This is a genomic window from Sphingobacterium sp. JUb20 (genome assembly GCF_004342035.1).
Classification (GTDB): domain Bacteria; phylum Bacteroidota; class Bacteroidia; order Sphingobacteriales; family Sphingobacteriaceae; genus Sphingobacterium; species Sphingobacterium anhuiense.
The window spans coordinates 1-57,671 of record NZ_SLYV01000015.1 but is presented as its reverse complement, the minus strand read 5'-3'; the positions used below and the strand labels follow the sequence as shown (position 1 = coordinate 57,671).

The following is a 57,671-nucleotide window of genomic DNA, read 5'->3' as shown; positions in this document are numbered from 1 at the left end:
AATTTTAAAGCTTTGTTTGAAGCAATAGAACGTGAACAGGCAAAGCGAGGAAATTTATAATCATAGATTAGCGAGAATATGGAAAACATGAAAGATCTGCTGCAGGCGTTTGAGCGTAAAAGACCTGAGATTGTATTTGAATGGAAAGATACGGAAACAGAGGCTGAAGGCTGGGTCGTTATCAATTCTTTGCGTGGAGGTGCCGCAGGAGGAGGGACACGCATGAGAAAGGGGTTAGATAAAAATGAAGTTGAATCATTGGCTAAAACCATGGAGGTTAAATTTACAGTTTCTGGACCTCCAATCGGTGGGGCTAAATCTGGAATTAACTTTGATCCTTCCGATCCACGAAAAAAAGGAGTACTTGATAGATGGTTTAAGGTGGTCACTCCGTTACTTAAAAATTACTATGGTACAGGCGGTGATCTGAATGTCGATGAAATTCATGATGTTATTCCTTTGACAGAACAGTATGGCCTTTGGCACCCGCAAGAGGGGGTATTGAATGGACATTTTAATGTGCGTGAAAATGAACGAATTCATCAGATAGGGCAGTTGCGGTACGGTGTTTCTAAAGTTTTGGAAGACCCGCAGTATAGTCCGGACATGAAGCGCAAATACAAAATTGCTGACATGATTACTGGTTATGGTGTGGCAGAAGCTGTTAAACACTTTTACAGATGTTACGATACCGATTGTATTGGTAAAAGTGCAATTATACAGGGATGGGGGAATGTAGCGGCGGCGGCTGCATTTTATTTAAGCAAATTAGGGGTTAAGATTGTAGGCATTATTGACCGTGCAGGAGGTTTAACAAATCCGTTGGGCTTTACAGAAGACGAGATCACTGCACTATTTTTAAATCGTAAAGGAAATGAACTAGCAAGCCCAAATTTGTTATCTTTTGAAGAAGTCAATAGCCAGATCTGGCGTATGGGTGCATCTATTTTTATTCCGGCAGCTGCTTCTCGTTTGGTTTCAAAAGAACAGGTAAGCGAATTAGTCACACACGGATTGGAGCTGATTGCTTCTGGAGCGAATGTTCCCTTTTCAGATCGGGAAATATTTTATGGGCCGGTCATGGAATATGCCGATTCTCAAGTCTCTGTCATTCCAGATTTTATAGCAAATTGTGGTATGGCTCGGGTGTTTGCCTATCTGATGCAACCCAATGTAGAAATTTCTGATGATGCGTTATTTTCGGATGTATCTCGTGTTATCGGGCAAGCTATAGATCGGATTAGAGCAATATCAGAATCCAAAATACATCTGTCTTCAAAAGCATATGAAATTGCACTTAAACAATTGGTGTAATCGAGATGTCAACATATAATGGAAAAAGCATTTGCCGTTCAGCAAATGCTTTTTTCTGTAATTGATTTTTGATATGGTTTATTGCCTACCGTCTTTTTGTATATTTTCATTCGAATTATTTATACTAAACTCATTCTCTTTTAGTTCTTCTTCTTTAAGTTCATCCAATATTTTTTTCAACTGCAGGAGATAAGGACTATAAAAATATCTTGTCCATGTAAGGACTATTAATATCGTAATGATACTTACAGTTAAAGTTAATATGGTAAAAGAAATTACGGATTGATCCGGGTCGGTAAATTCTGTAAACTGCAATCGCATACTGTATCTATACATACCTAGGGTAACTAATGCTATTGGGAGCAGGAGAAAACTAAAGGCATGATAGCGCTCAATATTAATTTTAAGCTCATAGTATATTTCCAATAAACTATCCTTTGTATCGGCTGTATAATGATTGATCTTATTATAGAATAATCGGAAAAGGTTTAAATAATATGCTGATATCGCTAATGATAGTGCGTAGAAAGCATAATATAGAACATATAGGGATGGATCTATATTCAGCAGTTTTGGGATAAAAGCCACAAATAGGATACAGAAAGATTGCAGATAAAATTCGCTTTTCATTTTCCGCTTTAGTTTATCTAAAGGATGCTTAGCCTGCCCGAGCTGTTTTATTTTTGATGGAATACGCACATCATTTGTGCTTTCGGAATTCCATGCCGTTTTTAATTCATCAAGATTCATAATTTGTTTTTTTTATGATTTGTTGTAATTTTTCTTTCGTTCTATTCAATTTTACACGTACATTTCCTTCACTTAAACCGAGCTGTATACCTGTCTCTCGATGCGATAGTCCTTCCATAAAGTAAAAGATCAAAGCTTTTTCCACCGCATTTAGTTCCTGTACCGCCTGGTAAAAAATCTCCAGCTGTCTATCTTTTTCAGGATTGTAATCTTCATTTTCAGGCTCTTTTATATTGTCGTAAGTATACACATCACTTCTTCGTTTTTCTTTTTTAAAATAGGAAATGGCTGTGTTAATAGCCACCCGGTACATCCAGGACGAAAAGGCACTCTCTCCTTTAAAGTTCTGATAGGATCTCCACAATTGTATGATGATTTCTTGTTGCAAATCTTCCCGATCTTCCGAACTGTCCATGTACAATCGAGCGACCTTATGCAAGATGCCTTTGTGAACCTCTACTAGGTTTAAAAATGTTTTTTCGATTAAAGAGTCTGCCTGCATATTATGCTTTTGCAAATGTTTTAATTAGTAATGCCTTATTTCTTTTCATAAACCTATTGCTTAGGGATATGTTCCTTTCTGTTTGTTTGGTAGTAAGTACAGGGTCTTGTTGTTTCGTTACACTTTTTTTTGCTAAATTAAATCAAGGCTTCTGGGCTGTTGTTAAAATGTGAATGACCATCACTGATCAGGCTATCGGATAGCTGTTCTAAAAATAGGATTTTATCCGGATGAATTTACAAGTGCACATAGCCTAACTGAATTACGATTGCCATAAATTTCCTACGTCATGTATTTGTCCTGTTTTACGCATGGATTAATGCTATTGGTAATCCATTAGGTATTTGCTTGTTCCGGAAGTTAGCTCATAACTTTTTCTATTGCCCTATACATACTGTGTACTTTTAAGTTCACTTCGGTTTTGGAAATCATTTATGCATGGCTTATTTATATACTATAACAATAAAACTATGATATTGATTTTTAATATTTCGTTAAGTAATTTGTTAATTACCCTAAATTAAAATTGTATTAAGCTTTTAATTTATTAGATTAAAAGATGTTTAATTAAGGATTAGAGGAGTATTTGAGAATATTCTGAACCTGAGCATATAGGTTTAAAAATGAAAATGCCTCAGGTTGGGAGCCTTAGGCATTTTCTAACCAATTATTAATCTAAATTATGAATAAAAGTTATTTCAAATGTTGTGCCAAAAGATAAACTAGTTATTATTAATTGTGTTACATTAACAATATTACATGATTTATAGTAATTTTAGTTACTTTCTTTAATCACTTTCTCTAATTGATAAGAGTTTTCGCCTAATTTTGTAACTTTAATGGATATTCCCGCTTCAAGTTCCAACTCTTGTGCGGCAGTAGTTCCCAGACTGAGCACATGTGAACGATCCCTTCTATATGAAAAGGAACACTCATATTCATTATCAATAAGAATTCGGATTTTTTTTGTCTTATTTGGGAACAATTGTTTTAGATCCTTCGTTATCCTAATCTGATTTTTAGTAACATCTTCTGCAGTGATCTGATTTCCTTTAGAGGGAAGGATTGCCGTTTCTAAATTTATTGTTGTATTTTTTACTGTTGAAGGTGTTCCATCAGTTGTTTGAGTAGCTTCTGAAGTATTATTGTCTGCATTACCTTGATTAGTTACAGAAATTTCAGCTTTTTCAGTGTGAGCTTGCCCTTTCCCTTGTTTCTGATTATTGGTCGCACTTTTGGATTTCGCAGAACTTGATTTTGTATTTTCTTGTTTTTGATTTCCGGAGATATTTTCTGCTTGATCAGGGGGATTCTGCGTATTCACAGTCTTTCCTTGATGACTAGATACACTTTCTGTTTTGGTGGAATTTGGTGTATTTACCACTTTATTTTGCCCCGGATTGTTTTGCTTTCCTTGATTATGTCCTTTATGTCCTGTTTGCGCGGAACTGGAGTGAGACTGTGTCGTTTTTAATTGATTAGGAGTAGGATGCTCCGCTTTCGGGACGGCAGGAGTAGCCGGTGTGACTTTATTGATGATATTTCTAATGTAGTAATTCTTTATTCTTGATTTTTCAGTATTCCGTTCTTCAATCTCAAAATCTTCTTTATAAGCCTTGAAAAGATGCGATATTTTTTCATATCCATAATTACGGGCATCAAAATCAGGTTTTCTTTTATTAAATAAACTACCAATTTCCCCTAAAAATGCCCATCCGCTTTCATCAGCCGTATCATCTACAGTGTCTTTTAATAGTTCGAGCGTCTCTTCATCCAATGCTGATATTTTGTTCCGTTCAATTGGTGATGGCGTCGGACTGGTATTATTGTTTTTCTTTTTTACCGCCTTTTTTGAAACTTCTTTCTCAAGAATTTCCACATAAATAAACTTATCACATGAAGATATGAACGGTTTTGGTGTTTTTCTTTCTCCTATGCCAATGACAAGTTTTCCTGATTCACGTAGTCTAGTTGCTAAACGTGTGAAATCACTGTCACTTGAAACAATGCAAAATCCATCTACCCGATCCGAGTGTAGGATATCCATGGCATCTATGATCAAAGCCGAATCGGTCGAGTTTTTGCCCTGTGTATAACTGTATTGCTGAATAGGTGTTATAGCATGAGTCAAAAGACTATCTTTCCAGTTTTCAACATAAGGACTAGTCCAGTCTCCATAAATACGCTTGATAGTAGGGATCCCATATCGTTTTACTTCATTCAATATCTCTTCTATCTTTTTATAGGAGATATTATCAGCATCAATTAAGATCGCTATTTTTTTTTCTGTTTCTTCTGGCATCCCTTATTTCTTTAATATGCACGATCTATTATTTTGCAATAAAATTCTAATCATTTATTTCTCTTATGTAATCTGAACGAAGTATAGTTGATAAAAAAAGCAGCGTAATACACTTCGTGGAAAAGTATTTAACGTTATTTTAATAGCTCTTCTCTTGTAAATATAATGGTTTCATTTAATATTTTTCTTAATCCATGTTCCGCTTTTTTCAATTATTGAAGCTATTTCATTGTTAGAGATTAAAACTGTTTATTTATGAAGGTATTATTGACCAGACTTGATCCTGTATAAAGCACCGAAGGCCCGGCATCGTCTTTCTGTCAAAAACTTATTATTTTTGTTAAAATTTCAATCTTATGTTGATTATCGATTCACCTTCTAATAATGCTTATTTTAATATAGCATCGGAAGAATACTTATTATATAAATACGCAAAAGAAGCTATTTTCCTTCTGTATATTAATGCACCTTCAATTATCATAGGCAAATTTCAAAATACATTAGCTGAAATTAACTTGGATTATGTTCAAGCTCAAGGAATAAAGGTCGTTCGAAGGATGTCAGGGGGAGGAGCGGTTTATCATGATCTTGGAAATCTGAATTTTTCTTTTCACATCTTGTTGGGCGAAAATGATTTTATGGATTTCTCGACATTTACTCAGCCCGTCGTATCGTTGTTAAATAGTATGAACATACCTGCAAAATTGGAAGGGAGAAATGATCTGTTGATTGAAGGGAGGAAATTTAGTGGAAATGCCAAACTTGCAAAAAATGGAAAAATGATCCAACATGGTACGTTATTGATTAGTTCACAGATGGAGGTACTGGGCGATGCACTAAAAGTTAATCCTTTGAAGTTTATAGATAAAGCTGTCAAGTCCAATCGTGCACGTGTAATTAATCTGAATGAGTACCTACCACAAGATATGACAGTCTCAGCTTTCAAGCAATTGTTGATTGAGGAGATGAGGAAGAATAATCCTGAAGCTAAGATTTATAAACTAACGGATGAAGATATTCTGGGGATCGAAAAATTGGTAGCAGAAAAGTACAGTACCTGGGAATGGAATTTTGGCTTTTCTCCAAATTACAATTTTAAGAAAGCAATAAAGATACCTGCTGGATTTATTGAAATACATTTAGATGTCCATAAAGGGTATATTGAAAAGGCGAAGATATTTGGAGATTTTTTTGCATCAAAACCAATTGAGGAGCTGGAGAATATATTGATCGGACAAAAACATGAGGCTGTCCACCTTGCACAATTACTGGAAAAGCATGATGTAACGGCTTACTTCGGTAAAGTTAATATTGCAGAATTAATGGAATTGTTCAAATAACTCTGGGTTATTTCAGTAGTACTCTTCGCTCGTTATTGAATTTTTAAGACAATTTGAAGAGTGCTCATAATTTTTAAGTCTTACTTTATCCTTGTTCTTATTTGAAGTCAGCGAGAAGATCTTGCATCTTTGATAATTATGCTTCATTTTAACAAGTCCCTGACAAATGGACTTGCCGTCTTTAATCTTTATGGTTATGTTTGTCGTTTTGGGCATTGAAATTTGAAAACGGAAGTTTCAAATTTCAATGCCCATTGATTTAATATTAAAAAACGTCATGATTGCCGAAATAGAAGACAAAGAAATTAAGCAGATTTATCAAACATCAATCATTCAGCAAACGGCCTATTGGTCTGAAGTAAAAAGGTTACAGGGTGTAACTTCAAAAGCATTTAATTTTAAAACTAAGATAGCAGATCTTTATATCGATTCCGAAGACAGTGCCTATTTTATAGGAGATCTATTGATTTTGATTCAGGCTATCGATCAGGAGCACAGTATTGCCTACGTTCCCTATGGACCAGAGATCGAACCATCGGTTGAAAATCAAGGCTATTTCTTGGAGCAATTGTCCGAGAGTTTAAGATCTTGTTTACCTAAAAACTGCATTATGATTCGTTATGATTTATCTTGGGAATCACATTGGGCAAAAGACGATGACTGTTATGATATCAATGGCAACTGGTTAGGAGTTCCGGATAAAAAAATTCAGGAAATCCGTTTTAATTTTAATACCAATAATTGGAACTTAAGAAAAGCCAATACCGATATCTTACCTTCAAATACCATTTTTATGGATTTGAGAAAAGATGAAGATAGCTTATTAGGTGCAATGAAGGCCAAAACGCGTTATAATGTCCATTTAGCAAAGCGAAAAGGAGTCAACATTCGCTCTCTTGGTATGGATAGTTTAGCGATTTGGTATGACCTGTATAAACAGACTGCAGTGCGGAATAATTTCTTTTTACATGATATCAGCTATTTTAGAATTGTACTTTCTGCTCGTGCTAATGATACCCTTTCACCGGCAGATGTTCATTTATTAGTTGCTGAGGTCGAGGGCAAACCGTTAGCAGCCATGTTTTTAGTCGTGTCAGCAAATAGGGGGACATATCTTTACGGAGCATCAGCCACAGAAAATAGAAATTATATGGCAACCTATGCATTGCAATGGCGTGCTATGCAAATCGCAAAAGAAAAAGGCTGTACTGAATATGATTTTTTTGGAGTTGCTCCGCAGGCAGATGAGTCACATCCGATGTATGGATTGTACCGATTTAAAACGGGTTTTGGTGGTGAAATCTTTCATCGTATGGGCTGTTGGGATTATCCACTGGATAATGAGAAATATAAATATTATACTTCTATGGAATTCAAGAACCAGAGTTACCACTTGAGTTAAATTAAAAAGGGTTGATCATAGCGATGATCAACCCTTTTCGATATTGAAATATGTTCCGATTTCTTGGATGAGTAAATTTTACACGGTTTCTTTTACTGCGTCTACATTCCAGCCTGATAGGATACCTCCATAAAAATAAAAAGTGACGTGGAATTTTTTATTACTGATTTTATCAGACACCAAATAACGTTCTGTAACATCATAGGAAGCTACTTTTTTGAAACTTGATAATTTTACCGCAGGAAGGCTGGTTGCAGTTTCTGAACCAGATACCATCTTTTGGATTTTAGCTGTGATCAAATTCATAATACCTTCTTTTTTGAAAGGATCTTTTTCAACCTTATTCGTCCCAACAAGAGGCATTATTCCATTGTTAGCCGCTTTTTTTGCTTTTGCCTGTGCAGTATAATTTTTAAATTTTTCTTTGACTTTAGGATCACGGATGCTGTTTACCGTAAAAATTGCAATTCCCTGTGCACCATGATTTAAAGCTTCGTCCATCTCTGTAAACATAGAGTCGCTATTACTAGCCATCAGCCCACAATATAAGCTGGTCATTTTATTTTTATCTCTTGCATTTTCAATTGTACAGTCTCTGACGAAACTAGCATCTTCCGTGTAGAAATTACTATATACCATTGGGAATACCATATCCAGATTCCACTTTCCCCAATCTTGTCTTACCATACGGGATGCCATTTTAGGGGTTGGAAATGGCGATGCTGCCATAATTTTTCCACTAGCATGTACAACGTCTGCGATCATATTAGCCACATCTGTAATCTGATCACAACGGAATTGTCTCCATTTAAGATCACTGGAAGGATCTTTTTGTGTTCTAGGATCATAGCCATATTGATCCTTAAATTTTTGGATTGCGACGGGATGATAACCATAATCCCAGGCCGCATATTCGCGATCTTGAACAATATTATATTTTGGCCAAAGTGTAGTTGGGAGCACAACATCTACATAGCGGTGATAATCGATCGATATACCATCTAAGCCCTCTACAGCACAGTATGATTCAATTTTCTTTTTAATATAGTCTTTGACTTCAGGTAAGACTGGAGATAAAAATTTATAATAACCGACGTATGCTGTTGTATCTGCCAGGCTTTTTCCGTTACGGTTTACACTGAACCATTCCGGATGTTCCTTTAATATCTTCTCGCGATCATGTTCTAGATTCATGGTCCATAACCAAGCCACAACTTTAATCCCATACTTATGGGCGATCGGGATAGCAACTCTGTAATCGTCGGGTGATGGTGCATTGAGCATCACTCCGTCAATACCTAGATATTGCATTTCACGGCATAAGGAATCAAAATTGCTTGTAGGTCTGTAATCCAACCAAGTCCAGAACATAGGCTGACCATCCTTTTCGGCCGCTTTGGTTTCAGAAGCGGTAAATAGAAATAGCCCAAAGAAAAAAAGAATGTAAAAACGCATGCGTGACAAATGAAGGTGATTCATAATTTATAGCTTTATTGAAACACGGTTTTGGTTATGTTTCGATTTATACTGTTTAAGCTGCAATATAAATATTTTTCATCAAATTGGACTAAATGGTTATAGCTTTTGGTTCGTTTTAATCATTAATTAGACAAAGTGATTTTTATTGTTTGATCTAGCAAAAATTAAGGATAGCGTTAAATTTCTAAAAGAAAACGTTACATGGTGTACTAAAAAACGCCTGAAGCGGGGAACTCCAGGCGTTTTAACTAACCAATTATTAACCTAAATTATGAATACATACTAAACGCATTTAGTATGCCGATTAATATAATTGATCATGAATTTTAACAGATTTTAACTATTTTCCTCACAATTTGATCATTTGTGTCGTATATTTAAGCAATGAGGTCAGTTGAGAGAACTCGTAATATGATGATGAGGAACATGTCAGTTCTCTGTACGCAATGATAAAGTGGCATTATCATTGAAGAAATGTAAAAAATGAAAAGTATACGAATTATTACGATGCCTTTAGGTTTTACCATTTTAGAAATTTCCAATAGTACAAGAGAAATTTTTAACAGCCATATGCCTGCTGTATTTTATAATGTAAATAGCATCAGCATACTCTAATTTTATTATTACGCAATTTCAAGCTGTTCTACATGAGAGAAAAAGTAAATGCCAGTCAAGAGATAAAACAACTTTTTGAAAGATTCGAGGCTCAACTTAGTGATCCAGCCTACATCGAGCTGGACTTCTTGGCTGCATTAATAGATATCTTTAGACCAAAGCGACGATCGTTATATTACCAGGTCGATATTGCGCCATTATTGATTTATTTAGAAGCTTCACCTGACTTCAGGTTCAGTTTTTCTTCTTATGTGCGTCGAGTTATTGATCATAAAGATTTTGATCAATTAATTTCAGATACCGGAATTATCAGTTATGCCGATTTTAGGTATGAGATCAAAAAGAGAATAACGGAGAAATATCTTCCTTCACAACCTCCTAAATCAACATTGCAATATGTGTTAAATCAGCTTTTCTATCATTCGCAAGATGCAGATTGGGTTGCCGTCATTCCCAATGATCAGTTGCAACAACTCTATCTGATATGTGATTTCAATTCATTATACGAGAGCGATGTCAACTTCGAAATCAAGGAGATTCTCTATGGTCTTGAAGTATTGGTTCAACGTATTACAGGTAGGGCAATGGAAACAGATGTCAACAAGATGGTTCCTGAATTTCAAAATTTTGATAGTCCATTTATTGCCATCATGCGTGAGTTTAGCGAACTTAACGATCGTTTTTTAGCGGGTAACTTGCATTTTATGACCTCGGATGATCTTGCTTATAAACAAATCCTGGTTTTGCATAAGCAATGTGAAAATTATATTGATACCGCCTTTGCAAACTCTCATCGTTTTGGCATCTCAATTAAGGTCAATCAATCTTTATTAAGGATCCGGCAACAATTGGAAAGAATTAAAGCCATCATTTCTTTTTTGGTTATTGATAAAGAGCAGGAAAAGGTTGATAAAAGTATTGCTTTTGCTCAGACGTTGATCGGTTACAATTGCCGTAAGAGTAATATTCGCAAACTTGTTGGACAGAGTACACAATTATTGGCTTACGAAATTACGCACCATACCGCACAGACCGGAGAGCATTATATTACCTCCAGTAAGAAAGAATATTGGAACATGTTTCGCTCGGCCTGTGGTGGCGGCATCATTGTAGGCGTTATGTGTATCCTGAAATTGTTTTTAGGTAAAGTAGAGACAAGCGAATTTGGACATGCTTTACTTTATAGTATAAATTATGCGATCGGATTTACAGCTATTTATCTATTTGGAGCAACCTTGGCGACAAAGCAACCCGCAATGACTGCTTCTGCTTTAGTTGCTGCAATTGAGAATGGTGCATCAGGACAAGATGATACCAGACATAGATACTGGAATTTTGCGGTATTTTTTGCAAGATTGTTCCGTTCACAATTCATTGCATTTGTAGGCAATGTGATAATGGCTTTTCCCGTAAGTCTTGTTTTAATATGGGGTATACAGGAACTTTTCCATTATAATGCGGCAGCAGGGAAATGGATGACCTTGGTCAATGATCTTAATCCGACCGAAACTCCTATGATCTTGCATGCTTGTATAGCAGGTGTTTTTTTGTTTTTGTCAGGAATTATTGCCGGTAGTATCTCTAACCGTGATAAACACAATTCAGTGTATTATCGAATCGAGGAACAACCGGTGTTAAAGAAAGTATTCGGTAAGGAGAAAACTGCAAAAGTTGCCCGTTTTTATGAAAAGAAATGGGCAGGGATCGTTTCTAATATCTGGTTCGGGGTTTTTATGGGAACAACAGCTTCAGTCGGTATGTTTTTAGGTCTTAATTTAGATATTAGGCATATTACTTTTGCGAGCGGAAATTTAGCTTTAGGATTATTTGGGAATAACATGTCGCTGACTACTGATATGTGGATCTGGGGCATTTTAGGTATAGGGCTTATTGGTTTTTTTAATTTTGCTGTTAGTTTTTCACTATCGTTGACGCTCGCATTTCGATCCCGTAATTTATCCTTTGGAGAATTGATTAAAATGGCAAAAGCAGTCTGGATTTATTTTAAAATTAGTCCGAGGTCATTTTTCTTTCCACCTCAAGATAAATCGTAATATAGGTCTGCATATGTAAGCTATTTTAACTGACCTTTTCTGATGGTGACACATAAAAGTTGATACCCTTCATCTGTTCTTAAGAATTCAAGATGATCCTGAACCATATCCTTTTTGTTCTTATGGGAAATAATGATAGACATGGTCGGATATTGCCAATCTTTTGATTCACCACAATTATTAAAATATTTCTGAAATTCTGGGGTATCGAACATAAAGGGATTTAAGCCATCTGCCGAAATGAAATAATCCGTATCTGAGTTTGTAATTTCCATCAGTTTATTTTTAATAAGATCAAAATTATGTTCGATAAACACGATTTTATCCGATGTTTCCCAAGCAATGGACGTTTCCCAAGTAACTTTTGGATAAGTTGCCGTTAATAGTTTTGACTTTGTTAAATCAACCAGTAAGTCTGTCTTTAACCAATTTTCAAATTCTTTCTGAAAATTAATAAAGGAATAATGTAAACCGTCATTTCCGACAAAAGAAATTCGAGCGGGATCATCTAAAAGCTCTTTTGTTTTTTGAAGAGAGAAAAAATTTAGAGTTGGTTGGTATTTAAAATCTGCAATTATAACGTTATTACTTGTATCTAAAAGTACTTCTTCACCACCAACCCAAGTTATTAAGCTGTCTATTCCGACGCGTTTTTTTGTAGCTCCTTTTAAAGCAACCAGAAGACCATTATGAACGCGGGTCAAGCCACTGTACATGGCGGGAATGACGATATCGCCATTCCGGTTGAAAAGACCTGTTAAATAAGTTTGTGGATCTCTAAATCGGATAAATCCTTCACTTTCACAATCGGCGCCATTGTCGATGATATGCAGGCTATCGTGACCAATTTTACGGCCTGATTTTGTTAGATAGAATGAATTCCATTGACCATTATTTTTTTCAGTAGCAGCTAAGATATCATCAAAACGATTTGCTCTTGTGACACCTTCAAATTTAGGTTTGATTTTCACATAGCTAAGTCCATCTTTAAAACCAATAAGAGTACTGTCTTGATTGTAAAATGCATACCATGGGTCGCTTTGTTGCGCAAACAGATTACAGTATGTAAATACTAAAAACAAAGACAGTGTGAAATATCTCATAGGACTAAAAATAAAAATCTAATAAAAAGGTTCTGATGTAAATTCTGATCTGCTCAGTTTATTGCAAAGCTTGTTCGAGGTCTGCAATTAAATCTTCGATGGACTCCAGACCAACACTGATGCGGATAAGACCATCCGTGATACCGGTTTTCAGTCTGATTTCCCGAGGAATACCAGCGTGCGACATTGAGGCCGGATGCGAGACCAAAGTATCTACAGTGCCGATTGAAACAGCTCGTGTACATATCTGTAGCTTATTGACAAAATCAATTGATTTTTCATATCCACCTTTTAGCTCAATACTCATGACAGATCCCGCATGTCGCATCTGCTTCTTGCTAATTTCAAAATCTGGGTGGCTCGGTAGACCGTTATAATGTACGTTAGCAATCTCCGGATGATTATTCAGAAAATAGGCTACATCCATGGCATTTCGGCAATGCTGTTCCATTCTTAATGGTAACGTTTTTATTCCCTGCAAAACTAAAAATGCATCAAATGGATTACTGTTTACACCCAGTAATTTATGTGTCTGGTGCACGTAAGTCTGCATGGCATTTAGATCACGGCCAATCAGGACACCACCGATTGCACTACCGTGTCCATTTAAAAACTTTGTAGTGGAATGAAAAATAAAATCCACCTGATATTTAAATGGCTGTTGTAAATAAGGCGTTGCAAAAGTGTTGTCTACAGAAACTAGCTTCTGATATTTTTTTGAAATCTGAACAACACGTTCAATATTGATGCATTGCATCGTTGGATTAGCGGGGGACTCAAAATGAACAAGCTTAATTTCGGGATTTGCTTTCAAAAGTGCTTCCAGTTCAGTAACATCTGTCATATCCGAAAAATAGGTTTTGATCCCAAATTTAGGAAGCATTTTCGTGATAAATTCATGAGTGCCACCATAAAGAGAAGGCGTAGCCAATAGTGCATCTCCGGCATTTAAGCAAGAAATAAATAAGGTAGCCATCGCCGCCTGTCCACTTGAGGTTAACAGCGCCCTGGCGCGCATTGGCGTTCCGTCTTCATTTAAGATCTTCCAAGTTTCAAGATCGGCTATAGCTTGAGCTGTGGCATCAGTAGTTGGGTTTCCAAACCTGGAGTAAATATAACCAGAATCTTCACCGGAGAATCTTCGCATACCCTGTTCGGCACTGTCAAAAGTAAAAGTGGAACTGGCATATATGGGTGCTAAATGAGAATGGTGACCATCAGTATGCAATTGATGTATGGCAAGTGTTCCAAAATCGATGCTTTTTTTATTCATTGGGTGTAGGTTTTAGGTTTATGATGAGTTTATTATTAAAATTACTTTCGGGAATTGTAGCAAAATATCAGATATTCCTGCAATACAAGCGCATGCGTGTGCTCTTTATCCTTAGCAGCATAAAGTAATGTTATGATGGGATGCTCTTCCCATTTATCCAGATAAGAAATTAACTGTTCATTATTTAGGAGTTCGTTTTTGTACTGGATTTTAAAGATTTCCCATCGTTCCGGAACATGAGCATAGGCGAGCCGGGTTGCGGTAGAAGGTGCAATCTCAGTAGCCCATTCGTCAATATGAGCTTTTTCTATAGTAAGACCTCTTGGCCATAGTCTATCCACCAAAACTCGATAACCGTCATGACTATCGGTTTCTTCATAGATACGTTTAATACTTATATCTGGTCGCATAGTTTAAATTTAGTGATAAATCCTGATAGCAAATCTATTTATGCATAATTAATATAAGTACAAACCGCTTATTTATTTCATTGGTAAAGGAATCAATATGGAAAAGGACATCGACTATTAATAGATTGCAGTCGATGTCACACTTTATGAAGCATGTTAAAAAGTAATTTGTATACCTATTTCAGTAATTGTGGTAAGTCGCAAACGATTATACATGCGATATTTGTTTTAGACCGAATATCATGACATGATCGTATTGAAATTTACCTTGAACACGATGGTAAAATGATATAAAATGATGTGAAGGAGCAGAAGTAGAAAATGACACGTAATTAGTTGTTATTACTTTGGTCAATTTATGTTTAGTTAGCTCCGAAACCCCATTTCGGAGCTTTTTATTTCCATCTTTATTGATAGGAAATCTGATTCGTTTTTAGCGAGAATGGATGAAGCTTGTTGGAAATTAAGTGCAGTATCAGTTTAAAAAAGAGATAGTTGAATGCCTGGTTTATTTGGGTCGGGTTTCTGGGCTTTTCCCATGACAGTTCTACCTTCATATTTCCAGGAATCTCGTCGTTCCTGCTCAATGATTTCTTGAATATCAAACTGAGGGTTGAAATTCGCCTCAGCCTGAAGAACAATCTGATGCAGTTTATTGATCGTACGTAATTTATCAGACTGTCCCAATTTTGATTTTTCTATTCCTTTTCTTAAAACAGCAATACTATTGTCATATATTGTTATTGGCACGGGAAAAGGGTGGCCATCTTTACCACCATGTGCAAATGAAAAACGGGCCGGATCTTGAAAACGGGCCGGACCACCGTGTATAACCTCACTGACCAAAGCTAGGGACTGCATGGTGCGGGGGCCTACACCTTTTAAAAGCAACAGTTCTTCAAAATTGTCGGTCTGTAGTTCACGAGTTACATATAATAAGGCGCCAAGCCTTTTAAGATCAACATCAGAAGATTGGATATCGTGTCTTGTAGGCATGATCAAATGTGCAAATTCTTGTATTGTTTTTGCAGGATCTGTTTTTGCAATGGCGAGAATTCCCTGTCTATTGGAAGAAGCGCCCGAAGCTGTTAGGTTTAATATTCGCCCCTGTGATATACCGTTAATACCGGTATGCGGTTCATCGATGAAAGATTTTAATTGTTCCGAATGCCAATGGTAACGCCTAGCAGTCCCATCATGATCATGCATTCCCTGTTGGACAACTGTCCAATTTCCTTTATCGGACACAATGAAATTGTGCAGGTACAATTGGTATCCATCTTGTATTGCGGTGTTGTCCACTTTTGCAGTCAATTTGCTCGCACGCACTAATTCCTGTCCTGCTAGACCAGCATGATCGGCTACCCGCAATAGCTCCATTGGGGTTTCTTTGGATAACTTACCTTTTCCGCCACAAATGTATAGACCTAAAGATGTGGAATTTGGATTGATGGCTCGTTTTAAAGCACCCATTACCGATGTGGTGATACCGGAAGAATGCCAGTCCATACCGAGTACAGCGCCAAAACTTTGAAACCAAAATGGATCGGACAAACGACGAAGTACTTCATCTTTACCATATTCCGTTAAAATTGCCTCTACTATAGAAAGTCCCAAAGCCGACATACGTTCATAAAGCCAAGCAGGCACTTTTCCATAGTGAAGCGGTAAATCGGCTGTCCCGGAACGTTTCATGTTGTTTTTGCTAATATTATTAGTGTAAATGTAGTAAATAAAAATTACAGTTCATTTTTTTATATCTTGATTTACCAGGTAAAATGGCTATAGCAACAGTTGTTTATTCGTCTTCATTGTATATATTCGCTTAGAAAACAACACTCCTAAACTAAACTTAATTATGCAAGACCAAAAATCACAGCGACTGGAGTCACTGGATATTCTACGGGGATTTGACTTATTTTTATTGGTTGCTTTACAACCTGTGCTAGTCGCGATCGGTCAGGTATGGGACAATTCTTATTATCATGCCTTTTTGTATCAATTTGATCATGAAGTTTGGGAAGGTTTCCGATTATGGGATTTGATTATGCCTTTGTTTTTATTTATGACCGGTGTTACTGTTCCTTTTTCTCTTGACAGTAAGATCGGGCAACCTGTTGGACCGATATATAGGCATATTTTTAGACGTTTTGCTATTCTTTGGCTCCTAGGGATGATTATACAGGGAAATCTACTGAGTTTTGATTGGCATTATTTCAAACTTTATTCCAATACATTGCAGGCCATAGCTGTGGGATATTTATTCACTTCATTAGCTTACTTTAATTTGCCGATACGAAAAGTAATTACTTTGAGTGTCTGTTTATTGATTATATATGCTATCCCATTTGTACTGGACGGCAATTATAGCCCGCAAGAAAATTTTGCAATTCGTGTGGATAAAAAAATATTAGGTTCCTGGATGGATGGAGTGTACTGGGATCAGGGCATTTGGGATTTTTCAGACACCTATGATTACTCTTGGATATGGAGCAGTTTGACCTTTACAGTTACCGTGATGATGGGCTGTTTTGCAGGTAAAATCATTAAAGAAAATACACGTATTAATCCCAATAGAGTTTTTCGTGATTTGATCGCTATCGGTTTTATATGTTTATTGTTAGGAGTATTATTGCATTTTCAAATGCCTATTATTAAACGTATCTGGACCAGTAGTATGACCTTGTTTTCAGGTGGAATCTGCTTTATTCTGATGGCTATATTTTATTATGTGATTGATGTTAAAAAGGTGGTTAAGCCCTTTAGATGGTTAAAAATATATGGCATGAATTCTATTGTTGCTTATTTTATTGGTGAATTTGTTAACTTCAGATCAGTAGTTCATTCTTTGACATTTGGTTTAGAGAACCAGTGGCCGGAACTTGCTCCAATCATATTAACTACCGGAAATTTTTATATCGTATTTCTGATTTTATACCTGTTGTATAAAAATAAGTATTTCGTGAAGGTTTAAAATGTGATTTATATCTTTTTCGCTAACCTAGTAGATGGCAACTATTTGGATTGATTTTTGATTTTACTATCGTGGAGGATTATATAAACTTACGGCACACAAACAGTTTATTTAATACCTAAAATAAAAAACAGTCAAATAGTAGAAGAACTAAATTATGATTTTAATTGTTGATGATAAACCAGAGAATATCTATTCCTTGCAACAACTGTTAGAGTCTAGAGGTTTTAGTGTAGATACCGCTTTTTCAGGAGACGAAGCATTGAGAAAGACGTTTAAGAATCGATATGCGCTTATCATTCTTGATGTAAAGATGCCCGATATGGATGGATTTGAAGTGGCTGATCACTTGGCAAAGTATAGCAAAACCAAAGATATTCCGATTATATTTTTATCAGCAGCTAATCGTGACAAGAGATTTATAGAACAGGGATATAAATCTGGCGGTATTGACTATGTGACCAAACCAGTTGATATGGATATATTACTGCTCAAAGTAAAAAATTTTTATCGACTATATGAACAGACTTTGGTTCTTAATGCCGTGCAAGAAGATTTAAAGGCCGAAATTGAACGCCGTAAAAAAGCCCAATATTCGTTAGCCGCCAAAGCCAATCATTTACGTTTGATATTAGAAGCTCTTCCACAGATAGCATTTACGGTAACACCGGATGGGAGGATTGATTTTGTTAATCGTAACTGGTTTACTTTTTCTAGGACGCAAAATGATTTTCCAGAATGTCATCCAAATGATCCAGCTATTCTGGTAACTTTAAGATCACACATTCAAAAAGGAACTGCTCTGGAAATGGAGGTTCGAATAAAACCTCTAGATGCACAACTTTACCGTTATCATCTTTTAAGAATTGTACCTATTGAAGAGGATCAATTCATTACCCATTGGGTTGGTACTTTTACAGATATTGATGATCAAAAACAGCTTTCACAAAAGAAAGATGAATTTTTAAGTATTGCATCGCATGAGTTAAAAACACCACTTACAAGCATGCGTGGTTATGTGCAACTTCTGAATCGTTCTTTAAAAGACGAGCCATATTCAAAAGCATATAAATATATGAACCGGGTTGAAGGACAATTAAATAAACTAAGTACTTTGGTTGCAGACCTGCTCGATATTTCAAAAATTGATAATGGTAAATTATACGTCGATCACCAATTTTTTGATTTAGATGCTGTGATTGATACAGTGGTCGATACGATGCATCAGACTCAGGAAAAGAGAATATTAAATATTGAACGCACAGGTGAAAAATTGGAAATCCCGATTTTTGGAGACGAGATGCGTATAGAACAAGTTTTGATCAATTTTATGAGCAATGCAATTAAGTATGGACCAGATTCTGACCATATTATAATTCATACGGAAAAGGATGATAAGGAAGTGAAAGTCAGTGTGCAAGATTTTGGTATTGGTGTTCCGCCTCAAAATCAAGCGCCAATATTTGATAAATTTTATAGGGTAGAGGAGACTTCGGTACGCTTTCAGGGATTGGGATTGGGTTTGTATATCTGTGCAGAAATTATCCGTCAACATGAGGGACAATATGGTATGACGAGTAAAGCAGGTGAAGGTACCACATTTTATTTTACACTTCCTTTAAGAGTAGTACACTAAAATTACCAGAGTTTCCAAAAATGTGAGAAACCTCAGTATCACCCTTGATGAAAAAGAACATACTACAAAAAAAATTAGCACGAACAGTTTAAAGATAGAGCCATGGATAATAGAAAGAAGATTTTAATATTTGAAGATGATGTTTCCATTTTAGAAATTGTGACCATTATTTTAGAAGATGCGGGATATCATATTGCCATATCTGAGACCTCTCACGATATTATTGAGAAGGTTGCTGAACTGACACCCGATTTGATTTTGATGGACAATTGGATTCCGGATATTGGAGGGAAAGAAGCAACAAAACTATTGAAACAACATCCTTTATTTCAACATATACCCGTTATTTACGTTACAGCAAATAGTGATATCGCGTCTCTTGCAGCAGATGCAGGTGCAGATGATTATCTTGCTAAGCCATTTGATTTAGAAGATCTTGAAAATATTGTTGCTAAATATCTGGAGTAGCATTTGAATTACTTAGAAACCTTTGATAAAATCACTTTTGAGAAAGGGCAAAGATAAATAATCCAATAATAGTCGTTCAGATTACAGGATCGACTATTATTGGATTATAGTAATGAACTAACTTAATTGCGGATCTGTTTTTGAATGTTTTCCAGTTTCCACACGGCCTGCAAAATGGCGTTCGAAAGCTGTATTGACTACATGTAAACTGAGATCATACCAGCCAGATTGTTGGTGTGTGTCAATTTTCCAAGTGATCGATCTTCCTGCAGGTAATGATACTTTTTTACGCCAGTTGCTATATGCATTATCTTTTGCTTCAATAAGTAAGGCTTCTTTTCCTTTATTTATTAAAGTGATCAATAGGTTACCTGTTGCCTGATTTGCTTTATCCAATTCATAAGAAGACTGTACCTGTAGCGTTTCATCTTTACCTTTAAATCCGCGCATAAATCCATTCGGCCCATAGGCTGTTAAAGTATAGGTATGGTCTTTAAAGTCCGATAAATTCCAGCTGAAATCTAGAGATTCTCCAGCAAGAACAGCAAAAGGCCAAAACTTCACGCCACCTTTATAAGTTGAGCCTGCGTATACATTGTATGGACTGCTTAGCGCCATTTTTCCAAAAATGGAATTCCCTGCTTCTAGTTTTAAATTAATTTTGTTCTCTTTTTTATCAATTTTTTCATGCACATGTAGTTCGTAAGCGAGTGCATTAGATGGTCGTTGTCCTTTTTCTTGCTTCGCTAATAACGAATTGTTTTTTTTATGAAGTTTCAATTGCGCAATATCTACTTCAGACCATTGATGATAGTTATTAGGCAGTGGTAATTTTTTAGCTTCATCAATAGCACGAATTTGCGCATTACGATCCAAGAAAGGAAGATTTTTAGCATTGCCTGAAACAGCAGTGCGAAAGACAGATGTCAGATCTCCAGTAATTGCTCTTCTCCATGAACTAATATTATCTTCATGGATATTTTTACCATATTTTTTATTTACGAATTGCTCAATAAATTGAATAGTAGACGTAATATCAAAAACTTCGGAATTGACCCACCCACCTTTAGACCAAGGGGAAGCTATAACTAAAGGAACACGGTACCCTAGTCCGACAGGTCCTTCGGTGGCATTTTCCTTATCAACACCTGCGTCCAATTCCTGTTGCAGACTGACATACTCTCCAGAAATATCCAATCCAGGCGATACTTTTCCAGAAGTAGGATCGGCAGGATTCGGGGCTACAAAAGGAGGAACGTGGTCAAAATAACCATCATTTTCATCATAATTTAAGATGAAAATTGTTTTACGCCAGACATCAGGATTTTCAGTTAATATGTTTAAAATTTCTGAAGTAAACCATGCACCATACATGGGGGCACTAGGATGATCTGAAAAATATTCTGGGGCGACCAACCAAGAGACAGTCGGTAGGTTTCCCGATTTTACATCTTGTCTAAATTGATGTAATACGTCACCTTTAGGAACCCGAATGTCTGTACCTTGTTCATTTACGGTAATGGCTTCGCGATAATTCGGGTCGTTTTCATTTGTTTGGAAGGCACGACGGAAAAGGGCTTGTTCTGATGGTGATAGCTTGTTGAAGGCTTCCGGTGTTAATGACTCAAGCTTTTTCTTAAAACTTAGTAGCTGTTCTTTCTTTTGCTTCAGTTTATTCTGTTCTTTTTGTACACTTGTTGCTTGACCGTCCTGAAGCAGCTTCTCTATATCAGCGATTTCAGCAGGAAGCTCTGCTACGCGTTTCTTTAGAAATGCTAAATGACTTTCCTTAAATTCTATATGATATTGTGAAAACCACTCCAGATTATTATCCGTGTAATTGCCCAATAACCCATCGTCTTGTAGGCCAGATTGTATGCTTATTTCATTTTGGTACACCTTCCAAGATACAGCCGCCGCTTCAAGTTTCTCTGGAAATGTTTTCCAGCTCGCCCAGCGGTTAAAATAAATATCCGAATTGCGTACTAATGGTTTTTCTCCTTTACCCGGTACACAGGTACCTGTCCAAAAAAAGTGTCGGTTTGTTGTCGTACCGGTTATTGAAGAACAGAAGTTTTGATCGCAGATTGTGAAAGCATCAGCAAATGCATAGTAAAATGGATTATCTTCCCGTGTATAATAACCCATTGTTAAAGGTATATCTCTAAAATCTTTATAGTCAGAGCGTTTTGCGTCGATCCAATTATCGTGTTTTCCCTGGTTGCGTGCAGCAGATTGATTCTCCCAGGAGTGTGGTAGATAGCTCGTCCAGGCCGCCTTAGATCTTTTAATATCCAACCGGAAAGGAGAGAACGTTTTTCCATCTTTTCCAGATTGTAACCATACTGGATTTCCATTCGGTAATTGTATTGCTCTAGGGTCTCCATAACCACGTACACCAGACAGCGTACCAAAACTATGGTCAAATGAACGATTTTCCTGCATAAGCATGACAATGTGCTCCGCATCTAAAAAACTAGATCCGGCAAGAGGCTCGATTGCCATCGCTTTCTGTATGGCGTCGGGCAATCCCCATTCTAAACCCATCGCTCCAGCTAAAAGGGAGGCTTTCTTTAAAAAATCTCTTCTATTGTCCATTTCGTGTTTTATTGTCTTAATTAGGTTTAAAAGTAAAAAGAATTTGTAAGTATGTTATGTAACGATTAGGTTTCAAAAAAAACTGTGGAAGATTTTTTTCTCCCACAGTTTCATCATTTGCTAACGTTTATTTCAAGATCCATATTAGGTTATTGATGTCATCAACACCATTAAATTGTCTTTTCAATGCTTCGTCCAGATTTGCACTGTTATTTTGAAACTCTACACTTGGGTAACGCCAGCGTACCGGAATTTTAGTAGGAGCGTCTGCATTTAAACTAGAGGCAGGATTGATTTTCCATTTTGGATAACCTGTACGTCTGTAATCGTAGTACGGCGTTATGCGTGCCTGTAAGAAACTGGCTAAATACTTTTGATTAATAATAGCCTCGATTTGTTTTTCTTGATTTGCAGGAAATGTTGCCGCATATTGCGCTGTTGCATTTGCTATGTAAGTGGCATCCATAGGCATATCGTGTGTATATTGACTTGTAGCCGGTGTATTGCTAGCAATGAAACTCATGGAGGCCTCAATTCCTTTTTTATACCAATCAACAGCCGATTCTTTAACCCAGCCTCGAGAGGCTGCTTCGGCAATTACGAAGCAGAGATGTGCATAACTATACTGTTGTGTTGGTTCTCCTGTTACCAGCTCTGTATAGCGATCATTGAGTTTTGAAAAATCTTTAGATTTTGCAATTCCGCTCAGATTTTCAAAAGGTAAAGAAGGATCAACTCCTGTATAGGCATCAAAGTTATTTGGCTGTAAACCCTTTTCAAGTTGGGCTGCTGCAGGATTTGCATAGAAAAATAATCTTCTATCTTTTAGTGCTTTCAATGGGCTGATGATTTCATCCGATACCATCGGATAAATGACAAAGTTATTTCCTACCTTATAAAAAGGATATACCTGACCACTTTTATCCGATCGAATCAATTGAAAGTTATCTGAGTTTGAAGTGAAAATAGGTTTTCCGGCCAATACACTTGCAAATCGTTCTTTAATTTTTAGATCAGTATCATCAGCTTTCTTACTTAACTGGATCAGTACGTTCAACTGGAAGCTGTTAATAAGTTTACGCCATTTAGCCACATCACCGGCATATAAAGGATCTCCTTCAAATTTTGTTCCGGCAGCAAATAATTGATCTGCTTGATCCAGTTCTTTCAGGATACCTAAAAATACATCTTTTTGACTATCGTATTTTGGAAAATACACTTTATCCGATTCACCTTGAAGAGCTTCGGTGTAAGGAATATCTCCAAGACTCATCGTCAGATCATAGAATTTGATGGCACGCGCAAAATGCATTAAGCCGTCATAAGAGCTTTTAAGCGCTTCACTGGATGCAAATTTACCCATAAAGTGAGCGTCATTTATGGATGTTAAGGTCATCTCCATTGTATCTAAGCCATTATATTGATAGCCTTCAACAAGTTCAGTCCAAACAATCTGTTTTGTTAAAAGATACGGTTGCATAAAACTTTTTTGACTGGACTGATTACTGATGTTCAGAATAATCCGCGTCGCCAGCATCGACGATTTTACTTTTTCAGGTGTTTCAGGATTGGTATTTATTTCGTCAAATTTAGAACAGCTTGAAAGACTAACAAGAGCTAAAGTAGCCATTGTTATCCATGTACTTTTTATTTTCATGATGGTATAATTGGTCTGCATTAAAAAGTCAGGTTAATATTAAATCCGATATAGCGTAAAGAAGGAGAGCTTAAATCTTCTGATCCTACATCCGGATCAGCATATTTATATTCTTTAGTCCACAGAAATAAATTTTGCCCTGTGATACCTATACTCGCTTTTTTAGCTTTCATTTTGTTTGTAAATGCTGTTGGTACAGCATAACTCAAAGAAAGTTCGCGCAATTTGATAAAAGTTTCATCCCAATAATTGCGACGGCCAGAATATGCAGATTTCCAGTATGATTCGTACGATACTACTTTGTCATTCGGTGCAAACACCCTTGTATCTTCCACAGCTTGACCATACTTATCATAGGTCACACCTCCCGATACGATTTTTACACCTGGAGCAATATATGTTTTATTGCCATTGACCACTTCTTCATAACGATATTCGTTATCCGAGTCGGGGTGAGCACCAGTTTGCCATAGACGGGCATTTGTGCCGGAATAGGACATCCCTTTAACGCGTCCATCGATGCTCAAAGATAGCTGGAAGTCTTTATACCGAAATTGGTTTGATAAACCCCAAAACCATTTTGGCGCTGTATAGCCAATCAGTTGACCAGCATATTTTCCAGATATAGGCATTCCCGAACTATTATGTACAATTTCTCCATTTGGCGACCTTTCCCAGTCTGAGGAGATAATGTAATCAGTTCTCAAACCTTCTTTGACATACATGGCATCAAGTGAATATTGTGGATCCAGCTTATGGAAGTAATTCATGTTTTGAGATAGGTTTCCAATAATATCCCATTGAAAATCGGTATTTTTTATCGGTGTTCCTCCTACGGTGATTTCATGCCCTTTCGTCATGATCTCTTCCTTCGTATTGATCAGACGATTTTGAAATCCAGTCATCTTAGAAATAAGAGCTTTATGCATTATATTATGCTCAAGACGGTAGTAACGGGTGTAATTACCAAAAACTCTATTTTTTAAAACGGCAAAATCGAAACCGAACTCATAAGAATCATTTTGTGTAGGTGATATGGCGTAATCCTTTATTGAATTCGGATAAGAAGCTGTCGGATAGCCATCCCATACGTTATTACTGATTGAAAATGCCTGTCTTACCTCATACGGTTTAGGTGTTTTTTTGGTAACTACCCATGCGCCTCTTACTTTAAATTGATCTAACCACGATAGTTTAAAATCTATGAGATCAGTTAGTGATGCGCTTGCGGAAAGTGAAGGGTAGAAATAGGAGCGGTTTTCTTCCGGTAAAGTCGATGACCAGTCATTACGGCCAGTAGCTTCTATAAAAAGAGCATTTCTCCAAGAAAGAGCTAATCGTCCATATAGCGCATTGGTCATCAATTCCGAACGACTCTGAACGGTACTGATCGGGTCAATGGAATTCCGTAAAGAATAATAACCTGGTATCGATAGGCCATTAACGGTAGATGAATTACTCGTTTTATCTAATTTGTAATAAACCGATCCACCCGCCATTCCGTCAAATCCAAAGTCACCCCAAGTTTTCTTTGCGGTAAAGAGGATATCTGAATTAGAACTGAATCCATTATACTGTGCATTCTGGAATTTTCCTTTATTATGAAATCCACCAAAACCTTCAAATCCTCCACGGGTACCGTAAATACCCATCGGGTTTTGTTGTGTTCTTTCTTTACCATAATAATCATATCCCGAACGCACAATCACTTTACCCCAGTCATTAACTTTATAATTTAAGGTAACTGCTGCGTTAATTTTGTTGATCAGCTCCGGTGTTGTTTTTTCATAAGCAGTCAAATAAGGATTGTCATACCAGCCTTTGTACATCCAATTTTGGGATTGGTCTTTTACCAGCCAATAATCTTGATAATCTCGTAAATCATATTCTGCTCCGGTCCAAACTAAGATATTATAGATGTAACCTTGATTATTGTAACCCGATCCAAAATTGCTGCTGGACGAATTGCGGTTGTAGCCAAGATTTGTTTCTAGATCGACTTTATTGCTTAATTTGGTTGTTCCCGTTACCGAAATATTGGTTAAGTTCAACTGTTGATTTGGGTATTGCCCTTTGTTGTATATGTGACTTATGGATGTACGGACACTTCCGTTTTCACCCTGATTTGTAAAGCTCAGTGAGTTATTCGAAATAAAGGACGGAACTAGAAAGTTTCTGAAATTATCTTTCCCACGAGAGGTGAGAGGCTGATCCTCCATTTGTTTGGTCATCGGATTCCATTGTGAATAGATTTTGCCAATATCCATTTTATCTCCCCAGACATAATCGTTATTGTTGAATTTTCCTCCCTCTCCAGACGAGTAGGAATGTTGCACCTCGGGTAGTTTAAGAAAACCAGAGAAGAACATGTTATTGCTATTGACGTTTATTTCAGCCCCTTTTTCTTTCAGTCCCTTTTTAGTCGTGATCATGATCGCTCCTCCAGAACCCCTTTCTCCATAAAGAGCGGCTGCTGCAGCACCTTTAAGAACATTCATATCAGCGATATTATCTGTCGGGATATCGCGCAAGGTCATATTTTCATAAAGTACACCATCGATAACAAGAATCGGATTTAAACCGCGTACTTGAATAGCAGGAGTAGTATTAAATTCAGTACTGTTTAATACACGGACACCTGAAATTCTACCGGTTAATGTCGTTCCGATATCAACCCCTTTTACCTTTGATAATTCTTCCCCACCAATATTTTGGGTTGCATAACCCAATGATTTTTTATCCCTTTTGATTCCGAGTGCTGTAACTACCACTTCCTGTAATTCTGAAGACGTTTTTTGCAATCTGATCAATGAAATCTGTGATAATGGTATTTCTACAGTACCGTATCCAATATAAGAAATCTGAACAACAGCATTAGGATCCGTTACTTTTAAACTAAAAGCACCTGTATTATCGGTACTAGTTGCATGTGTTGTTCCTAAAATGCGGATCGTTACTCCGGTTAGTGGTAAACCAGTTTCCTGGTCGATGACTTTACCTTTTGTGTCACTTTGCTGTGTACTAGCTGTGATTAGATTGTTTTGTACACCTTTCAAAGCACCATTCTTGGTGATCACATACATCTTGTCGTCAATTTTGTTGACCGATAACTCCCCGTTAGAAATCGTCTGGATGAAAGTCGCGATGTTGCTTTTGTTTACTTTGCTTAAATCTGAATTTTCGCGCACCTGTTGATTGGAAATAGAAGCATCATAGCCAAATTTGATGTTGAGTTTCTTTTCCACTCTGGTGATCACAGACCCAATCCCTTCCTCTTGCATCGCGTGGGACGCCATAACCTGTAAGGCAAGTGCTTGAAGAAGGATCCCTGTTCCCATAATTTTAAAATAGTAATTGGTTTTTTTCATATTACTGATGTTTATAAATAATTGTCGTATTAAAAGCTCGATTTAAGATCTCAAGTGATTTATCCAGGTCATTGGAAGGTAGGTAGCCCGTGAAAATTTCAGCTTCAAATTTCTCATTGAGTCGTAGACGCTGCTCAGGATAAAGACTGTTTAAATCCGAAAATATTTTCTGTATAGGCTCCCGGTCAAAGGCAAGTAGATTATTTATCCAGTTGGAAGATTCAACAGTGTCAGTAGGAGAGACCTCAAAAGATTGTTTTGTTTTATCAAACGCAGCTTTTTGACCCGGTAGAATAATTACTTGTTTTAGACCATTTTTTACCTGTACTTTTCCATGGTTTAGAACTAGTAGATTTTTGTGAGGGGTGTTGATCAGGTTGAAAGCTGTTCCGAGTACTCTCACATCAAAAGCACCCGAATTTTCTACGACAAATGCTTTTTTAGGATTTTTTGAAATTTCAAAGAAAGCTTCTCCGATCAATTGTACACGTCTTATCGTATCTTTCGTAAAATCAGACAGCACGAGCAATTTAGCTCCTTGCTTTAAGGAGATTGTACTTCCATCATTTAATTTGATTTGCTTAACAAATTTGGTGGTGTTTTCGAAGTTAGATTCACGTTTTTTATGGTTCGGACTAATTATTCCAGTATTATTCAAGTAGAATAGGATAGAAAACCCAGTTATTATGAGTGCAGCCGCAGCCCTTAGAAAATCTTTTCTCTTCCAGATAGGTTTTACAGTAGGATATAATTTTTTACCTGTTATTGACGCAAAAATTTCATCCGATTTATGATCGTTTAAAACAATATTTCTGTTCTCGCTGTTTAAAACCTCTTCAAAGTTTGGGAGATCTTGTTCATCACAGTCCTGCAAAATCGTCAAGATTAATGCACGATCTCTATCCGAGGTCTCGGGAGATAGAAATTTTTTATATAAAAGGGTTAGTTCTTCTTTACGCATCTTTTCGTATTGTTATAGTATATACGGGTGGTAAAGACGAAAAGACGACGGGAACTTAAAATATTCTTAAAAAAATTAAAAGCGCAATAGAATCCTTCATATGGGCTATGAGGTATTGTCTCACAGATTTATTTGCTTTGACCAATTGATCGCGGACGGTATTGACTGAAATACCCAATTGATCGGCGATTTCCTGATTATTTAAAAAAGCTTCTTTGCTCAATAGAAAAACCTCTAATCGTGCTTTGGGAAGTTTACCGATTGCTTGTTTGTATAGGTTTTCTAAGTCTTTATAAGCAATTGACTCTTCGTTTGAATTGTCTATTTCATTGTTTTTGTTCGCATCTGTTGTGCTGTAGTCCAAGCGCACTTTGACTTTACGAAGTTCATCAAAAACAAGATTTCGGGAAGCAGTGTATAGATAAGCGCGCATATTACCCTCTTCATCCAGCGTATCCCATTTATTCCATAATTTTGAAAAAACCTCCTGTACAAGATCTGCAGCCATTTCTTCATCTTTAAAATGCAAAAAGGCATACTTGAAAACTTTGTCTTTATAGGTTAAATAGAATTGTTTAAAATCTAAGGTTTTATTCTTAATGGCTAACATCCCCATATTCTCTCACTCTAATATTACTGCAAGTTTAGTCACAATTTTAGAAAAGAAAAAATCATCATCGTCCTAATGTGTTTTTAAGAACCATTTTTAAACTGCCGAATAAGAGCTACTTAGTGCTCATATGACGTCAGTATTAAGGTGGTGTTAAATTAAGATCATGTTTTAACCTATGAAAAAGCTTACTATCACTTCGACATTATAATTTATGAAGAGCAATCTTGATATAAGTGAAAAATTTCAGATAAGGACAACATAAAATTAGAATTCCTAATTTTTTCCTAAATGTGCCTATAAGTTTGTTTCAAACATTAATATCATGAAATTTATATATACACTTTTATTTTTCCTATTCGTTTCCAATTTTTTATTTGCACAAGAAACCACAATACCTAAGCCAGCAAAAGTAAAACATGCAGAACCACTCTATCTAGACCTCATGCGGGATCTTGGCGCTAGAAAAGGCGAAGCAGAATTTAATGTAGGATATGGTACTGGACGTTTCAAAAATAAAGTTGAGCATAATGCTTTTATCGAATACGAGTGGGCTGTTGCCAATCGTCTGGGACTGGAAGTTGAAGTGCCTGTACTATTTGCAAAAGATAATGTAGGACAAAGAACCAATCATATAGAAGGTTTAAAATTAGGAACACAATATACGTTTCTGGTAGATGAGAAACACCAGACTTCTTTGGCTATCGGGTATGTGCATGAAATGGAATTTGGCCGATCAAATCCAACTGTAAGAAATACACCTCTTTTTGATGGTTTTGTATCGTCCCCCTTCTTTATAGCAGCTAAGAATTTTAATCAGATCAGTACATTGATTTATACAGGACCTGAATTCGAATATCACTTTAAAAAGAAAGGAATGGAAACCAATTTTGTATTAAACGCAAACGTGCATTACATGGTTCCCAATTCAAGTCATTACATCGGTATTGAAAATGATATGCGTATCGAGCATGGTCATTTAGAATATATCATGAGACCTCAAATGAAGTTAGCGTTATCCCCTAATTTTGCAGTAGGTCTAGTGTGTGGTGTTCCGATAAAATCAAAAGAGTTTCAAATGGATTTTATGACCAGATTAATTTGGGAACCAAAGTTCTAAGGCCTACGAGCTTTGTTTTAGTTTCTTGACATATTAAAAAAGCCTCAGCGTTCAAATACTGAGGCTTCGGTTTCTTATGCTTCCCTTCTCATATCAAAAGATATGTAATTTTCAAAATACTCAAGTGACCTTATGGGGGTTGTGCGGTTACTCAACAGTTCAATATAATTATTTGCCATCAATCTCCATGTTGATAGTTCTCCAAAACTTTGCGCTTTGAACCGATACCAAGCCAATAATCTTGGGGAATGATACAAAAGGCTGATGTTTTCGCGCATCGCTTCTATATCATCGAAAGGTGTGAGTATGCCTCGGTCATCGATCAATAAATCCTTAGCGTGCCAATAAGGAGTAGCAATAACAGCTGTTCCAGCTCCAACTGCGAACGATAGAGTTCCACTACTTGATTGTTCCTTATGTTGATAGGGAGATATGTAAATATCGCATGCTGTAAGATATTCTTTGAGTTGCTCATCCGATAAAAACTCATCTACAAATACGACTTTATCCTGTAATTCTAATTGTTCCACCAGATTTTGTAATTCATAACGATAGGATTCACCTTCACTTGCCAATACATGCGGATGTGTCTTTCCGACAATAAAGTATTTGAAATCTGGTAAATCGAGACCTACCAAAGACTTGATAGCGTATTCCAAATTTTTACTCCGTCTGATTAAGCCGAAAGTCAGCATCATAAAATGTTGCTGTAAGCCTAATTTTTGCTTTGCTAATCCTTGGTTATAATCAAACTGAGGAACTCCATGTGGAATCATTTTAATCTTCTGATGATCAAGATCTGGGAAAATCTCTTTCAAAATTGAGCATCCTTTGGGCGAAAGAGAAATGACCTGCTTTGATTTTTTCAGGAGTGATTCCATAATTTCTTTTTTCCTTAAGGTTGGATCCTGTATTATTGTGTGAAAAACCGTTATTAATGGTATGTTTAAGTTATTGATCAGGTTATTGATGAAAATGCCATCAGCACCACCAAAAATCCCAAATTCATGTTGTAATATACAATAATCATATTCCTCATTAATGATACATGAAGCTTGCATATAACTGTCTAATCCATCCTTGTCGATGACAAATCGTATTGAGTTATCAAATTGTTCTTTACCTAATTTACATACAGCAATTAGATCGACTGTTACATCTGGATCGAGCTCCATTCCCTGTTTCAGATCTTTAGTGAAGGTTGCAAGTCCACATTTCTGCGGAGGGCAGGTGCTAATAATGACAATTTTCTTCATATTATTGCTACTTGCTTATGTTATTATCTGCCTGCTCAACAGGTATATCCAAAATCGCCATCAATAATAAATAATATCCTCTGTCTAAACCTATTTCTTTTGCTTTTTGATCGATATGCTCCATAATATATAGTATGATTAAATGCTATTTCCTTTTTATACAAGCTGTAAATCAAAAGCTGTACCCAAAACCTATTTTTATGTACATAACCGTAGTTTTTAAGTCAGTTAAAGTAGATTATTACTTATCTACAGTACTAAGCGTAGAGCGTGCGTATTTGTACGGATACATAACAATATTCTTATTTTTAGCGTTGGCTGATACGAATTGGTTTGCTTTTGTTCTGAGGTAAAAAGCGAGATTACCATGCAAGAAATAGATAATTAAATATAATTTGCTTACAGGTGGTCGATAATTTAGTAAGAATGAATGTGGTCATTCATTAAATTTATTTATAAAAAATAAAAAGGCTTATACATAAAAATATGTATAAGCCTTTTTAATGTGGAGCATATCGGAATCGAACCGATCACCTCTTCACTGCCAGCGAAGCGCTCTACCAAATGAGCTAATACCCCAGTATGTCGTAAGACAGGAGCAAGATAGTACTTTAATATGAAATTCAAAACATCGGCGTTCTAATTTTTTCATTAAGCTCTGTACTTTTTATTAGAATAGCTAGAGACTATTTTAGTTTATGCAGATTTAAAACTGTTTATTTTACATAAGTTAATTTATTGTATTTGATCGTAATAATCTGTTTTCTTTATTTTTTAACCATAAATTTTTGATAAGTGAGATTTCACAAAACGGCAATTTTGAATCATTTTGTTCTTGTTAAATTTTGTTAAAAAATAATTCCTTGAAAATGAGTGTTTTGCTGATTGTTTTTATGCTTTAATAGAAAAGACTACTAAATCTATATATAAAAATATTACTTTTGCCACATAATAAAGACTACTAGTTTAGTAGATTATTGTTTTTCAATAAATATGAATAAGAATAGTGTCTATGTTATATGCTTTTATAAGTGCAGTATTAAAATTCTAAACAGTATTACATGCAGTTAACAAACAAAATTTTTCCATTAGTAGCCACGGTATTAACCGTAGCAAGTGTAAGCCAGCTCCAGGCACAGCAACGCAATGTACAAGGTAAAGTTACAGATGCCACAACAGGAAAAGCACTAGCTGGAGTCAATGTTGTATTCACTGGACAGACTAGGGGAACAACAACCAATTTAAATGGCGAATTTACACTTCCTGTACAACAGGTTACCGACGCCACTATTGAGTTTTCCTACATTGGTTATGAGACGCAAAGGGTAAAAGCCGATGGTTCTAACTTAACAATCGCTTTGCACGTCACCAGTCAAAACCTTGATGAGGTTGTTGTAGTAGCTTATGGTACTTCTAAGCGTGCAAATATTACCGGTTCAGTCAGCACGATCAATGCAAAAGCAATCGAAAATAGACAGGTATCCAGTATTTCGAAAGCCTTGGAAGGTCAAGTACCCGGCTTACAGTCGGTCGCATCTTCTGGTCAGCCCGGTACCGATGCGGCGATCAGAATCCGTGGTATCGGTTCTATCAACGCCTCCAGTTCACCGTTATTTGTCGTGGACGGAAATCCATTTTCTGGAGATATCAACTCGATCAATCCCAATGATATTCAATCCGTTTCTGTTTTGAAAGATGCTGCTTCAAGTGCCTTATATGGATCTAGAGGTGCTAATGGTGTCATTATCATTACGACAAAAAGTGGCAAGTCTTCTGAAAATACGACGATCAATCTTAATTTTACCCAAGGTTATTCTGGAAGAGCGGTTCGTGACTACGATCAGGTATCTACGGATGATTATTTCCAAATGTACTGGGAGGCGCTCCGCAATAAAAATCTGTCAAATGGCTTGACTGCAACACAAGCAGCAACTAATGCTTCAAACAGTGTGATAAGTGATTTAATTAAAAACCCATACGGTTCATCATTTCCACAGCCGGTAGGTTTGGATGGAAAATTGGTGCCGGGTGCTAAAGTATTATGGAATGACCCATGGACAGATGTTTTGCAACGTACCGGTGTCCGTACACAAGGAGATCTGAGTTTCAGTGGCGGTGGTGCGAAAAACACCTATTTTATGTCGGGAAGTTATCTGGATGATCAGGGTATTGCAATTGAATCAGGTTTCAAGCGGTATAATGTAAGGGCTAATATCGATGGAAAGATGAAGTCTTGGTTAAATGCAGGTATTAATATATCAGGTAGCAGTACACAGCAGAAATATCCACAATCCGAAGATAGCAATACCGCAAATATTATCAATTTTGCCCGCTTAGTACCTTCTTTTTATCCTTACTACGAGCGTGCAGCAGACGGTTCTTATGTCTTGGATGAAAAAGGGAATAAAATATATGATTTTGGACTTTACCGTCCGAGTGGCGCTACTCCAAAGAACAATCTGGCTGCTTCACTGCCTTTAGATAAAAATGATATCCGTAGGGAAAATGTTTCAACCAGAGCGTATCTTGAAGCTGTTTTTTCAAAAGACCTGAAATTCCGATCTACCTATAGTCTAGACTATATCAATAGCAATACCCATAATTATACCAATCCTACGGTTGGTTTTGGTGTCGATACAAAAGGATCTGTGTCCAAATCTAATGTACGAACTGTAGGACAAACTTGGAACAATATTTTGACGTTTGATAAGCAGTTTGATCTTCATCATCTGAATGTATTGGCCGGCCAGGAATATCATGACTTCAACAGTTCAAATATCAGCGGTAGCCGACAAGGGTTTGTACTTCCAGGATTTTATGAACCGGTCGCAGCATCACAATTGAATAATTTTACAGGATCTAGTGTCGATTATCGCCTCTTGAGCTTTCTAGGCCGTGCAGAGTATAATTATGATAACCGTTACTATTTCTCAACTTCTTTACGTACCGATGGATCATCCCGATTTGCCCCAGAAACCCGTTGGGGAACATTCTGGTCAGTGGGTGGATCTTGGAAAATTGCGCAGGAAGATTTCCTGAAAGATGTTTCTGCTCTTAACCAATTGACTTTAAGAGCAAGTTACGGCGGACAAGGTAATGATAATCTGGGAACTTATTATGCGCATCAGGGTCTTTATACAATTTCTAATAGTTTAGGTGAAGGCGGAACCATTACAAGCCGATTGCCCACACCAGATCTGAAATGGGAAACTAACTTGAACTTAAATGTTGGTTTAGATATCGCCGCTTTTAAAAATAGAGTTTCTTTAAGTGTTGAATATTTTAATCGCCAAAGTAAAGATCTGTTATTTACAATGCCGATGCCTTATTCTACTGGTTATTCAGGCTATGATGCTAATATCGGATCGCTTCGAAATAGAGGATTTGATATCGATTTACATACAATCCCAGTACTGACTGAAAATTTCAGATGGAATCTGGATGTAAACCTTTCTCATTATACCAATAAAATCACCTCTCTGCCTAATAATAATAAAGATATCATTACAGGCACACGTGCATTACGTGTTGGCGGTAGTATTTATAATTTCTTTATGCCGGAATGGGCTGGTGTAAATCCTGAAAATGGATTACCTCAATGGTATGTGGCCGATCAGGACGGAAATAAAACAGATAAGAAGACATCTTTGTACGGTGAAGCAGGATTTTTTGATGTTGGAACTTCATTGCCCGATTTAATAGGTGGTGTACACAATAGCTTTAGTTATAAGAATTTTGATTTATCAGCTTTGGTCAGCTTCAGCTTAGGGGGACAAGTATTGGATAATGATTATACCCAGTTGATGCATACCGGTAATAATGCAGGAAGGGCCTGGAGCACCGAAATGTTAAATCATTGGACACCTGAAAATAAAGTTACCGACGTGCCCAAGTTAACAACGGATAATTTAAGCTGGACTTCAACTTCCACACGCTTTTTATATGATGCAACCTATGCCCGTTTAAAGAATGTAAGTTTAGGCTACAGTTTTCCTGAAGAGTTAATCAAACGAATCGGACTGGGGAAAGTACGTCTATTTGCAACGGCAGAAAATTTGCTGACTTTTTATGGACATCAGGGGATGGATCCGGAACAGACATTAAATGGTGCTACATATTTCCGTTATCCGGCTATGCGCACTATTTCAGGAGGTTTACAGCTTGTTTTTTAATGCTCAGAAAATCATAAAAGAATTAAATAGTATGAATATGAAATTAAAATTTACCTATATACTTTTGGCAGTTTCCTTATTGGGAACATCTTGTAAAGATGTTCTGGACACGAATCCGACAAATGCCGTCGCTGAGTCCGAGATTTATAAAACGACTGCGAATGTGGAAACGGTTATTAACGGAACTTGGAAATACCTCAATGATACTTATTTCACTTTTGCTAATCCGGGTTATACGGCTATTTTGCGGACTAGTGATGCGATGGGTAGTGATGTTGCTTTGACGACAAAATACGGATATCGCGATGCTTATACATTTTCAGAACTTAATAATAACCGTTCTTATCGTGCTACTTCTTTCTGGACTTTACTGTATAAGGTTATTGATAATGCCAATAATGTCGTTGCCAAGGTCGATGGGGCTGAAGGTAGGACAGAAGATAAGAATAGGTTAAAGGGGCAGGCGAAAGCACTCCGCGCGTTTGCTTATCTAAATCTAGCCTCTTTTTATCAGTTTAGCTATCAGAAAGATAAAAATGCGCTGACTGTTCCGATTTATACTGAGCCTAGTACAGTAGAGACTAAAGGAAACCCTCGGGTAACCTTAGAAAAACTTTATGATCAGATTTTAATTGATCTAAAAGATAGTTATCCACTTTTGACAGGCTATGCTGGAAAAAAGTATAAAATTAACCAGGATGTAGTTCAGGGGTTATTGGCTCGTACCTATCTGCAAATCGGTGAGTGGAAATTAGCAGCCGAGGCCGCAGAAAAATTAGGAAATAAATATGTTCTGATGGACTCAGCAACTTATCAAGAAGGGTTCAATGATCTTAAAAATCCAGAATGGATATGGGGGCATGAACAAACGACTGAACAAAATACTGCAAGTTATACTTTTCATTATTTAGATGTTTCTTCTGCTGCATCTTATTATTTTAGCTTTATGGCAGATCCTTACTTTAAAAATTTATTTGATGAAAATGATGTTCGCTACAGTTTATTCGAGTGGGATCCATTGACCGGTCGTGAAGGTCTTTTAAGGTATAAAAAGTTTAAATTTAAGCCGAATGTGATTGGAGATATTGTGTATATGCGTTCTTCGGAGATGATATTGATCGAGGCTGAAGGTTATGCGCGAGCAGGACTGCAGGCGGAATCTATTGCCGCATTGAATAAATTGCGTACTGCCCGTAAAGCAAAACTTTATGATGTGAGCCAAGGGAAAAACTTAATTGAAGAGATCTTAATCGAGCGTCGTAAAGAACTTTGGGGTGAAGGCTTCGCTTTGTCAGATATTATCAGAACGCAGGGAAAAGTACAGCGTAAATTGTATATTGATGAAACAGGTAAACCAATCCAGGTACCGATTAAAACAGCAAATGGCGGTACCAAACTCGTGAACGGACAGGGGCACCGTGTAGTGAAATTTCCGGATGGATCAAATTTTGTTGCTAATAGCCCTTACTATTTGTTCGCAGTTCCAAACGAAGAAATTGTTAGAAATCCTAATTTATAATAGCAATTGCTTTTTCATAAAAACAGGCCTCTTACAATAGTAAGGGCCTGTTTTTTTATTACTTATTTCACGCTCATTTTTAATCTTTCTTATTACATTCTATTATATACTTTCAGTCAACTATAATTATTTTAGAGGTACCCGTTTGGCTAATGTTTTTAATGCTCCTTTGTAAGAGTCAACACCGCCAAGAAAAGGTTTTCTTGTGTCCGAAAACAGTTGCCTTCCAGTCGCATCATAAATAGTCATTAAAACTTTCGTGTCATAATTTGTACTGGTGTAGCTGTTGTTTGATTGGACAACAGTACCCTTGGTTTTATTATCTTTCTTCTTATCATCGTAAGACGCTACTCCAGAACCATAGCTGAATGTTCCTTTATTTTCAATATCATAAACCCCTAATATAACATAATCTACGCCTAATAGCTTAGCTAATTCCTCCGGTGTATGATTGGCAATATCAGCCAGGTTAATATTATTTTTAGCTAAAGTAGCATTTGTCGTCCTTGCATCTTGGAACTGAATAGAAAGTGATCGTGATCTCAAAGCGTCGACACAGGCCTGCTGCACTTCTCGTCTCATCACATCGGTGGTAAGACCTTGGTCATTACTGGCAATTTCAAATGGAATAACAGCAAGTCTGTTCCCACCCTGTATAGCGTTAGATTGTAATGCTGTTGCATTTAATGTACTGCTGGCATTACCAGCTGACCTAAAGGATTCTTCTCTTCCATTGGCAAATACAATTTTATCAATTAAAGATTTTTTAAGTTCATATTGTAGCTCCTCACCGGTATAAGAAAACTTGATGATTTCATCCCCAATCGTGATGACTTTTCCTTTTTTCTGTCCACCGTCCATTAGATAGATGACATCTTCTTTTTGCTGCGCAAAAGCTGTGGACGTGCAGATCAGTAAAATGAAGAGATAAATTGTAAATTTTAAAATGTGTTTCATAGTTAAGTTAGATTAATTTTGCCTGCTTATAATTTGCTATCGTAAATATTGCCTTTTAAGCGAGCTTAAAAGATTAACAAATAGCCATTAGGAATGGTTTTTAATCGATCAAATTATCTGATTCAAAACAGAAATGCAATGGCTGGAAAAACAGCTTCAAAGAGTTAAAAGAAAATTGAAAGAGGTCATTACATTTTGACATGAATGGGTTGATCTACTAGGCCTTTTCGCTCTTTTAGATTTAAATTATAAATATTGATTTGGCGTTTTTCGCAGATATTTTTTAAAGAATTCTATAAATGCACTCGGGCTAGAAAAATCTAATTCATGAGCCGTCTCGTTCACATTTCTACCATTGGTTAATAATTCTATTGATTGATGCAGCCTCCATTGTTGCCTCCAGTCCTGATAAGACATGCCTGTTTCTTTCATAAAAATGCGTCCAATTGTTTTTTCAGTTATCCCGATTTCTAACGCAAATTTCTTCATTAGCGGAGGTTTTGACTTCCCTATATTCCATTGGTCTATATAGGGTTGAAATCTTGGATCCGATGGCTCTACTAAAGTTAAGTTTTCACGGGATGCGTTCTGAAATTCTTCAAAAAAAACAGCTGTTATATTTTTCTGATTGTTCCAGAGCATATCCCAAGGCCAATACGATATGCGTTCAATAACCTCTCGTAATAAAGGGCTGATATTCATAATTATTAGTTCATCGGGTAAATTTTTAAACTTACTGGGATCAAAATATATAGAACGATAAGCGACTGTATTTCTAATCGTAACGCTATGTAATACATTTGGTGGAATCCATGCCGCCATTGTGGGCGGTAATAAACTCTGTGTACTATCTGTTCGTATTGACATGCATCCGCTTGGAGCATATAATAGTTGGGCTTTTTGATGTTTGTGGCTTCCTGAATCATGAGCATTCAGTTCTGACGCAATACCAATTACAGCAGCATCTATTTTGTCGGGATCAAAGTAATCATCTTTAGCTATGTATGTCATTGTCTTGATATTGATATTTTTTGTCTTAATACCAATAACAAGATACGATAAATCATGTGTTATTTTGCAATATAATTAAAGTGAAAAATGAAAAACAAACCAAATTTGATGCTATTAATCATCTTGATTATGTTTCCGCAATTTGTCGAAACAATTTATAGCCCTGCATTACCCAATATTGCGCAAGCATTTCAGGTAAGCAATCAGCAGGCTTCATTAACCCTATCATTTTATTGCTTTTGCACTAGGTGTCATTTTTTGGGGCATTTTATCCGATATAATAGGGAGAAGAAGCGCTATGATCTTGGGACTGTTTACTTATGCAATAGGAGCTGTTATGGCACTATTAACCAGGGATTTCAATATGATATTAATCGCTCGGGTAGTCGCTGCTTTTGGAGCTTCCGTAGGTTCTATTATAACACAGACTATCCTTCGGGATGTATATCGAAAAGAAGACCTAGGTTCTGTATTTTCTATTATTGGAATTGCGCTCTCTTTAAGTCCTATTATCGGTTTTATAACAGGAGGTTATATGACTGAAAGCTTTGGATATCAGGGTGTATTTATGGTAGTTTTGTTAGTTGCGGTATTGTTGTTAATCAATGCTATTAAGTTTTTGCCTGAAACAAAAGCGCCTATTAAACAAGACCGTCCGAAAATTGGAGCAGTTTTGAGAGAATTATTAAGTGATCGGATGATCTGGTTAAGTGCCCTATTGGTAGCCTTATTCAATATCATGTTATTTAGTTACTATTCTCTAGCCCCATTTATATTTGAGCACTCCGGCTATAGTCCTACACACTTTGGATATAGCGGTATCGTACTTGCCATTGGTTCATTAGCTGGGGGGGTACTGAATAAAAAACTTATTCATTTAAATTTTTCTGCATATAGATTGATTTATATTTCATCGGCGATTTCTATAATCGGTGCAGTAGGCACCTTTATATTGCAGGGCAGTCTATGGTTTTTATTTCCCATGCTTTTCATACTGATTGCATTTAGTATTGCAATACCCAATATATTAAGTCAGGCACTTATTAAGTATAAGGATGTTGTTGGAACTGCGGGAGCCCTCTTTGGATTACTCTATTATACACTTATCGGTTTAGGTCTTACAGTATCAGGGTGGATTCAAGATTTTGGTTTAGTTCTTATAATTTCGTCTATATTAGCCATATTATTTGCTGGCGCATATAAAAAATCCGCCTCACGCACGCATTAGCACTATTGAAAAAATAGTTACTTTTGGCCCATATCAGATCTAGTCAAGTGAATAAATTATTATGAAGAAAATAGCTTTTTTACAGATACACATTTAGGTCAGTAAGTTAATGTAGTACATGACGGTTTAGGTTCTGAAAAAATGAATTATCGGCAAGAGCAAGATACACATAAAGAAAATTTCACTAAAAAGATTTTGAATATTGATCACTGCATCAGCTAAAAATCATTTCATTGGCATGTCCAGTGAATGTTCCTATATCTAACATCGCGATTATCAAAATTGGGTTTTACTATTAATTTGACAATAAATTGTTCACTTCTGCTATGATTTCGTTGAGATCAAAAGGTTTTGCAAGAAAGCGGTCAGCTCCCGCCTCCATCGCAATCTTATTTCCATCCCCGCTTGCCGATATTACAAGAACGGGTAACTTTTTTATCTCCGGATTATCCCGAATTATTTTTAAAATCTCATCCCCCGGTAAGATGGGCATCCAAAGGTCCAGCAATAGCAGATCGGGCGATTGCATTAAAATTTCATTAATAATATGAATACTATTGATCTGTGGCAAAACCTCAAACCCTTCAATCTCCAGTAACATCTGGAGCACATCAAGTATTCCTTGATCATCATCACAAATCATTATCTTTTTCTTATCCATAGCATTAATTTTTTATGACCGGTAACGTAAAATTAAAGGTCGATCCTTCGCCAACTTCACTCTCTACCCATAACGTTCCTTTATGATTCACGATAATTTCATGAGAAACATATAGTCCGATTCCTAATCCGGGATATTTCTTTTGAATATTACTTGCTCTAAAAAACCTTTCAAAGATTTTAATCTTATCTTGGTGGCTGATACCCATTCCAAAATCTTTAACCGAAATTTTTACAAAATTTCCGACAGTATTGATGTAAACTTCGATATTTTTAGATCCTGGAGCATACTTGATTGCATTTGAAATTAAGTTGTTGAACACCTGTAAAATCTGCATTTCATCACCAAGTACAGAGGCATTTGTACATCCGGAAAATGAGATCTCATACTCAGGATTAACAACAGATAGGTTTTCAATTGCTTCTTTTATAGTTTTATCAATTTCAAAAGGTTCTAGATGTAGTTCTATATTGCCGGAATGAATTTTTGATGTGTCCAGTAATTTAGAGATCAGCTTATTTAGTTTTTCAATATATATAGAAACTTTATCAAGAGAGGTTGTGAACTGATCTGGGTTTTTAGCAGGATCCATACGCTGAAGTAGTTGTATCAGACTTTTTATTGTCGTTAACGGTGTCTTCAGTTCATGGCTTGCTATAGAAAGAAAATCATCTTTTCTGCGGTCCAACTCTTTTTTATCTGTAATATCCTCTATAGCAATGAGTATTCTATCCTTGTACTGTCCTTCAAACTCTATTCTATAAGCATTAAGAAGCATCACTTTTTTTCCAATATGTTGAAAATGATGCTCGACTTCATAATCGGTGACCGGATTATTTGTTGGCAATATTTTCGTTAAGAGATCTTTTAAAGTATCAATGTCCCATTGATGGTTTCCGAGTTCGAAAAGTACTTTCCCGACAGTCTCTTCCTGAGTCACTTTAAATGAACTTAGGAAATGATTATTGGCGCTCAAAACAACATAGTTCGAATCGAGAACTAATAAGCTTTCCCGAACCGTTTGAATGATACTGGATAAAAAAGCTTCTTTTCCCATCAGCTCTTTCGTGCGTTGCTGTATTTTTTCCTCTACAGATGATTTCTCTTCACGCAAATCATACTCTACCTTTTTCCGATCTGTTACATCATTTTGCACTCCGATAAAGTGGGTGATCATTCCATCATCATTTTTAACAGGAGATATGAACAGTTCATTCCAGAACAATTGACCATTCTTTCGGTAGTTTCTAATTTCAACCTTACATTCTTTCCCATCTCTTATACTTTCTTTAATAAGTTGTCGCTCAGCTTGCGATCTGTCTTGTGCTTGTAAAAAGCGACAGTTGTGACCTATTATTTCATCCTTGTTGTAGCCAGATATTTTTTCAAACGCGCTGTTACAATATATGATAGGATTATCGGGCTGCAAATTATCTGTGATAATAATACCCGAGTTTGCCGAATTTAAGGCTTGAAGATATATGTTGAGATTCTCATTTATCATAAAATTTATTTTCGTTACATGAAGTCTTTATCAGGATGTGTAGACTTCATTTCAAAATATATTAATTATAGAATCAATTTTACAAATACTATGCCTTTACAAGCAACTTATTTTTTATAATTTTCTACAAGCGGATCATTTACGGTGCATTAAACCTTCCCGATAATCATCTTATTTAAAGATGCCTTACCATCATTTAGTGGACTTTATTTAGGTTTTAACGGTTAAAAATAAGTGAATTAAGTTTTTTATATCCATCCAATGGAAAGATAATTTATAACAAATTAGCATTGTCGATCAAACAGTATTTTTTGAATGAATATAACGTAGTGTTGTAGTTATAAACCGTAGAAATTCGTGAAGGCTAGGTATTTTTTGATTGTTCTTTACATGCCATAAGGAAATACGAATTTATTACATTTCGTTGTTAAAGATGATTTAAAAATGATGTTTTAATTGCGTTGGAAATTTAATTCCCTGCTATATGTAATTTATAAATCGATCTTCTTGTTTAACTTATACGTTCAGCGTTCATCTCCAGGCCTTTGTCACAAATTGAATAAAATCAAAAGGGCCTAATTTTCATTAGACCCTTTATCTTGGCGTTCAACTGCACAGTAATTTTATGTTTCTTATCGTTTCCTCTTTTTTGTTTCATCATCCAAATGGTTTTGGGACAATTGGACTTTATTACTGTACTACGTCATTTATCGTTTTATACTTAATTAAAAGTATGTTTACTACTGATTTGTACTAGATGAACACCTGTCTTCAGAAAAAGTTCAAATAATTTTAAATATTTTTTATTTTAAGGATTTTCTAAATTAATTACAGACATTACTCGTGTGCCTTTTTGTATATCATAGAAAACATACTGAATATCCAACCAGATATTTTTAAAAATTATAGCTGTTCTATCGAAGGTGTTTCGGTTTTAAATTTTGTTCTGCTGATTCGACGATTTCAGTAATTCTTTTTTGTCGCACCTGCGGTAGTCTGGCGAGAACAATCCATTGTAAAAGAGCTTTCTTTACCGATATGCTTAAACTTACATAGAACGCTTTAGCATGAGGTTTGGTTGCAAATTCCGCTTCCAGATCTTTTGGAATAATTAATTCTTCTACCTCATCCAGTAATGTCCACGAACCATTTTCTTTTGCGATTTCTATGCTCTTACGACCAGCATCGTGCATCAGTCCGCTGTCAATAAGATTGAGCACTTTTTGTTTATTGATTTTAGACCAAGTGCTTTTAGGTTTACGTTTACTAAAATATTGATGAGAAGTTTCGTTGTCTACAGAAATCTTTTTACTGTCAATCCAGCCGAAGCAAAGTGCAACATCGACTGCCTCACTCCAGGTAATCGATTTTTTTTCAGAACTTTTTTTATGAAAAAAAATCCATACAGCCTGTTTTGTCTGATGGTTTTCCATTAACCATTCGCGCCATGCGCTAGTATCAGTGGGATAAAATATTTCTATTTCTTGCATCATCATTTAAAACGATTGTTTCAGGTTCTATTGCTCCAATATCGAGCGACTTATTATACCTTAAATGTAAACATAAACTTAATTGTACAGTTGCATTTTATTTGAAAAATAGAAAAAATGATGATTAGTCGCATTGTTTATACCTAAAACTCTTGCTGATTAATACATTATAAATCAGCAAGAGTTGTTTCATAAGAGGTACAGTTTATGTAGGTAAAGCAGTATCTGTTATTGATTACAGCGTTGCCATATCAATCACAAAACGGTAACGAACATCGCCTTTTTCCATCCGTTTATACGCTTCATGAATATCTTTAATATCGATCAGTTCAATATCCGATACAATATTATGTTCAGCACAGAAATCTAACATTTCTTGCGTTTCTTTAATACCTCCTATACCCGAGCCGGCTAGACTTTTACGGCCATCTAATAGTGCAAATGGCGGTATTTGAGAAGGGACTGCAGGAATTCCGACACAAATATGAGTTCCGTTTGTACGTAATAGAGATAAATACGATGCGATATCATGTTCTGCACTAACGGTATCTAATATAAAATCAAATGTTCCTTTAGCCGCTTCAAACTGTTCAGGGTCTGTTGTTACAACAAAATGGTGGGCACCTAATTTTCTGGCATCCGCTTCTTTTTTAGGTGAAGTACTTAGCACCGTAACATCAGCACCAAATGCAACCGCAAATTTCACTCCCATGTGGCCTAAGCCACCTAATCCTAAGATTGCGACTTTGTGACCTTTTCCCACTTTCCAGTGGCGTAGGGGAGAATAAGTAGTTATGCCCGCACATAACAAGGGGGCTATTGCCGCTAAATCTAACTTATCAGACACATGTAGTACAAAATCTTCATTAACAACAATTGTTTTAGAATAGCCGCCATATGTAGGCATACCATCCGTGTACGGATTCACACCATTGTAAGTTTGTACGTTACCATTTTTACAATATTGCTCCAATCCATCCCTGCAATTTTCACAATCTCTGCAAGAGTCCACCATACATCCTGTTCCGGCTAAATCACCGATTTTGAATTTCGTGACTTCAGATCCGATTTGAACAACCTTACCTACGATTTCATGTCCAGGTACCATGGGAAATAAACCTTCAAACCAATCATTATTAATCTGATGTAGATCCGAGTGACAAACTCCACAAAATAAAATATCAAACTGTACGTCTTTAGGCCCCAGTTCACGACGTTCAAAGTTCCATTCGGCAAGCTCAGCACCAGCCTGCTGAGCCGCATATCCTTTTGTTGTAATCATAGATTCTGTTTTAAATAAATTAATTTTTTATTTGATAGCTTTTTCTAAATCCTTGCGGAGTTAGGCCTATATTTTTCTTGAAAAATTGATTAAAATTGGACTGATCTGCAAAGCCTATACTAAATCCGATTTCTTGTAAACTCCAGTCCGATTGTATCAATAAAGCTTTACTTTCTTCCAGTAAACGATTTTTAATGTGTGTGCTTACATTTTGCCCCGTATACTTCTTTAATATCGCATTTAAATAATTTGGATGTATAGCGAGCGAGTTGGCAAATTCTTTAGCCGTTTTAATGCGTACAGGATTATGCCTATTGATATTCGAAGCTTCTGCTTCCAGTAATTGAAAAAAATCGTGAATTTGTCTATATTCATCACTAACAATATCTGGTTTTGGAAAATTAGCAACCTGTAAACTTTCGATCATCACCATTTGCATATACGTTTGTAAGCGGTCCTCCTTCATATCATCCTGATCTTCATATTGCCTTAGCATGATTTCAAACCAATGGTTTAAAGGAGCTAGATCATTTTCTCCCAATCGAATGACATTTTTCTCTATTTTACTAAACAGTTCATATTTTTGCATAGCAACTTTTAAGATCGGTTGCTCATCCAGATAACGCTTTTTAAACAGAACGTAATATCCGTCAGAATCATCAGAAAGATTTTTCCAGGAGATTATTCCATTCGGATGCAGAAATATAATTGTCGGATTATCTATATAATAAGTGTGGGTACCAATAGTAAGAATACCTGTACCTTTAGAAATATATAATATTTTATAAAAGTCCCTACGATGTGGAGACAAATAATTTTTACAAGGATCTTCTTTTCGGCTCACCACACGAATATTCCAATTCTCAAAGTAGGCATGACTTACTGGTAAGAAATCCTCTGAATTTCGTAACAAATCTATTTTTTCGACATCCGAAGCTTTCAACATAATGAGATCTTAAATACTTTATTGGATACAAATGTACAGGTTGTCTTTTCCAAACTATTATGATTTACTTTCTGTTTTTTATGAAAATCAAAGGTCACACCAAATAAGAATATGATCCACATAGGTGGAAATCAATATAGATGCGCCATAGCTAATTTAAATAATATTTAAGATAGTTGCTCTATTTCATTATCGAGAAAGTAGATGTATAACTCCATTTTTTTCAAAATGCTGGGGTTAATTAAAGCAGGAGGGTCTGATGTTTCAGTAAGGAGTATAAAAAAATCCTCCTGAGGTTTTAAGCTCAGGAGGATATCAAGTGCGGAAGAAGGGACTCGAACCCCCACGCCTTGCGGCGCCAGATCCTAAGTCTGGTGCGGCTACCAATTACGCCACTTCCGCATTAGGATTTCTTTGATGTCGCAAATATAAAGACGAAATCTATACTTTGCAAGTATTCTGCTTTTATTCGTTATGGCCGATACAGATGATGCTGTTTATGAGCAGGATATTTTTTTAGCAAATTCATTTTTTTTGTTTACAATTCTATTTTAGCTTCATGATAATAAACATCAAGCTTTGAAAATATGATTGTATGTTAAAGCTTTGCTCCCAAAAGCACCCAAATTAATCGAAAACTAGATTCATTTAATGTTCTGTATCCATATTGTTTTTTTATAAGGCTGTTATATATATAAAATAGCTAATGTTAGCGCGTCAAGAATCCTGGTGAATGGGTTAAAATATTCTGTATTTTATTTTAATTTACTCATTTGTAGTGTTTTATAATAATGTGATAGCAATGTGAAATGTCTTTTTTCTTTGATTATTTATTTAATGTTAATCTTTACCTCAGCGATCATTAAGATATGTTTGTGCTTTGCTGGTGGTGACAATAGCACCATCGATTGGTAGTGCATATTACTTTTTTAATTATCAAATGAAATTTCAATTGTATGTTCATAATGGTACAGTTGAATTCACTCAACAGGGATTAACGTGATCCTTGTTGAGTTCATTTTTTTTCCATATTATTTAACATCGATATGTGTGGTAAGAAAATATCCTCCTAGCATGGAGTTAATAATAGACGTCGATAAAATATTATTACTGGATCTTTTGCATTGTCCATAATTAAATCCTTTGTAAAGTTAAGAATAAATGATGTTTTCAATTAGCATTATTCCAAGGTTTAAAATCAGATGAGACAGGTTTTGTCAGATCAAATTCGACTGAAAAGACCCTTTCCGAACCTATCCGCCTCAAGTTGTACGAAAACTTAGTCTCATCAATTGTTACCCACCAGACATTATAAGCAGCGTAATCGATAAGTTCTTCAGTTGCTGCATCAGCTGGAAACATCTGCATATGAGCTGTTCCTTCGTTGGTAGCGGTCCCGCCATAAAAAGTAATTTTATCAGGATTTCCATCCGGCTTTCTATGATCATGTTTTAGTTCTACAAGATTATTGTTCAAAGAGAAGATCCAGGTGCGTGATTTGTCATCCCCAACGAAGAAGGGAACTTTTATCGCACTTTCATTATAGCTCATTACCTGCATCAACAAGCGTTTGCCTGTAAATCCATCGCCTTCCTTTCCACCAGCGGTAATTATTCCTTCATAATAATTACCTAAATGTGGTTTAAAAGCCTGCATAAAAGCTTTTGAATTTGATTCTTGAGCATTCGCTAAGCTGAGAACGAAAAACGATATTACCAATAAGATGTACTTTATCATATATGATTAATTTTGAGTTTACACTTTAATTCTATGGCTTTTGCTGATGATCACTACTTTGAAGTTTTATCACGAATCGTGAGTGCAATTTATTGCTATAAATAATAAAAATACAAAATTTACCTCATTTATAGTTCATGATATATTTAATAGCATCGTAGAAAGCTATGAAGTTTATTCAATAAGATCATTTTATTACGACAACTAATAAATTTGAAACATCGCACGTTTTGGATTTTATCCTCCCTTTCGTCACACTAGCTTTGTGTTAACCAAAAAATAAAACACGATGCAAATTTTTAAAGATAAGGTGATCCTAATTACAGGAGCTAATAGGGGAATAGGCCAATCACTTGTAAAGGCGCTACTTAATAATGGGGTAGCGAAAATATATACAACCTGCAGGGATTTAAAGAAAATGCCCTCATTTAATGACGATCGGATAGTACCGTTAGAACTAGACATTACAGATGACCAACAAGTTGCATGGGCTGCATCCGCAGCTCAGGATACTGAAATTCTTATCAACAATGCCGGAACAGTAAACTCTGGAAATATCTTAGAAGGAGATCTCTTGGGAATAGATAATGATTTACAGGTTAATTATTTTGGAACAATAAAGATGATGCGGGCATTTGCACCAATTCTGATCCGAAATAAACCCTCCATTATGATCAATATTGTTTCTATTGCCGCTTACTCCCCTTTGCCATCTATTGCAGGATATGCGGCTTCAAAAGCAGCTCTTTTTTCTGCTACACAATCTGTTAGAATCGAACTGGCTAAAAAAGATGTATCCGTCTATGCGGTCAATCCCGGAGCAATTGACACGGATATGAACAAAGGTAGTGATTGGGATATGCCCAATCCAGACAGTACTGCGATCCAAATACTGGAAGGTGTATCTGACGGGAAACTCGACAGTATTCCTGACGAAATGGGGCAGGGCATGTATAATGCCTGGAGAGAAGATCCTGCTAAACTGTCGAAGCTATTTGCCGACCTTTATTATGCGGAGAATGCGAAATAAACTTATCTTTTATCAAATCCTATTTTAATGTGAGCACAAGCTATACGGATATTCTTTATAATCGATTATCCGTGCAGCTTGCGCTGGACTGATCGCATGTACTTTCTTAATGCGGTATTACAGCTACTAATATCGATCGTGGCCGAATAAAATAGTTTCTGCTGATAGTGACGCTTGGTGCTTAAGCCAGCCATCCAGGTATCTCGCATCATAGACATTGTTACTTCTGTCCTTTGTCCATTTCATTCCCCCTTGCACACCCTTCATCTGTTCTTTGGAAAGCATGGTCGATTTTTCTTTTAACAATTCTAAATTTTTCATACTGATAAAGTTTTATTTACGAAATTAAGATAAGGACAATTTACTGCTGTAATCGCTATAAATGTATATTCGGGGATTTTGGATTAATATTCGTAAGAACTTGTTCCAAGATCAAACGAGCACTATGTGATTTTGCTAAAACGTTTTAAATATATAGCAAGAAATTAAATTTAATTTTATTGATCGCTCCATTTATCTTATATTGGGCTCTTGTTTTTCTTGATCAAAACAGTTGTCTGGTTAATTAAACAGTAGTGAGATCATAGAATGTAGCGATCGGTTGTTAGAAATTAGTGTAGAAAAGATAACAAAAGAGGAAGTCGAGGAGTAACATTTACGAAGTTTAAACTAAGTGATCAAACTCCCGTAAAATAGCCATGATGATCTCCTTTTAGTGGTGATAATTAGTTGTAAAGAAAATTTAAAAAAAGCGATATATACAATGAAATATGTGAATTATATGGTTTGTGCGAGTCTATTGGTTACTTTAGGTTGTGCTTCCAAAAAAGATACCCAGCATGATTCTTATGCAAAATCTGTTAATCCTTTTATAGGGACAGATTTTACGGGAAATACCTATCCTGGAGCGCAGGCTCCATTTGGTATGATCCAGTTGAGCCCTGACAATGGTTTGCCGGGCTGGGACCGTATATCGGGATATTTCTATCCGGATAGCACCATCGCAGGTTTTAGTCATACGCACCTAAGTGGAACAGGAGCAGGGGATCTGTATGATATCTCTTTTATGCCAGTTACTCTTCCGTACAAAGAAGCAGAAGCTCCACTCGGTATTCATTCCAAATTTACGCACAGCGATGAACAGGCACACGCCGGATATTATCAAGTAAAACTTACAGATTATGATATCAATGTCGAATTGACAGCAACCCCTCGTTGCGGTATTCAGCGTTATACTTTCCCAGAAGCAGATGCTGCTGTATTTTTAGACCTGAAGAAAGCAATGAACTGGGATGCGACAGTGGATTCCCATATTGAAGTCGTCGATTCGGTTACGATTCGCGGTTATCGATTTTCTGAAGGCTGGGCAAGAGGGCAACGTGTCTATTTCGAAACTCGATTTTCAAAACCCTTTACTGCCGTACACTTAGATAGTACTGCCATCTTATCCGTTACAGATACTCTAACAAAAGCTACTAAACGAACTGGAACAGCTTTTAAAGCCCGCTTTGATTTTAAAACAGCTAAAGGAGATCAAGTCACATTGAGTACAGCACTTTCCGGAGTGAGTATGGAAGGAGCATCAAACAATTTAAAAGCAGAAGCGCCAAAAGATGATTTTGACTATTATCTCGCGCAGGCTGAAAAAAAATGGAATGATGAACTTGGCAAGATTGCTATCCAGACAGCAGATAAAGATACCAAGGTGAAATTCTATACCGCATTATACCATAGTATGTTAGCCCCTACCATATTTGGAGATGTAGACGGATCTTACTTTGGTGCTGATCGGAAAATACATAAAGCTGAGAATTGGACCAATTATAGTACTTTTTCATTGTGGGATACCTATAGAGCATCACATCCATTATTTACCATAACTGATCCAGATCGTGTAAATGATATGATTAAGTCCTTTATTGCCTTTTACGAGCAACATGGTCGTTTACCGGTATGGAATATATATGGAAGCGAAACCGATATGATGATCGGGCACCATGCTATACCTGTTATCGCCGATGCATACTTAAAAGGGATCGGTGACTTTGACGTCAATAAAGCGCTTGAAGCTTGTGTCGCTTCAGCAAACACCGATGCATACAGAGGAGTTGGACTGTATAAAAAACTTGGCTATGTTCCTTATGATGTTGCTGATAAATATAATGCAGAGAACTGGTCCTTATCCCGCACATTGGAGTATGCTTTCGATGATCATTGTATAGCCGTAATGGCAAGCAAGATGGGGAAAAAGGATATTGCTGCTACATTTTTGGCGAGATCAAAAAACTATAAGAATGTCTATAATCCAGCAACGTCGTTTATGCAGCCACGTCATAGTAATGGTCAATTTATAAGCCCATTTGATCCCGAAGATTATAGTGAACATATCTGTGAAAGTAATGCATGGCAATATTTTTGGTCGGTACAGCATGATATTCCTGGGTTGATCAATTTGGTCGGTGGTGAGGAACGCTTTGGACAAAAGCTCGATAGTATGTTTACTTTCCATCCTTCAGATACAACCAAACTGCCTATTTTTAGCACCGGTATGATTGGGCAGTATGCACATGGTAATGAACCGAGCCATCATGCTTTATATCTATTCAATGCTGCCGGACAGCCTTGGAAAACACAGCAGTATGCTGCTGAGGTAATGGAAAAACTGTATCTAAATACTCCTTCTGGTTTGAGTGGCAATGAAGATTGTGGACAGATGTCTGCATGGTATGTCTTCAGTGCATTAGGTTTTTATCCGGTAGATCCTGTCAGTGGCCATTATGAGATCGGTACACCGCTTTTTGACCATAGTGAAATTATGCTTGCTAACGGTAAGAAATTTACAGTCAAAGCCAATCACGTTAGTAAAGAGAATATTTATATCCAATCTGTTTCAATAGATGGAAAACCACTTGAAACCAGTTACATCACGCATCAGCAATTGATGTCGGGTGCAACATTGGTATTCGAAATGGGAAACAAGCCAGGGCCAGTATGGTATAAGAAATAATTGCGTGTAGTAGCACCGTTTTCAATTAGAGCGTTGCAAAAAGTTACTGGCTTTTTGCAACGCTTTTAAATGGTACAGTCCGTTTAAACATGAACAATCCTTCCACTTCCTCCAACTACTTTTATTCCACTAGGGAATGTTTTCCAAAAACGGATGTAATGAAACTTACTTTCAAAGTCTTGACCACTGTAATTTCCTTTTAATTCCAAAGTCAACGTAATCACTGCTGTATCATCTATGATGTTGAGATGTTCAACATGGGGAATAAGTTCGCTTATTTTTAAGTTACCGTCGCGGTAACTCTGTAAATCCATTTCCTTTGTGATGACGTCTCCGCTTGGAAGTACAAAAAGGAGATCATCGTGCAGCAGTTCTTCAAGCACGCTTATATTACTTTCCTTGATCGCTTCATAAAGCCTATTTTCCTGATCTAAAATTTCTGTTTCTGTCATTGGTTATATTTTTAGCTTCCAACTTAAATGATTTATTTTTAGTCTACTACTAATTTAATAAACTTTTAAAGAATAATTCTCCTTATACTCCTGCCGTATAAATGGATAATTCAATTGTCGCGAATCTACTATTAAATGGTAGATTGATAATTTGAAAGTGGCAACTGCGAAAAAGATATTAGTCCAGGCCCTTCTAAAGCATTGTATAACCTTTGAATATCGCCTTCTTTTGCGATTTGGTGAATTAATAGTGTGTTATTTTCGATGGAAATACAACGTACATTGTAACGATGTAAAATTTCCCAGATGTTTTCATTTTTATCGAATGATATTTTAAATAAAGCAGCATTTAAAACAGAACCAAAAGTGATGGTAACATCCAGTACATCGGCTATTTTTTTAAGATTGATTATTGTATTATCGATTAACACTCCTGGCATAGCTACCTCAATCGTTATCAATACTATTTCCGGAATATCTGTACGGGATTGTGAAATCGTCTCAATTTCTAATCCTAATTGATACATTGTTGAAATGATTTCTGGTAGTAAATCACGTTGATTTTTGCAATTCAAGGTGAACAATTTAGAGGTCATATTTTTCTTTTTCATAACATGGAATCAAAAAAAAAGCTTCCCAAATTTTTTGGGAAGCTTTTTATAATATTATTTATTTTTAAATATCTTACAAAGTATTAACCTCCCATTTTGAACAAAAAATGACGATGACCACGACTGTAGCGTTAATCAAGATGTTAATATTAATCTGTCCTAGATTGTTCATTATGAAAGTGTTTTCTTTTGTGTTTTTACAAAGAAAAGAAAATATTTTTATTATCCAATTTTTATTAATGCATAATTGTTTTTTTTGATCAGGCAAGTCCATAGCACATATGAACCAATGGATTAAGTTTTTTTGTTTGTGGGTGTAATCTAATAGTTGCAGTTTCTTAGAAATTATAACTAACGCTTTTTGCTTTAGTAAATCATTATGATAATGATGAAAGTCATGTTTAATATATCAAACGATATGTTTTGCATATTGTTTATCTTGACTTGATACTTTTGTGAGTAAAAGCATATAAAATGAAGATTCTAGCAGGATGTTATGTATTTAATGATATAAATAAATTAGTAAGTTTTCTTAATGGTAAACGATAATTCTGAAGATTGAATAAATAAAAAAAGCCGATCTACTTACGCAAAACGGCTTTTTTTACTTATTTAAACTCTTGGCGAATTTAAAAAAGATATCATTTACAAGCAAGTAATGTAATATTTCATAGCATACATTGAAATGATAAAACGCAATATATTAATTTATGAGCTTATAACTCAAGCCTAATCCAACACGAAGCCCAGTCCAATCAATTTTACTATCTCTCATCTCACTGCTTTTACCAGGGATTTCAGCATTATAACCAACACCAAGGTTGGCACCCAAAGATTTTATGAAATTCCACTGCACACCAACATAAGGTGTAATGGAAAAACCCGTTGATTTGGATTCAACAATATGCTTTTTATCCATTTCCTTTCGACCTGATTGCGTTTCATAATTTCCATCTGAAGTAATATTATTGAATGTTACTGCAGGAGAAATCTCCGCAAAAAGGGATAGATTATTCTCATGTCCTTGATTGGTTTGGAAGAAATAATTTCGATATAAAGCTCCGATACGATAAGCATTAGCATTCAAATTATAAGCAATCACGCCGGAATAATCCGAATAAGCCAATCGACCTCCTGTTGATAAATAAGTGACATTGATCCCGTAGTCACTATTTTTGACGGAATATGTCACTTCTCCATAATTGGTATAATGATTTGGAAAATTGTCGGTAACTGAAATAGGCACGGGATAATCTAATTTAATTCCGCTTTGAATGACATTCAAGAATGAACTCATTTCGGACATTTTATAATTACCAATGCCAAATCTATAGCCAAACCCAATTTGTGCCATTGAGGTTATAGTCATCAGTAACAATGCAATACTTAATATTAGTTTTTTCATGATTTTTAGGCTATTGGCCGATATTGACATAATTGTTGTTAAGAATAATGTTGTTGTTTAAAAGTCTCGCTTCGTAAGGCTGGAAGTAAAGGCCTGTTGTCAGGCTAAAAACAATACTGCTATATTTACTATCCATAACATTGATAAGCGAATTAGAAGAGAAATTCTCATCTTTAAATAATATTTTTCCAGAGAATTTATCAAAACATATAAATTCTCCAGCCACCTTTTTAATTACTTTTAAACTTGGTAATTCACAAATTGAGAAATAATTATCAATGGATTGGATAACAATCTGGTTTTGAATTGTTGGGTGAAATGCTATAACATTTAGCGTACGACTACGTGTTTTCTCGGCTATTAAAGTATATTGATCATTTTCATATTTATATATTTTGTACCATCCATCAGGACCACTTACAGAACTTGCAGTATATTTACCGTCATCAGATATACTAGGAAAGAACTGTCTACCATCAGTTTCTGTTTTTTCACTCAACAACTTACCAGTGTTTAAATCATATATTTTGAACTGAGACAAATTATCGTTACCAACAAGGAATTTATCATCATTTGTCAAATAATAAACTGGTAAATTATCAATTGCATCAGTTCTGATTTTTTTGCTGAGAGTAAAATCTGAATATACCTCGACTTTTGATTTAATATTATAAACATCACTACTTAAGTGAACTGCAACTTTGCCAGTCGCTGGGGAAACTTTAAAAGAACTGATATAATAAGGATATTGGACAATATCTGGATTTTTACTTTTCAAGACAAGATCATCAATTCCATAATTTCGAATTCCAAAACCATTTTTGTAGGCTCGCATAGAAAGGATTAAGTTGTTTTTAACGTCTCCTTCAACCAAGATAAAATGAGAATTATCTACTTCAGGGTCACCATATTTTTGCTCTTTAAAATAGTTGATAATCTTCGGATATTTAGCATAATCCCATGTGTCAGCTTTTTCTGGTAAGATATACAATTCATAATACTGTTCTTCTTGAAAAGGGAATGCTGGTCTATATACTTCAGCATTATTTTTACCTAATGGTATGGTTAGTACATTTCCCTTCCATACGAGAACGTATTTGTTTTCAATGCCATCAGGATGGGTCCATTGTATATCCAAACTTAGGTTTTTTAAGGTCTTTGTCTTGAAATAGTTGCTTGTGAAAACTTTATATTGTACAGAATAAAAATCTTCTTTTGGTGGAACTTTGTTACCCTTATATTTTGTAATTATTTTATATGTTTTAGCTCCGTAGGAATAATCATCATCGATAAAACTAGTTTTGCTAGGATCTGTAATTTGATCAATGAGGATCTGATCTAAATTATTGAAATTATATACTTCATAACTTTCAATTTCAGCTCCTTCAAGATTTGGCTTGTTCCAATAGATTTCTAATTTCTTAGAAGAATTAATTCGTTGGTTAATGTTCAAATTTATCTGGGGATTTACATATTTTATTGGATATATAAATTCAAAACTTGATTTCTCTTCACCTAAAACTTCAGCTAAACTTCCATTTCCTGAAGAAAGATTTACTTTTACTTTCAGTACATCAGAATCGTTTCCTGTAAGATCTGAGGGATCTAAATGCAATATTTCCTTTTCGCCAACAATCAGTTTATTATTAAGATAAAATTCTTGTTTAGTAACAGCTCCAGGAGCGGCATTGATCGTATACATAAGATCGGTTGCACCATAGATGTAAATAGTTTCACCATTAGGCACGTCCGCGACATTCATGGTGACCTTTACATTCTTGTCAGGTTGTTTAATTTCATGAAAATTCAAGTCTTCACTTTCATATTTACAGGAAATAAGACATAATAAATTAAAACATATGTATAATTTAAAAATACATAGTAAGTTCTTGCGACGCATATAGATTAATTGATGGTTTTTATTTGTCGCCAAAAATAACTAAAATTATTTAATACCTTAAGTCTCTTTTTAATAAAATTTCATTTAGTGATTATAAAAACACTTTAGCTTTAGAATTTTTCTGATCGATCGATTTCTGATTGGATTCAAGAATAGGTTATAAATTGTCAGGTTTCTGACTTTTATTACATATTATGAATGCCTTCAAATTTGGAACCTGAAATTTCCGCAAGAAATAATGTATTGACAGTCTCATCATTCAGAAAAACAGAACTAATTATTCCTGTACTGCATCAATTAAAATGGCAAGTTGTATACATGGCTTGTTAGAACGGTTGCTCCAAGCATGGTTCGTTCCTTTCTGAATGACAATGTCTCCTGCTTTTAAAAGCGTTTCACCTTCTTCCATGATCAGGTAAAGTTCTCCCGAAAGGATGATGATGTAATCCAATGTGGAGGTCTGATGCATCATCGGATGGGGCTGTCCAATTTTTACATCTAGACCAAGCTCTTTGTCAGGAGGGATAGAGACATAACGAAAATACGTTCCGTTTTTTGGCGTTTCAGGGAAACCCTTATTGGGGATCTGCATTTCATAATCCAGGCTGGCAGGCATCTGTTGCGTATTCCAAACATCTGATATCACCAAATTAGGAAAATGTTCTACAGCATTTGCTACAATTTTATCTTCAAGGATCACAGACTTTCCGTTTTGGATTCCGGTGACGATTCTTCTTGGTATTTTATTCATGGATCATTATTAATTTATTTCCGTTCGTTTGATTGTATTTAAGCATACGATGAGCTTCCAGCACTGTTTCAGTGGAAAGCTTGCCTACAATTTTATAACTTGGCGGACTTATGGTTCCGTCTTGGATCATTTCCGCAATACGCTGGAGATTATCTTTGTAGTATGCGTAATTTTTGGTCATGCTGTGTGCATAATTGGAGATGTTCAATATGCTACTTCCTTTATTAAAGAGCGTTTCACGGGATTTTGTGGTGTTCATAAAAGTAACATCAACATAGGTTCCATTAATTTTTAGTAATTCCGCTGTAATTTCGGCAATCTCGTTTCCAACCAGATCGATTGCGATATCAAATGGTTGATTGTTGTTTGCTTTAAGCAGGTTATCTCTTAGATCAGTCAGTTTATAATTGACGATCTGATTTTCCTTTAGTCCCATATTCAAGAGAAGTCTAGTACTTTCCTCACGACCTACAGTAGCCATGATATTCTTAATTTTATGCGCCACTAATATCTTGACAAGAAACGAACCGACTCCTCCAGTAGCTCCCGTAATCAGCATTGTGTTCTTCGGACTGATTTGGAGCCGATTAAAAATTTGTAGGGCTGTCAGCGCCGCGGATGGTATTGCTGCTGCTTCCTCAAAAGAGATTTTCTTGGGTTTTAAGACAACGATAGCTTCAGGAACGGTAATAAATTCAGCATATGTACCATTACTTCCCATTTGTAAGTAGCAACTTTGTATCAACAGATTTTAGCAAAAGTAATTCACCATTACATTAGCTAAAATTAAAAAAAGGCCGCATCTTTTGGTGTGAA

General features: G+C 36.0%; 43 protein-coding genes and 2 tRNA genes (1 of these 45 running past the window's edge). 14 read left to right on the top strand and 31 right to left on the bottom strand.

Annotated features, from left to right (window positions below):
* Nucleotides 1–60: the end of a 4-hydroxyphenylpyruvate dioxygenase gene (gene hppD, locus EDF66_RS21995; RefSeq protein WP_132845091.1), read on the top strand. Its footprint begins 1,068 nt before the window's first position; the window shows 60 of its 1,128 coding nt (coding positions 1,069–1,128); its start codon lies beyond the left edge, outside the window; its stop codon occupies nt 58–60.
* 18 nt (nt 61–78) lie between these two features.
* A complete protein-coding gene (locus tag EDF66_RS21990; RefSeq protein WP_243656115.1) occupies nt 79–1,314 on the top strand; it encodes a Glu/Leu/Phe/Val dehydrogenase dimerization domain-containing protein in 1,236 nt (411 codons plus the stop codon).
* Between the two features lie 78 nt (nt 1,315–1,392).
* Here the strand turns inward: EDF66_RS21990 and EDF66_RS21985 are convergent, their stop codons facing one another.
* The 3 genes from EDF66_RS21985 to EDF66_RS21975 form a co-directional block, all read right to left on the bottom strand.
* On the bottom strand, nt 1,393–2,064 hold the full coding sequence (locus EDF66_RS21985) for a hypothetical protein (RefSeq protein WP_132845089.1): 672 nt from the start codon (nt 2,062–2,064) through the stop codon (nt 1,393–1,395).
* Nucleotides 2,054–2,581: an RNA polymerase sigma factor gene (locus EDF66_RS21980; RefSeq protein ID WP_231576874.1), complete on the bottom strand. Its 528-nt coding sequence runs from the start codon at nt 2,579–2,581 to the stop codon at nt 2,054–2,056. Before EDF66_RS21980 ends, EDF66_RS21985 begins: the two co-directional genes overlap by 11 nt.
* A gap of 760 nt (nt 2,582–3,341) precedes the next feature.
* A complete protein-coding gene (locus EDF66_RS21975) occupies nt 3,342–4,868 on the bottom strand; it encodes an NYN domain-containing protein (RefSeq protein ID WP_132845088.1) in 1,527 nt (508 codons plus the stop codon).
* A gap of 356 nt (nt 4,869–5,224) precedes the next feature.
* Between EDF66_RS21975 and EDF66_RS21970 the strand changes: the two genes are divergently transcribed.
* Both EDF66_RS21970 and EDF66_RS21965 read left to right on the top strand, forming a co-directional pair.
* Nucleotides 5,225–6,208, top strand: a complete 984-nt coding sequence (locus tag EDF66_RS21970) for a lipoate--protein ligase (protein ID WP_132845086.1) — start codon at nt 5,225–5,227, stop codon at nt 6,206–6,208.
* 277 nt (nt 6,209–6,485) lie between these two features.
* The gene (locus tag EDF66_RS21965) at nt 6,486–7,610 is read left to right on the top strand and encodes a lipid II:glycine glycyltransferase FemX (protein WP_132845084.1); all 1,125 of its coding nucleotides are present in this window, start codon (nt 6,486–6,488) and stop codon (nt 7,608–7,610) included.
* A gap of 78 nt (nt 7,611–7,688) precedes the next feature.
* Here EDF66_RS21965 and EDF66_RS21960 read toward each other — a convergent pair whose 3' ends face one another.
* Nucleotides 7,689–9,089: a family 10 glycosylhydrolase gene (locus tag EDF66_RS21960; RefSeq protein WP_207898725.1), complete on the bottom strand. Its 1,401-nt coding sequence runs from the start codon at nt 9,087–9,089 to the stop codon at nt 7,689–7,691.
* Nucleotides 9,090–9,736: 647 nt separating this feature from the next.
* On the opposite strand from EDF66_RS21960, the gene EDF66_RS21955 reads away from it, so the two are divergent.
* Nucleotides 9,737–11,758 carry a recombinase gene (locus EDF66_RS21955; RefSeq protein ID WP_132845083.1) on the top strand — a complete coding sequence of 674 codons (2,022 nt, stop codon included), beginning with the start codon at nt 9,737–9,739 and terminating at the stop codon, nt 11,756–11,758.
* 20 nt (nt 11,759–11,778) lie between these two features.
* Here the strand turns inward: EDF66_RS21955 and EDF66_RS21950 are convergent, their stop codons facing one another.
* The 4 genes from EDF66_RS21950 to EDF66_RS21935 form a co-directional block, all read right to left on the bottom strand.
* Nucleotides 11,779–12,861 (bottom strand): hypothetical protein, encoded by a 1,083-nt coding sequence (locus tag EDF66_RS21950; RefSeq protein ID WP_132845081.1) that lies wholly within the window; start codon nt 12,859–12,861, stop codon nt 11,779–11,781.
* Between the two features lie 58 nt (nt 12,862–12,919).
* Nucleotides 12,920–14,134: a trans-sulfuration enzyme family protein gene (locus tag EDF66_RS21945; RefSeq protein WP_132845079.1), complete on the bottom strand. Its 1,215-nt coding sequence runs from the start codon at nt 14,132–14,134 to the stop codon at nt 12,920–12,922.
* 41 nt (nt 14,135–14,175) lie between these two features.
* Nucleotides 14,176–14,544 (bottom strand): DUF488 domain-containing protein, encoded by a 369-nt coding sequence (locus EDF66_RS21940; RefSeq protein WP_132845077.1) that lies wholly within the window; start codon nt 14,542–14,544, stop codon nt 14,176–14,178.
* A gap of 480 nt (nt 14,545–15,024) precedes the next feature.
* The gene (locus tag EDF66_RS21935) at nt 15,025–16,239 is read right to left on the bottom strand and encodes a DUF763 domain-containing protein (RefSeq protein ID WP_132845075.1); all 1,215 of its coding nucleotides are present in this window, start codon (nt 16,237–16,239) and stop codon (nt 15,025–15,027) included.
* 163 nt (nt 16,240–16,402) lie between these two features.
* Between EDF66_RS21935 and EDF66_RS21930 the strand changes: the two genes are divergently transcribed.
* From EDF66_RS21930 to EDF66_RS21920, 3 genes are all read left to right on the top strand, one after another.
* Nucleotides 16,403–17,518, top strand: a complete 1,116-nt coding sequence (locus EDF66_RS21930; RefSeq protein WP_132845074.1) for an acyltransferase family protein — start codon at nt 16,403–16,405, stop codon at nt 17,516–17,518.
* 157 nt (nt 17,519–17,675) lie between these two features.
* Entirely contained in the window at nt 17,676–19,154 is a 1,479-nt protein-coding gene (locus tag EDF66_RS21925) for an ATP-binding protein (protein ID WP_132845072.1), read from the top strand.
* A gap of 102 nt (nt 19,155–19,256) precedes the next feature.
* Nucleotides 19,257–19,622, top strand: coding sequence for a response regulator (locus tag EDF66_RS21920; protein ID WP_021188089.1), 366 nt, complete (start codon nt 19,257–19,259; stop codon nt 19,620–19,622).
* 117 nt (nt 19,623–19,739) lie between these two features.
* On the opposite strand, the gene EDF66_RS21915 is transcribed toward EDF66_RS21920, so the two are convergent.
* The 5 genes from EDF66_RS21915 to EDF66_RS21895 form a co-directional block, all read right to left on the bottom strand.
* Nucleotides 19,740–22,220 (bottom strand): phosphocholine-specific phospholipase C, encoded by a 2,481-nt coding sequence (locus EDF66_RS21915; protein ID WP_132845070.1) that lies wholly within the window; start codon nt 22,218–22,220, stop codon nt 19,740–19,742.
* A gap of 127 nt (nt 22,221–22,347) precedes the next feature.
* Nucleotides 22,348–23,877 carry a SusD/RagB family nutrient-binding outer membrane lipoprotein gene (locus EDF66_RS21910; protein WP_243656114.1) on the bottom strand — a complete coding sequence of 510 codons (1,530 nt, stop codon included), beginning with the start codon at nt 23,875–23,877 and terminating at the stop codon, nt 22,348–22,350.
* A 20-nt stretch (nt 23,878–23,897) separates the two neighbouring features.
* Nucleotides 23,898–27,245 (bottom strand): SusC/RagA family TonB-linked outer membrane protein, encoded by a 3,348-nt coding sequence (locus EDF66_RS21905; protein WP_132845066.1) that lies wholly within the window; start codon nt 27,243–27,245, stop codon nt 23,898–23,900.
* 1 nt (nt 27,246) lies between these two features.
* Entirely contained in the window at nt 27,247–28,206 is a 960-nt protein-coding gene (locus tag EDF66_RS21900; protein ID WP_132845064.1) for a FecR family protein, read from the bottom strand.
* A gap of 55 nt (nt 28,207–28,261) precedes the next feature.
* Nucleotides 28,262–28,816 (bottom strand): RNA polymerase sigma-70 factor, encoded by a 555-nt coding sequence (locus EDF66_RS21895; RefSeq protein ID WP_243656113.1) that lies wholly within the window; start codon nt 28,814–28,816, stop codon nt 28,262–28,264.
* Between the two features lie 325 nt (nt 28,817–29,141).
* On the opposite strand from EDF66_RS21895, the gene EDF66_RS21890 reads away from it, so the two are divergent.
* The gene (locus EDF66_RS21890) at nt 29,142–29,936 is read left to right on the top strand and encodes an HAEPLYID family protein (RefSeq protein ID WP_021190410.1); all 795 of its coding nucleotides are present in this window, start codon (nt 29,142–29,144) and stop codon (nt 29,934–29,936) included.
* A 74-nt stretch (nt 29,937–30,010) separates the two neighbouring features.
* Here the strand turns inward: EDF66_RS21890 and EDF66_RS21885 are convergent, their stop codons facing one another.
* Both EDF66_RS21885 and EDF66_RS21880 read right to left on the bottom strand, forming a co-directional pair.
* Nucleotides 30,011–31,192 (bottom strand): glycosyltransferase, encoded by a 1,182-nt coding sequence (locus tag EDF66_RS21885; RefSeq protein WP_132845060.1) that lies wholly within the window; start codon nt 31,190–31,192, stop codon nt 30,011–30,013.
* 506 nt (nt 31,193–31,698) lie between these two features.
* A tRNA-Ala gene (locus tag EDF66_RS21880) sits at nt 31,699–31,771 on the bottom strand.
* Between the two features lie 482 nt (nt 31,772–32,253).
* On the opposite strand from EDF66_RS21880, the gene EDF66_RS21875 reads away from it, so the two are divergent.
* Together EDF66_RS21875 and EDF66_RS21870 are read left to right on the top strand one after the other, a co-directional pair.
* A complete protein-coding gene (locus EDF66_RS21875) occupies nt 32,254–35,364 on the top strand; it encodes a SusC/RagA family TonB-linked outer membrane protein (protein ID WP_132845058.1) in 3,111 nt (1,036 codons plus the stop codon).
* 37 nt (nt 35,365–35,401) lie between these two features.
* Nucleotides 35,402–36,883, top strand: a complete 1,482-nt coding sequence (locus EDF66_RS21870) for a RagB/SusD family nutrient uptake outer membrane protein (RefSeq protein WP_132845056.1) — start codon at nt 35,402–35,404, stop codon at nt 36,881–36,883.
* Between the two features lie 126 nt (nt 36,884–37,009).
* On the opposite strand, the gene EDF66_RS21865 is transcribed toward EDF66_RS21870, so the two are convergent.
* Nucleotides 37,010–37,840, bottom strand: coding sequence for a hypothetical protein (locus EDF66_RS21865; RefSeq protein WP_132845054.1), 831 nt, complete (start codon nt 37,838–37,840; stop codon nt 37,010–37,012).
* A gap of 246 nt (nt 37,841–38,086) precedes the next feature.
* A complete protein-coding gene (locus EDF66_RS21860; RefSeq protein ID WP_132845053.1) occupies nt 38,087–38,851 on the bottom strand; it encodes an AraC family transcriptional regulator in 765 nt (254 codons plus the stop codon).
* 232 nt (nt 38,852–39,083) lie between these two features.
* Between EDF66_RS21860 and EDF66_RS21855 the strand changes: the two genes are divergently transcribed.
* Nucleotides 39,084–40,079, top strand: coding sequence for an MFS transporter (locus tag EDF66_RS21855; protein ID WP_207898735.1), 996 nt, complete (start codon nt 39,084–39,086; stop codon nt 40,077–40,079).
* Nucleotides 40,080–40,374: 295 nt separating this feature from the next.
* Here EDF66_RS21855 and EDF66_RS21850 read toward each other — a convergent pair whose 3' ends face one another.
* The 7 genes from EDF66_RS21850 to EDF66_RS21820 form a co-directional block, all read right to left on the bottom strand.
* Complete coding sequence (locus tag EDF66_RS21850) at nt 40,375–40,740, bottom strand: PleD family two-component system response regulator (RefSeq protein WP_132845051.1); 366 nt, start codon at nt 40,738–40,740, stop codon at nt 40,375–40,377.
* Nucleotides 40,741–40,744: 4 nt separating this feature from the next.
* Nucleotides 40,745–42,244 carry a PAS domain-containing sensor histidine kinase gene (locus EDF66_RS21845; protein ID WP_132845049.1) on the bottom strand — a complete coding sequence of 500 codons (1,500 nt, stop codon included), beginning with the start codon at nt 42,242–42,244 and terminating at the stop codon, nt 40,745–40,747.
* Between the two features lie 914 nt (nt 42,245–43,158).
* Entirely contained in the window at nt 43,159–43,740 is a 582-nt protein-coding gene (locus EDF66_RS21840) for a YdeI/OmpD-associated family protein (RefSeq protein WP_132845047.1), read from the bottom strand.
* Between the two features lie 229 nt (nt 43,741–43,969).
* Nucleotides 43,970–45,016 (bottom strand): NAD(P)-dependent alcohol dehydrogenase, encoded by a 1,047-nt coding sequence (locus EDF66_RS21835; protein WP_132845046.1) that lies wholly within the window; start codon nt 45,014–45,016, stop codon nt 43,970–43,972.
* A gap of 19 nt (nt 45,017–45,035) precedes the next feature.
* Nucleotides 45,036–45,962 (bottom strand): AraC family transcriptional regulator, encoded by a 927-nt coding sequence (locus EDF66_RS21830; RefSeq protein ID WP_132845044.1) that lies wholly within the window; start codon nt 45,960–45,962, stop codon nt 45,036–45,038.
* 320 nt (nt 45,963–46,282) lie between these two features.
* Nucleotides 46,283–46,364: transfer RNA gene (locus EDF66_RS21825), tRNA-Leu, on the bottom strand.
* A 768-nt stretch (nt 46,365–47,132) separates the two neighbouring features.
* Complete coding sequence (locus EDF66_RS21820) at nt 47,133–47,699, bottom strand: hypothetical protein (protein ID WP_132845042.1); 567 nt, start codon at nt 47,697–47,699, stop codon at nt 47,133–47,135.
* A gap of 289 nt (nt 47,700–47,988) precedes the next feature.
* Here EDF66_RS21820 and EDF66_RS21815 point away from each other — a divergent pair, with 289 nt between their 5' ends.
* Nucleotides 47,989–48,729, top strand: coding sequence for an SDR family NAD(P)-dependent oxidoreductase (locus EDF66_RS21815; RefSeq protein ID WP_132845041.1), 741 nt, complete (start codon nt 47,989–47,991; stop codon nt 48,727–48,729).
* A 126-nt stretch (nt 48,730–48,855) separates the two neighbouring features.
* Here the strand turns inward: EDF66_RS21815 and EDF66_RS21810 are convergent, their stop codons facing one another.
* Complete coding sequence (locus EDF66_RS21810) at nt 48,856–49,050, bottom strand: hypothetical protein (RefSeq protein ID WP_132845039.1); 195 nt, start codon at nt 49,048–49,050, stop codon at nt 48,856–48,858.
* Nucleotides 49,051–49,492: 442 nt separating this feature from the next.
* Here EDF66_RS21810 and EDF66_RS21805 point away from each other — a divergent pair, with 442 nt between their 5' ends.
* The gene (locus EDF66_RS21805) at nt 49,493–51,736 is read left to right on the top strand and encodes a GH92 family glycosyl hydrolase (protein ID WP_132845037.1); all 2,244 of its coding nucleotides are present in this window, start codon (nt 49,493–49,495) and stop codon (nt 51,734–51,736) included.
* Between the two features lie 83 nt (nt 51,737–51,819).
* Here the strand turns inward: EDF66_RS21805 and EDF66_RS21800 are convergent, their stop codons facing one another.
* From EDF66_RS21800 to EDF66_RS21775, 6 genes are all read right to left on the bottom strand, one after another.
* Complete coding sequence (locus EDF66_RS21800; RefSeq protein ID WP_132845036.1) at nt 51,820–52,188, bottom strand: nuclear transport factor 2 family protein; 369 nt, start codon at nt 52,186–52,188, stop codon at nt 51,820–51,822.
* 131 nt (nt 52,189–52,319) lie between these two features.
* The gene (locus EDF66_RS21795; protein ID WP_132845034.1) at nt 52,320–52,799 is read right to left on the bottom strand and encodes a hypothetical protein; all 480 of its coding nucleotides are present in this window, start codon (nt 52,797–52,799) and stop codon (nt 52,320–52,322) included.
* Between the two features lie 703 nt (nt 52,800–53,502).
* The gene (locus tag EDF66_RS21790; RefSeq protein WP_132845032.1) at nt 53,503–54,204 is read right to left on the bottom strand and encodes a hypothetical protein; all 702 of its coding nucleotides are present in this window, start codon (nt 54,202–54,204) and stop codon (nt 53,503–53,505) included.
* Between the two features lie 10 nt (nt 54,205–54,214).
* The gene (locus EDF66_RS21785) at nt 54,215–56,014 is read right to left on the bottom strand and encodes a hypothetical protein (RefSeq protein ID WP_132845031.1); all 1,800 of its coding nucleotides are present in this window, start codon (nt 56,012–56,014) and stop codon (nt 54,215–54,217) included.
* 367 nt (nt 56,015–56,381) lie between these two features.
* A complete protein-coding gene (locus EDF66_RS21780; protein ID WP_132845029.1) occupies nt 56,382–56,855 on the bottom strand; it encodes a cupin domain-containing protein in 474 nt (157 codons plus the stop codon).
* Complete coding sequence (locus EDF66_RS21775) at nt 56,848–57,576, bottom strand: zinc-binding alcohol dehydrogenase family protein (protein ID WP_207898723.1); 729 nt, start codon at nt 57,574–57,576, stop codon at nt 56,848–56,850. Before EDF66_RS21775 ends, EDF66_RS21780 begins: the two co-directional genes overlap by 8 nt.
* Between the last annotated feature and the right edge of the window lie 95 nt (nt 57,577–57,671).

Bases quoted from the DNA above. Each gene is read 5' to 3' on its own strand.
- EDF66_RS21990 (WP_243656115.1), top strand. From the start codon at position 79: ATGGAAAACATGAAAGATCTGCTGCAGGCGTTTGAGCGTAAAAGACCT.
- EDF66_RS21985 (WP_132845089.1), bottom strand. From the start codon at position 2,064: ATGAATCTTGATGAATTAAAAACGGCATGGAATTCCGAAAGCACAAAT.
- EDF66_RS21975 (WP_132845088.1), bottom strand. From the start codon at position 4,868: ATGCCAGAAGAAACAGAAAAAAAAATAGCGATCTTAATTGATGCTGAT.
- EDF66_RS21970 (WP_132845086.1), top strand. From the start codon at position 5,225: ATGTTGATTATCGATTCACCTTCTAATAATGCTTATTTTAATATAGCA.
- EDF66_RS21965 (WP_132845084.1), top strand. From the start codon at position 6,486: ATGATTGCCGAAATAGAAGACAAAGAAATTAAGCAGATTTATCAAACA.
- EDF66_RS21960 (WP_207898725.1), bottom strand. From the start codon at position 9,089: ATGAATCACCTTCATTTGTCACGCATGCGTTTTTACATTCTTTTTTTC.
- EDF66_RS21955 (WP_132845083.1), top strand. From the start codon at position 9,737: ATGAGAGAAAAAGTAAATGCCAGTCAAGAGATAAAACAACTTTTTGAA.
- EDF66_RS21950 (WP_132845081.1), bottom strand. From the start codon at position 12,861: ATGAGATATTTCACACTGTCTTTGTTTTTAGTATTTACATACTGTAAT.
- EDF66_RS21945 (WP_132845079.1), bottom strand. From the start codon at position 14,134: ATGAATAAAAAAAGCATCGATTTTGGAACACTTGCCATACATCAATTG.
- EDF66_RS21940 (WP_132845077.1), bottom strand. From the start codon at position 14,544: ATGCGACCAGATATAAGTATTAAACGTATCTATGAAGAAACCGATAGT.
- EDF66_RS21935 (WP_132845075.1), bottom strand. From the start codon at position 16,239: ATGAAACGTTCCGGGACAGCCGATTTACCGCTTCACTATGGAAAAGTG.
- EDF66_RS21930 (WP_132845074.1), top strand. From the start codon at position 16,403: ATGCAAGACCAAAAATCACAGCGACTGGAGTCACTGGATATTCTACGG.
- EDF66_RS21925 (WP_132845072.1), top strand. From the start codon at position 17,676: ATGATTTTAATTGTTGATGATAAACCAGAGAATATCTATTCCTTGCAA.
- EDF66_RS21920 (WP_021188089.1), top strand. From the start codon at position 19,257: ATGGATAATAGAAAGAAGATTTTAATATTTGAAGATGATGTTTCCATT.
- EDF66_RS21915 (WP_132845070.1), bottom strand. From the start codon at position 22,220: ATGGACAATAGAAGAGATTTTTTAAAGAAAGCCTCCCTTTTAGCTGGA.
- EDF66_RS21910 (WP_243656114.1), bottom strand. From the start codon at position 23,877: ATGAAAATAAAAAGTACATGGATAACAATGGCTACTTTAGCTCTTGTT.
- EDF66_RS21905 (WP_132845066.1), bottom strand. From the start codon at position 27,245: ATGAAAAAAACCAATTACTATTTTAAAATTATGGGAACAGGGATCCTT.
- EDF66_RS21900 (WP_132845064.1), bottom strand. From the start codon at position 28,206: ATGCGTAAAGAAGAACTAACCCTTTTATATAAAAAATTTCTATCTCCC.
- EDF66_RS21895 (WP_243656113.1), bottom strand. From the start codon at position 28,816: ATGTTAGCCATTAAGAATAAAACCTTAGATTTTAAACAATTCTATTTA.
- EDF66_RS21890 (WP_021190410.1), top strand. From the start codon at position 29,142: ATGAAATTTATATATACACTTTTATTTTTCCTATTCGTTTCCAATTTT.
- EDF66_RS21885 (WP_132845060.1), bottom strand. From the start codon at position 31,192: ATGAAGAAAATTGTCATTATTAGCACCTGCCCTCCGCAGAAATGTGGA.
- EDF66_RS21875 (WP_132845058.1), top strand. From the start codon at position 32,254: ATGCAGTTAACAAACAAAATTTTTCCATTAGTAGCCACGGTATTAACC.
- EDF66_RS21870 (WP_132845056.1), top strand. From the start codon at position 35,402: ATGAAATTAAAATTTACCTATATACTTTTGGCAGTTTCCTTATTGGGA.
- EDF66_RS21865 (WP_132845054.1), bottom strand. From the start codon at position 37,840: ATGAAACACATTTTAAAATTTACAATTTATCTCTTCATTTTACTGATC.
- EDF66_RS21860 (WP_132845053.1), bottom strand. From the start codon at position 38,851: ATGACATACATAGCTAAAGATGATTACTTTGATCCCGACAAAATAGAT.
- EDF66_RS21850 (WP_132845051.1), bottom strand. From the start codon at position 40,740: ATGGATAAGAAAAAGATAATGATTTGTGATGATGATCAAGGAATACTT.
- EDF66_RS21845 (WP_132845049.1), bottom strand. From the start codon at position 42,244: ATGATAAATGAGAATCTCAACATATATCTTCAAGCCTTAAATTCGGCA.
- EDF66_RS21840 (WP_132845047.1), bottom strand. From the start codon at position 43,740: ATGATGATGCAAGAAATAGAAATATTTTATCCCACTGATACTAGCGCA.
- EDF66_RS21835 (WP_132845046.1), bottom strand. From the start codon at position 45,016: ATGATTACAACAAAAGGATATGCGGCTCAGCAGGCTGGTGCTGAGCTT.
- EDF66_RS21830 (WP_132845044.1), bottom strand. From the start codon at position 45,962: ATGTTGAAAGCTTCGGATGTCGAAAAAATAGATTTGTTACGAAATTCA.
- EDF66_RS21820 (WP_132845042.1), bottom strand. From the start codon at position 47,699: ATGATAAAGTACATCTTATTGGTAATATCGTTTTTCGTTCTCAGCTTA.
- EDF66_RS21815 (WP_132845041.1), top strand. From the start codon at position 47,989: ATGCAAATTTTTAAAGATAAGGTGATCCTAATTACAGGAGCTAATAGG.
- EDF66_RS21810 (WP_132845039.1), bottom strand. From the start codon at position 49,050: ATGAAAAATTTAGAATTGTTAAAAGAAAAATCGACCATGCTTTCCAAA.
- EDF66_RS21805 (WP_132845037.1), top strand. From the start codon at position 49,493: ATGAAATATGTGAATTATATGGTTTGTGCGAGTCTATTGGTTACTTTA.
- EDF66_RS21800 (WP_132845036.1), bottom strand. From the start codon at position 52,188: ATGACAGAAACAGAAATTTTAGATCAGGAAAATAGGCTTTATGAAGCG.
- EDF66_RS21795 (WP_132845034.1), bottom strand. From the start codon at position 52,799: ATGAAAAAGAAAAATATGACCTCTAAATTGTTCACCTTGAATTGCAAA.
- EDF66_RS21790 (WP_132845032.1), bottom strand. From the start codon at position 54,204: ATGAAAAAACTAATATTAAGTATTGCATTGTTACTGATGACTATAACC.
- EDF66_RS21780 (WP_132845029.1), bottom strand. From the start codon at position 56,855: ATGAATAAAATACCAAGAAGAATCGTCACCGGAATCCAAAACGGAAAG.
- EDF66_RS21775 (WP_207898723.1), bottom strand. From the start codon at position 57,576: ATGGGAAGTAATGGTACATATGCTGAATTTATTACCGTTCCTGAAGCT.